At 44.3% G+C, this 57,671-nt stretch carries 51 protein-coding genes, 1 tRNA gene and 2 riboswitches (2 of these 54 only partly in view); of the genes, 23 read left to right on the forward strand and 29 right to left on the reverse strand.

Features of this window, described 5'->3' with window-relative positions; genetic code table 11:
- The 3 genes in view from PPM_RS20420 to PPM_RS20430 are tightly spaced (at most 32 nt apart) and all read left to right on the forward strand, a layout consistent with a single transcriptional unit that may run on beyond the window.
- Positions 1–623, forward strand: the end of a protein-coding gene (locus PPM_RS20420; RefSeq protein WP_016324661.1) for an ABC transporter substrate-binding protein. Its footprint begins 661 nt before the window's first position; only the last 623 of its 1,284 coding nucleotides appear in the window; its start codon lies off the left edge, out of view; the stop codon is at positions 621–623.
- Between the two features lie 32 nt (positions 624–655).
- Positions 656–1,531: a carbohydrate ABC transporter permease gene (locus tag PPM_RS20425; protein WP_013372705.1), complete on the forward strand. Its 876-nt coding sequence runs from the start codon at positions 656–658 to the stop codon at positions 1,529–1,531.
- A 21-nt stretch (positions 1,532–1,552) separates the two neighbouring features.
- Positions 1,553–2,380 (forward strand): carbohydrate ABC transporter permease, encoded by an 828-nt coding sequence (locus tag PPM_RS20430; RefSeq protein WP_013372706.1) that lies wholly within the window; start codon positions 1,553–1,555, stop codon positions 2,378–2,380.
- Between the two features lie 237 nt (positions 2,381–2,617).
- Here the strand turns inward: PPM_RS20430 and PPM_RS29345 are convergent, their stop codons facing one another.
- The 5 genes from PPM_RS29345 to PPM_RS20450 all read right to left on the reverse strand — a co-directional run bounded on the left by PPM_RS29345 (position 2,618) and on the right by PPM_RS20450 (position 8,234).
- Positions 2,618–2,812 (reverse strand): hypothetical protein, encoded by a 195-nt coding sequence (locus PPM_RS29345; protein WP_148266409.1) that lies wholly within the window; start codon positions 2,810–2,812, stop codon positions 2,618–2,620.
- Positions 2,813–2,847: 35 nt separating this feature from the next.
- On the reverse strand, positions 2,848–4,380 hold the full coding sequence (locus PPM_RS20435) for a radical SAM protein (RefSeq protein WP_013372709.1): 1,533 nt from the start codon (positions 4,378–4,380) through the stop codon (positions 2,848–2,850).
- Positions 4,346–6,019, reverse strand: coding sequence for an ATP-binding cassette domain-containing protein (locus tag PPM_RS20440; protein ID WP_013372710.1), 1,674 nt, complete (start codon positions 6,017–6,019; stop codon positions 4,346–4,348). The genes PPM_RS20435 and PPM_RS20440 overlap by 35 nt, the downstream gene beginning before the upstream one ends.
- A 245-nt stretch (positions 6,020–6,264) precedes the next feature.
- Positions 6,265–6,912: a hypothetical protein gene (locus PPM_RS20445; RefSeq protein WP_013372711.1), complete on the reverse strand. Its 648-nt coding sequence runs from the start codon at positions 6,910–6,912 to the stop codon at positions 6,265–6,267.
- Positions 6,906–8,234 carry a radical SAM/SPASM domain-containing protein gene (locus PPM_RS20450; RefSeq protein ID WP_013372712.1) on the reverse strand — a complete coding sequence of 443 codons (1,329 nt, stop codon included), beginning with the start codon at positions 8,232–8,234 and terminating at the stop codon, positions 6,906–6,908. The genes PPM_RS20445 and PPM_RS20450 overlap by 7 nt, the downstream gene beginning before the upstream one ends.
- Positions 8,235–8,893: 659 nt before the next feature.
- On the opposite strand from PPM_RS20450, the gene PPM_RS20455 reads away from it, so the two are divergent.
- Together PPM_RS20455 and PPM_RS20460 are read left to right on the forward strand one after the other, a co-directional pair.
- Positions 8,894–9,649 (forward strand): LytR/AlgR family response regulator transcription factor, encoded by a 756-nt coding sequence (locus PPM_RS20455; RefSeq protein ID WP_228392871.1) that lies wholly within the window; start codon positions 8,894–8,896, stop codon positions 9,647–9,649.
- Between the two features lie 317 nt (positions 9,650–9,966).
- Positions 9,967–10,668 carry a sensor histidine kinase gene (locus PPM_RS20460; RefSeq protein WP_228392872.1) on the forward strand — a complete coding sequence of 234 codons (702 nt, stop codon included), beginning with the start codon at positions 9,967–9,969 and terminating at the stop codon, positions 10,666–10,668.
- A gap of 125 nt (positions 10,669–10,793) precedes the next feature.
- Here PPM_RS20460 and PPM_RS20465 read toward each other — a convergent pair whose 3' ends face one another.
- Both PPM_RS20465 and PPM_RS20470 read right to left on the reverse strand, forming a co-directional pair.
- Entirely contained in the window at positions 10,794–12,212 is a 1,419-nt protein-coding gene (locus tag PPM_RS20465) for an alanine/glycine:cation symporter family protein (protein WP_016324662.1), read from the reverse strand.
- A 146-nt stretch (positions 12,213–12,358) separates the two neighbouring features.
- A riboswitch (glycine riboswitch) is annotated at positions 12,359–12,454 on the reverse strand.
- Between the two features lie 263 nt (positions 12,455–12,717).
- Positions 12,718–14,175 (reverse strand): glycoside hydrolase family 1 protein, encoded by a 1,458-nt coding sequence (locus PPM_RS20470; protein ID WP_013372717.1) that lies wholly within the window; start codon positions 14,173–14,175, stop codon positions 12,718–12,720.
- A 209-nt stretch (positions 14,176–14,384) separates the two neighbouring features.
- Between PPM_RS20470 and PPM_RS20475 the strand changes: the two genes are divergently transcribed.
- From PPM_RS20475 to PPM_RS20490, 4 genes are all read left to right on the forward strand, one after another.
- Positions 14,385–15,356, forward strand: a complete 972-nt coding sequence (locus tag PPM_RS20475) for a LacI family DNA-binding transcriptional regulator (RefSeq protein ID WP_013372718.1) — start codon at positions 14,385–14,387, stop codon at positions 15,354–15,356.
- Positions 15,357–15,590: 234 nt separating this feature from the next.
- Positions 15,591–16,439, forward strand: coding sequence for a BglG family transcription antiterminator LicT (licT, locus tag PPM_RS20480; RefSeq protein WP_013372719.1), 849 nt, complete (start codon positions 15,591–15,593; stop codon positions 16,437–16,439).
- 225 nt (positions 16,440–16,664) lie between these two features.
- A complete protein-coding gene (locus PPM_RS20485; protein ID WP_016324663.1) occupies positions 16,665–18,521 on the forward strand; it encodes a beta-glucoside-specific PTS transporter subunit IIABC in 1,857 nt (618 codons plus the stop codon).
- 134 nt (positions 18,522–18,655) lie between these two features.
- Positions 18,656–19,168 carry a thioredoxin family protein gene (locus tag PPM_RS20490; protein ID WP_013372721.1) on the forward strand — a complete coding sequence of 171 codons (513 nt, stop codon included), beginning with the start codon at positions 18,656–18,658 and terminating at the stop codon, positions 19,166–19,168.
- 199 nt (positions 19,169–19,367) lie between these two features.
- On the opposite strand, the gene PPM_RS20495 is transcribed toward PPM_RS20490, so the two are convergent.
- Positions 19,368–20,723 (reverse strand): sugar phosphate nucleotidyltransferase, encoded by a 1,356-nt coding sequence (locus PPM_RS20495; protein ID WP_013372722.1) that lies wholly within the window; start codon positions 20,721–20,723, stop codon positions 19,368–19,370.
- Positions 20,724–20,884: 161 nt separating this feature from the next.
- On the opposite strand from PPM_RS20495, the gene PPM_RS20500 reads away from it, so the two are divergent.
- Entirely contained in the window at positions 20,885–21,580 is a 696-nt protein-coding gene (locus tag PPM_RS20500; RefSeq protein WP_013372723.1) for a response regulator transcription factor, read from the forward strand.
- A 41-nt stretch (positions 21,581–21,621) separates the two neighbouring features.
- On the opposite strand, the gene PPM_RS20505 is transcribed toward PPM_RS20500, so the two are convergent.
- Genes PPM_RS20505 through PPM_RS20515 form a run of 3 tightly spaced genes read right to left on the reverse strand, consistent with a single transcriptional unit; the run spans position 21,622 to position 28,276 of the window.
- Positions 21,622–26,049, reverse strand: coding sequence for a hypothetical protein (locus tag PPM_RS20505; RefSeq protein WP_013372724.1), 4,428 nt, complete (start codon positions 26,047–26,049; stop codon positions 21,622–21,624).
- Positions 26,050–26,099: 50 nt separating this feature from the next.
- Positions 26,100–27,833, reverse strand: a complete 1,734-nt coding sequence (locus tag PPM_RS20510) for an ATP-binding protein (protein WP_013372725.1) — start codon at positions 27,831–27,833, stop codon at positions 26,100–26,102.
- The gene (locus PPM_RS20515) at positions 27,830–28,276 is read right to left on the reverse strand and encodes a hypothetical protein (protein WP_013372726.1); all 447 of its coding nucleotides are present in this window, start codon (positions 28,274–28,276) and stop codon (positions 27,830–27,832) included. The genes PPM_RS20510 and PPM_RS20515 overlap by 4 nt, the downstream gene beginning before the upstream one ends.
- A 45-nt stretch (positions 28,277–28,321) precedes the next feature.
- On the opposite strand from PPM_RS20515, the gene PPM_RS20520 reads away from it, so the two are divergent.
- A complete protein-coding gene (locus tag PPM_RS20520; protein WP_013372727.1) occupies positions 28,322–29,026 on the forward strand; it encodes a response regulator in 705 nt (234 codons plus the stop codon).
- On the opposite strand, the gene PPM_RS20525 is transcribed toward PPM_RS20520, so the two are convergent.
- Genes PPM_RS20525 through PPM_RS20540 form a run of 4 tightly spaced genes read right to left on the reverse strand, consistent with a single transcriptional unit; the run spans position 28,994 to position 33,466 of the window.
- Positions 28,994–29,905, reverse strand: coding sequence for a glycosyltransferase family A protein (locus tag PPM_RS20525; RefSeq protein WP_013372728.1), 912 nt, complete (start codon positions 29,903–29,905; stop codon positions 28,994–28,996). The genes PPM_RS20520 and PPM_RS20525 overlap by 33 nt on opposite strands.
- Entirely contained in the window at positions 29,865–31,091 is a 1,227-nt protein-coding gene (locus PPM_RS20530; protein WP_013372729.1) for a glycosyltransferase family 4 protein, read from the reverse strand. The genes PPM_RS20525 and PPM_RS20530 overlap by 41 nt, the downstream gene beginning before the upstream one ends.
- Positions 31,075–32,340: an O-antigen transporter gene (locus PPM_RS20535; protein WP_016324666.1), complete on the reverse strand. Its 1,266-nt coding sequence runs from the start codon at positions 32,338–32,340 to the stop codon at positions 31,075–31,077. The genes PPM_RS20530 and PPM_RS20535 overlap by 17 nt, the downstream gene beginning before the upstream one ends.
- 4 nt (positions 32,341–32,344) lie before the next feature.
- Positions 32,345–33,466, reverse strand: a complete 1,122-nt coding sequence (locus PPM_RS20540; RefSeq protein ID WP_013372731.1) for a glycosyltransferase — start codon at positions 33,464–33,466, stop codon at positions 32,345–32,347.
- 397 nt (positions 33,467–33,863) lie between these two features.
- Between PPM_RS20540 and PPM_RS20545 the strand changes: the two genes are divergently transcribed.
- From PPM_RS20545 to thiE, 5 genes are all read left to right on the forward strand, one after another.
- A complete protein-coding gene (locus tag PPM_RS20545) occupies positions 33,864–35,585 on the forward strand; it encodes an NAD-dependent malic enzyme (protein ID WP_016324667.1) in 1,722 nt (573 codons plus the stop codon).
- 70 nt (positions 35,586–35,655) lie between these two features.
- Positions 35,656–35,757: riboswitch (TPP riboswitch) on the forward strand.
- Positions 35,758–35,891: 134 nt separating this feature from the next.
- Complete coding sequence (tenA, locus tag PPM_RS20550; protein ID WP_013372733.1) at positions 35,892–36,581, forward strand: thiaminase II; 690 nt, start codon at positions 35,892–35,894, stop codon at positions 36,579–36,581.
- Positions 36,582–36,606: 25 nt separating this feature from the next.
- A complete protein-coding gene (gene thiM / locus PPM_RS20555; protein WP_013372734.1) occupies positions 36,607–37,452 on the forward strand; it encodes a hydroxyethylthiazole kinase in 846 nt (281 codons plus the stop codon).
- Positions 37,449–38,279 (forward strand): bifunctional hydroxymethylpyrimidine kinase/phosphomethylpyrimidine kinase, encoded by an 831-nt coding sequence (thiD, locus tag PPM_RS20560; protein ID WP_013372735.1) that lies wholly within the window; start codon positions 37,449–37,451, stop codon positions 38,277–38,279. Before thiM ends, thiD begins: the two co-directional genes overlap by 4 nt.
- The gene (thiE, locus tag PPM_RS20565) at positions 38,276–38,965 is read left to right on the forward strand and encodes a thiamine phosphate synthase (protein WP_013372736.1); all 690 of its coding nucleotides are present in this window, start codon (positions 38,276–38,278) and stop codon (positions 38,963–38,965) included. Before thiD ends, thiE begins: the two co-directional genes overlap by 4 nt.
- A 277-nt stretch (positions 38,966–39,242) precedes the next feature.
- On the opposite strand, the gene PPM_RS20570 is transcribed toward thiE, so the two are convergent.
- Positions 39,243–39,584, reverse strand: coding sequence for a winged helix-turn-helix transcriptional regulator (locus PPM_RS20570; protein ID WP_013372737.1), 342 nt, complete (start codon positions 39,582–39,584; stop codon positions 39,243–39,245).
- Positions 39,585–39,688: 104 nt separating this feature from the next.
- On the opposite strand from PPM_RS20570, the gene PPM_RS20575 reads away from it, so the two are divergent.
- Positions 39,689–40,600, forward strand: coding sequence for an arginase family protein (locus PPM_RS20575; RefSeq protein ID WP_013372738.1), 912 nt, complete (start codon positions 39,689–39,691; stop codon positions 40,598–40,600).
- Positions 40,601–40,781: 181 nt separating this feature from the next.
- Here PPM_RS20575 and PPM_RS20580 read toward each other — a convergent pair whose 3' ends face one another.
- A complete protein-coding gene (locus PPM_RS20580) occupies positions 40,782–41,750 on the reverse strand; it encodes a LacI family DNA-binding transcriptional regulator (protein ID WP_013372739.1) in 969 nt (322 codons plus the stop codon).
- A 187-nt stretch (positions 41,751–41,937) separates the two neighbouring features.
- Between PPM_RS20580 and PPM_RS20585 the strand changes: the two genes are divergently transcribed.
- On the forward strand, positions 41,938–43,281 hold the full coding sequence (locus PPM_RS20585; RefSeq protein ID WP_013372740.1) for a 6-phospho-beta-glucosidase: 1,344 nt from the start codon (positions 41,938–41,940) through the stop codon (positions 43,279–43,281).
- A 207-nt stretch (positions 43,282–43,488) separates the two neighbouring features.
- Here the strand turns inward: PPM_RS20585 and PPM_RS20590 are convergent.
- A tRNA-Arg gene (locus tag PPM_RS20590) sits at positions 43,489–43,562 on the reverse strand.
- A gap of 174 nt (positions 43,563–43,736) precedes the next feature.
- On the opposite strand from PPM_RS20590, the gene PPM_RS20595 reads away from it, so the two are divergent.
- Positions 43,737–44,030: a DUF4870 domain-containing protein gene (locus PPM_RS20595; RefSeq protein WP_016324668.1), complete on the forward strand. Its 294-nt coding sequence runs from the start codon at positions 43,737–43,739 to the stop codon at positions 44,028–44,030.
- A gap of 309 nt (positions 44,031–44,339) precedes the next feature.
- Here PPM_RS20595 and PPM_RS20600 read toward each other — a convergent pair whose 3' ends face one another.
- Positions 44,340–44,699 (reverse strand): hypothetical protein, encoded by a 360-nt coding sequence (locus PPM_RS20600; protein ID WP_013372744.1) that lies wholly within the window; start codon positions 44,697–44,699, stop codon positions 44,340–44,342.
- Positions 44,700–44,862: 163 nt separating this feature from the next.
- On the opposite strand from PPM_RS20600, the gene asnB reads away from it, so the two are divergent.
- The gene (gene asnB, locus PPM_RS20605; protein WP_013372745.1) at positions 44,863–46,707 is read left to right on the forward strand and encodes an asparagine synthase (glutamine-hydrolyzing); all 1,845 of its coding nucleotides are present in this window, start codon (positions 44,863–44,865) and stop codon (positions 46,705–46,707) included.
- Positions 46,708–46,875: 168 nt separating this feature from the next.
- On the opposite strand, the gene PPM_RS20610 is transcribed toward asnB, so the two are convergent.
- The 3 genes from PPM_RS20610 to PPM_RS20620 form a co-directional block, all read right to left on the reverse strand.
- Positions 46,876–47,508 carry an XTP/dITP diphosphatase gene (locus tag PPM_RS20610; RefSeq protein ID WP_013372746.1) on the reverse strand — a complete coding sequence of 211 codons (633 nt, stop codon included), beginning with the start codon at positions 47,506–47,508 and terminating at the stop codon, positions 46,876–46,878.
- Positions 47,508–48,269 (reverse strand): ribonuclease PH, encoded by a 762-nt coding sequence (gene rph, locus PPM_RS20615; RefSeq protein ID WP_013372747.1) that lies wholly within the window; start codon positions 48,267–48,269, stop codon positions 47,508–47,510. The genes PPM_RS20610 and rph overlap by 1 nt, the downstream gene beginning before the upstream one ends.
- 93 nt (positions 48,270–48,362) lie before the next feature.
- Positions 48,363–49,421 carry a GerMN domain-containing protein gene (locus tag PPM_RS20620; RefSeq protein WP_013372748.1) on the reverse strand — a complete coding sequence of 353 codons (1,059 nt, stop codon included), beginning with the start codon at positions 49,419–49,421 and terminating at the stop codon, positions 48,363–48,365.
- A gap of 153 nt (positions 49,422–49,574) precedes the next feature.
- Between PPM_RS20620 and PPM_RS20625 the strand changes: the two genes are divergently transcribed.
- A complete protein-coding gene (locus tag PPM_RS20625) occupies positions 49,575–50,132 on the forward strand; it encodes a phosphatidylglycerophosphatase A (protein ID WP_013372749.1) in 558 nt (185 codons plus the stop codon).
- 75 nt (positions 50,133–50,207) lie between these two features.
- Positions 50,208–50,645, forward strand: a complete 438-nt coding sequence (locus tag PPM_RS20630) for a GNAT family N-acetyltransferase (RefSeq protein ID WP_013372750.1) — start codon at positions 50,208–50,210, stop codon at positions 50,643–50,645.
- Between the two features lie 156 nt (positions 50,646–50,801).
- Here the strand turns inward: PPM_RS20630 and PPM_RS20635 are convergent, their stop codons facing one another.
- The 5 genes from PPM_RS20635 to PPM_RS20655 all read right to left on the reverse strand — a co-directional run bounded on the left by PPM_RS20635 (position 50,802) and on the right by PPM_RS20655 (position 55,041).
- Complete coding sequence (locus PPM_RS20635) at positions 50,802–51,587, reverse strand: SDR family NAD(P)-dependent oxidoreductase (RefSeq protein WP_013372751.1); 786 nt, start codon at positions 51,585–51,587, stop codon at positions 50,802–50,804.
- Between the two features lie 103 nt (positions 51,588–51,690).
- Positions 51,691–52,329 carry a TetR/AcrR family transcriptional regulator gene (locus PPM_RS20640; protein WP_043886140.1) on the reverse strand — a complete coding sequence of 213 codons (639 nt, stop codon included), beginning with the start codon at positions 52,327–52,329 and terminating at the stop codon, positions 51,691–51,693.
- A gap of 166 nt (positions 52,330–52,495) precedes the next feature.
- Entirely contained in the window at positions 52,496–53,131 is a 636-nt protein-coding gene (locus PPM_RS20645; protein WP_043886039.1) for an NAD(P)-dependent oxidoreductase, read from the reverse strand.
- A 90-nt stretch (positions 53,132–53,221) separates the two neighbouring features.
- Positions 53,222–54,232: an MBL fold metallo-hydrolase gene (locus PPM_RS20650; RefSeq protein WP_016324669.1), complete on the reverse strand. Its 1,011-nt coding sequence runs from the start codon at positions 54,230–54,232 to the stop codon at positions 53,222–53,224.
- A 23-nt stretch (positions 54,233–54,255) separates the two neighbouring features.
- On the reverse strand, positions 54,256–55,041 hold the full coding sequence (locus PPM_RS20655; RefSeq protein WP_013372755.1) for a class I SAM-dependent methyltransferase: 786 nt from the start codon (positions 55,039–55,041) through the stop codon (positions 54,256–54,258).
- A gap of 264 nt (positions 55,042–55,305) precedes the next feature.
- On the opposite strand from PPM_RS20655, the gene PPM_RS20660 reads away from it, so the two are divergent.
- Complete coding sequence (locus PPM_RS20660) at positions 55,306–56,184, forward strand: DUF72 domain-containing protein (RefSeq protein WP_013372756.1); 879 nt, start codon at positions 55,306–55,308, stop codon at positions 56,182–56,184.
- On the opposite strand, the gene PPM_RS20665 is transcribed toward PPM_RS20660, so the two are convergent.
- Together PPM_RS20665 and PPM_RS20670 are read right to left on the reverse strand one after the other, a co-directional pair.
- Positions 56,176–57,291 (reverse strand): glycosyltransferase family 2 protein, encoded by a 1,116-nt coding sequence (locus PPM_RS20665; RefSeq protein ID WP_013372757.1) that lies wholly within the window; start codon positions 57,289–57,291, stop codon positions 56,176–56,178. The genes PPM_RS20660 and PPM_RS20665 overlap by 9 nt on opposite strands.
- A 9-nt stretch (positions 57,292–57,300) precedes the next feature.
- Positions 57,301–57,671: the final stretch of a class I SAM-dependent methyltransferase gene (locus PPM_RS20670; protein ID WP_013372758.1), read on the reverse strand. The gene runs 493 nt beyond the window's last position; only the last 371 of its 864 coding nucleotides appear in the window; the start codon falls outside the window, past its right edge — the gene reads right to left on this strand; the stop codon is at positions 57,301–57,303.

Consider the following 57,671-nt stretch of genomic DNA (forward strand, 5'->3'; position numbering starts at 1 on the left):
AGCCGGACGGAAGTTATGTCGGCAATCAATCTCCTGACATCCGCCTAGGCTGGAAAACCGCTGTGGATTTCCATAGGAAGCATCTGCTCGCCAATGCGGATGGCTGGACTCCCGAATGGAACGCTTCGGTCAATAACGGTAAAATCGCCTCGTTCGTAGGGGCAATCTGGATGAAGCAAGTTCTCACAGAGGCTGCACCGGATACAGCAGGCAAATGGAGAGTCGCTCGGGCTCCTGGAGGAGACGGCAATCTGGGAGGTTCTTTCATCTCTATCCTCAAATCCAGCCAACACCCCAAAGAAGCCTTTGAAGTCCTGACCTGGCTGCAAAACCCGGAACACCAACTGGAAGCCTACCACAAAATCGGGCTGTTCCCATCCACTCCCGGCGTCTATGACGATCCAGTCATGGAGACACCCGAGCCTTTCTTTGGTGGTCAGGCCACTGGTCTCATTTTTGCCGCCTCCGCGCGTCATGTGAAAAGCAGCTATTTCGGCGAGCGCTATCCTGTCATCCATGGCATAGTGACCCGCCGTCTTTCCAATGTGGCCAAACAAGATGCCGATCCCGACGCATTATGGTCGGAAACGATGCAACGAATTGAACGGGAATTACAGCGGTAAAAAACAAAATCCAAAAAAGGCGTGTGGACAATATGCTGAGAGAAATCTGGAAGCACCGGGCCGTATATGCTGCGATCTCGCCATTTTATCTGCTGTTTGCCATCTTTGGCTTGTTTCCGATTGGCTTTTCATTGTACCTGGCGTTTCACAAATGGGACGGGATCGGAGACATGACCTATAACGGTTGGGGTAACTTTCGTTACCTTGTGACAGACACCGAATTTTGGCAGGCTGTAGGCAATACGTTTGTGATCTGGGTGTATGCCACGATTCCAATGCTACTTCTAGCCCTTATTGTTGCCTTTCTGCTTTATGCCCCTTTTGTGAAATTGCGCACCTTATGGCGAGTTGGATTCTTCCTGCCCAATGTGACGTCTATTGTTGCTGTTGCCATCATCTTCGGCGCCTTATTTGCCAACAATTTTGGATTTCTCAACTATCTTCTGCAGCTTTTGGGGCTACCTATGATCCAATGGCTCAATGTGCCGTGGGGTATCCAAATCGCCATTTCTTCCATGGTCGTCTGGAGATGGATGGGCTACAACGCCATCATCTATCTGGCTGGACTCCAGAGTATTCCGCATGTGCTGTATGAGGCCGCCAAAATAGACGGCGCAACCGGAGCACAGGCTTTTTTCCGCATCACCATTCCCATGTTGCGTCCAGTCATTTTGTTTACGGTCATTACGTCCACCATCGGCGGTATGCAGCTCTTCACTGAGCCACAGGTTCTGGTCGGTAATGACGGCGGTTCCGGGGCAAGTGGCATGACCATCGTTTTATACCTGTACCGCGAGTCGTTCATCAACAACTATTTTGGATATGGTGCTGCCGTCGGATGGGGTATGTTTCTCATCATTGCCGTATTCTCCATCATCAATTGGAAACTCGTTCAAGGTAAAAAATAACGATGGAAGGAGCGTCACAACATGATGCAGACACGTGCAAAATCCATTGTTCTATATGCCGGGCTGTTGGTGGGTATCATCCTGTCGATGTTTCCGTTTTACTGGCTGATCGTCATGGCGACCCGTACAACCTCAGACATCTATCGTTTTCCGCCACAATTGTGGTTCGGTAGCCACTTCCTGGATAACATAACGAGAGTATTGCAGCAGATTGATTTTGCTGGAGCTTTTTTTAATACCCTTTTTGTAGCCAGTTCTGTTACCGTATTGGTGCTGTTTTTTGATTCACTGGCTGGTTTTGCATTCGCCAAGTTTGATTTTCCGGGCAAAAAGGGGCTATTCGTCATACTGCTTGCAACAATGATGGTCCCTTCACAACTTTCGCTCGTCCCCTCCTTTGTCATGATGGCTTCCTTTGGATGGGTAGGTACGTTCAAAGCGCTCATCATCCCAGGTATGGTAAATGCTTTCGGTATTTTCTGGATCCGCCAGTATGCAGAAGAATCCATTCCCAAAGAGTTGCTGGATGCGGGGCGTATGGACGGGTGCAGCTTTTTTCGGCTGTACTGGAATGTAGCACTGCCGATTTTAAGACCTGCGTTCGCTTTTCTCGGCGCATTTACCTTTATAGGAGCTTGGAATGATTACTTATGGCCGTTAATCGTTTTAACGGATGAGCGCAAATTTACGCTCCAGATTGCATTGTCCCAGTTGAACGGGATTTACAATACGGACTATGCGATGGTCATTGCTGGCACCCTGCTGGCTGTACTCCCTCTTATTATTTTGTTTCTTTTTATCAGCCGCCAGTTTATTTCCGATCTTGCCGCTGGAGCGATCAAAGATTAGCTTCACTTGATTCCCATCTGGAAATATTGCCCTAAATGGAACACTGCAAATGAGTTACTTCGAAGACTGAGCTTCGCATACGATTGAATATGCACCGTCTGCCTGTGATCCATATTCCCCTGCAAACTTGTTTCCATATTTTTGTAATGATTAATAAAAAATCGCTTCCACTCATCTAACTGAGTAGAAGCGATTTTTTCAAAATTGATATTCTACAAACGTTGATCCTTTAATAGATCAACTCAAAGCCATATCATAGTTTGCACTACTATTCATTTGTCTATCAGGGCGACATTTACATGCACAATTCGAGCCATGTCCAAAATCATGAAGTATGTTATTACTACCGGAAGAACATATGCAAGATAAAGGAACAATTCCAAGACTATTTGCCATTAAAGGCTTCTTTCCAAATGGATTTACAATTCTCATTTATAATCCTCCTTCAACTCTACTTTGTTTATAGATTACACCAAAGTAATATGATTTAATGCTTCTAATAAATGTGGTTTGTTTTCCAAGATAGTATGATAGCTTATCAATGCATGTTCTAGCATATCTAAAGAACGCCTACAAGCCATTCTCTTTTTTTCAATATTAAATTTGTCACTATCGTAACATTCGACGTAACATACCGAACATAGACGTATAGCCCAACATTCAGAACATTGTGGTAAGCTTTCCTTACAATAGTCCTCTATATAACGATCAATTAACACAGTTTCATCTAAACCACTGTAAACATTCCCAACTGAAGGTGATTTTCCTATGCGTTCGCATAAATGAAAATCTCCATTTGCCGTTACATAGATTCTTCTTGTCGCAGGTGAACAGCAGCCATTTAAATTATAATTCGGGTAAGGAGTTTCAGTTAAAATCCTATCATGTATTATTGAGAATTGTTTGTGTAAAAAATCGATTGTGAATGGGTTACTTTGTGATGTATAAGTATTATTTAACATCAGATCAGTTGTCCAGTTCCCTACAGGGTTATCATAACAATGTATAGGGTTTTCTTCAGTAATCGTTTTCTCTATGTCAGACGAGTGTCTCACATAAGAAATATTTTTAGTAATATCCTTAGGTACCCACGAAAGAGAATTAAAGAAATTTTGAATTTTTTTCATTACCGCATCATTAGTTGGTCTGGGTGTTACCATGCTTAGCGATATAAGGGAATTACTTTTTTCTCCATAAGCATTAATTAGATATTTAAGACCATGAATTGCCTTGTCGTAAGTGCCCGCGCCATTTTTAAATACCCTTCTACAATCATGTATTTCCTTTGGACCATCAATACTACATACAACTCCAAAGTTAGGGATTGTAGATAGATATTCTGCGATTTCAGCAGTCATTAAGGTTAAATTTGTTGTCATTGAAAAAGTTAGATCTTTACCAGCGCCATTTTCCAGAGCATAGGCTACACAATGCTTTAATAATTTAAATTCTATTAATGGCTCCCCACCATAAAAAGTTACCGCGACTTTTTTACCTGAGTTTTTTAAAGTATAATCAATTGCTAACTCTGCTACTTGCCAAGACATGTGTCTACGTCCAAACTCTCTGAAGTCTATGTTTCCTGAATGATATATGCAATAGTGACATGCCATATTACATTGTTCGGTCAACTCCAGTGTAACCTGTTCTAGATGGCTTTTTGCATTTTTTAAAACCTCATCTTCTGATAGTGCAAAGGATAAAAGAGGAGGAGCTTGGAATAAATGCTGCTCATGCGCAACATGTATTAAGTCAATTAGAATAGTCAATGTATCATCATTAACTTTAATAGGATTTATTACCTTCGCTATATCTCCGTACAATTGTAAGTTATTTAGAAATGTATACTCTATTTCATTACATTCCATTACTTTGCCTGTGCCCACATCATATAAATAGGATTTATTCTTTGTCTGAAATAACTTAAATAGTCGAGAATAATTCCCATACTGTTTTTCGATGTTTCTAAAGAACTCCATAACTGTGGAATCCAATATCATCACGTTCCTTTTGGATTTCGATATTCAGGATATGGTCACATGCTGCTAATAGTCTCTGGTCATGTGATACCACGATTGTTATCTTTCTTGACTTTTGCTTAGTCAATATTTCTACAAGTCCACTTACACTCTTTGAATCTAGGGCTGATGTTGGCTCATCAAGAATCGTTAAGAATGAATCTTTACTTAATGCACGAATCAAAGATAATTTTTGCTTTTCACCACCAGAAAAGTTGCTCCCATTTTCATTTATTAATATATTTTCAAGGTTAGATTTTGTTATCATCCCTTCAAGACCAAAGGCATTTATAAGCTCATTTTGGTTACTAGCAGTCTCTTTCGAAAAATTAATTCCAAATCTTAAATATTCCTCTATTGGTAGATTTAAAAACTCCGGATTCTGTTCTACATAAGAAATTTTAAAACGCCTCATATTAAGCATATCCAAATCTTTTATGGAGCAATTATTAAAAGCTATCTCTCCTGTGTAAAGATCACTATATAGACCTATCATAGTATTAAGTAATGTTGTTTTGCCTGAACCATTATGGCCACATATCCCGTAAATTTCCCCCTTAGAAAAATCATAAGAAAAGTCTCTAAATACGCTTTCACCAGAATATTTAACACCTAATTTTTTAATACTTATTTTCTCTAATTCTACAAGTGTTGCACTACCATAAATATCATTTTCAGATTTCATAATGTCATTTAACCGTTCTATCGATACTTTCGTCTCTTGGTATGAGCTTGCTAAACTTAATAAATATGAGGTTGACGAGATGATCATTGAAAGGTAGGTGTTAATTATAGTGAACTGCCCTACACTCATTTGGCCAATTACAACTTTATGACCTCCAATTCCAATTACAAATATATAGCAGATGATCAATATAAATTGATTTAGATTTGAGAAAATATAATTAGTTTTCACTTGTGAAGTCGCAACTCTAAATAATGAATTAAATGCTTTATTTAACCGCTCATTCATTTCATTAAAGAGTACATTCTTCTTTATAAAAACCAATTTGTTAATTTGTTCGACTTTTTTAGAGTAGTATTCATTTGCTTCTTTTTTGTATTTCAAATTTGCTTTATACAATTTTTTTCTAAAAACCACATATGTAAATATATAAAATGGAATAAGCGAGAAAATTATAACGCATAGTAGTACATCAGCTTTTAAAACAATAATACCGCTGACAATTATTGTTATTACTTGCAATACTAAGTTAGAAATATTATTTGAAAAAAAGTCAACTACTGTGGATGAATCATTATTAATTTGGTCAACTAAGTATGCATTATCCTTATCTTTGAAGACCGACAGTTTGGTTTTAAATATCTTTTGATAGATATCATTGCAGATTTCGTATAATAATAAATTATTCAATTTGGTAGAGAAAAGAGCAGTTAAATATTGTATGAGAATGTTTGCTATATTTATAATCCCCAGTAACAGTACAAAATATAAAATGATACTTATATTACTTTTTGATACTAAATAATCAATATATATGCCTGTGATGTAAGGCACAATAATTCCTATAATCCACAATACTGAAGTAACTGCAATGTAAAAAAATACATACTTGCGCGTTTTTGAAAGGTATTTTTTCAAGTATTCTAGGACTATCATATTCATCACCTATATTTCATATTAGGTAAATCTTAGCGAGATGCTGAAACAGCATCTCGCTAAGTAATGTTACTTCTCTTAAGCTACATCTTGTAGGAACAAGAAAGAGTACAGCCACTTGAACCGTGGAAAGGACAATGTGCACTTACTTGTACAGCACTTTTTACTAATACGTCCATGGTTTTTCCCTCCTTAAATTTTAATTTATATAAATAACATACAGTTGAAAAACTATATGCTACTTATCACTTTTGAGCTGCAATAGAAAATGCACTGTTTTCAAGCGTGATATTTATTTTTGCTTTACCTGCCCCATTTATATAGTTATATGTTAAGTTTGGTCTAAACAATGGCCATCCCGCAGGAACACTTAATGCACTTGCAGTCGTCTTAACTGTAACCGTGTAATCGGAAGCTCCTTTACTAAAAGTTAAGGAACCTGAACCTTTTGTATTGTCATAATTAATGGCTTTTGAGTATCCTACAGGCACACGAACTGACATTGAGGAACCATCTACACCTGTGATATCAAGATTAGTATTTAGCTCTGGAAGTGAAACTCCAGCCTTTGTACTTTCCACCGTTATTTTTTCATAACTTTTTTCAGGAATTAAAATATTAACTCTGTCGGAAATGCCGTTAACTGAGCCTTTCCCCTTTACTGTGATGTAAATTGTATATCCACTTAATGTAGAAGTGACAGTATACAAGGATTTGTTATACTCATAACTAAAATCACTTGCTGAAGTTTTTGTAACGGTGACATTACAATTTATAGCCGTTAGATTGATATTCTTAACATCATTTGAAGCTGCATTACTTGAAGAACCTAATGGCATCCCCATAAGTAAGAAACCACATAAAACAATACACATTTTTTTTAGCATTAACATGATTCAGAAACCTCCTTCTTATTTTCCGTTAATTGTCCAGCCAGTAATACTTTCGTGCACTCGGTAATATACTCCTGCAAATTATAACGATATTGCTCACATATGTTAAAGTCTGCCATTCTATTGTGAGGGCATCCTCCTAAACACACAGGTAAGTACTTACAGTCTGAACATTTTTCATCTTCAGTAGGATCATATAATAAATAACAACCAAGAAGCTCAGTATTCCATTTCACTGATGTATCTTCATTTATAATTCCAACACACTGCTCAATAATTCCAATATCGCTCCAACATTTATATAAATGACCAAGAGGATCAATAACGAAACTATTATACTTATCCGCAGAACAATAATTACCTTTAGGTGCAGGATAAATATAACTAATTGGGATATCATTTTCCGACATAAATTTTAAATTAAATTTTGAATACATCTCGTCTGTCAAGCACTTAGTTCCCTCATACTTTCCATTCGTCGGCGTAACTAATCCTAGATAAGGTATTACATTTTCCAATAAAGAATTTTCCTTTAAGAATCCTACGATTTCATGTAAATTCAACCAGTTGTCTTGGTCAGTATTTATTCTCATAAATATCTTAATCATCCCTTTAATTTGCTTGAGGTTATTCATTATGACATCAAATGTCCCTCTTCCACTTACTAAAGGGCGTCTAAGATCATGTACTTCTTTAGGACCGTCAACAGTGACTTGAATATCATTTACTCCACATGAGATTAACGTTTGAACTTTTTCTTTATTTAAAAGATAGCCGTTTGTAATGACACTGGCCGTATATTGTATATTGTTTTCTTTACATATTTCCAAAAAATCTTCCGATATCCTAACTATCTGCTTCATTGCAATCAAGGGCTCACCGCCATACCATGTAACATTAAGAGTGTCAAGTTTACTAGCATTTGTTTTAACAAAATTGACTATACTTTGAGCTGTTTCTTCACTCATAGTTTTGTTATGATATTGGTCTTTCTCAAAACAGTATACACATCGAAAATTGCAGGCCATTGTAGGGGCAATTGTTAGCATTAAATTAGAAGATTCAAACCGATTTTTTAAGAGGTTTACCTTTACATATGCTTTTTCATTCATATTATCTTCTACGATATAGCCACATTCGATAAGATTTTTAAGATAAGTATCATTATTTATTGCCAATCCATTGTTTGTAAGTTCGCAAAACTGTTTATAGTACTCCGGTTCAAGAACTGCCAATGCACCTGTTCGAGAATTATAAAGTACCGTTTTATCGGTATTTTCAATAATGTCATTAAAAATAAAGTTATATTGCGAAGCTTTCATTTTAGCCCTCCTTAGAATGGATACGGTCCTTATGTAATTATGAATCGATTATTAATTAGTGACAAAATTCACATAAGTTTTAAAAATAAGATGTACGCTCATTTTGAGTTGCAAATTTCATTCTTGCAGTGCACCCTAGATAGCTTTTACTTCTCGGCTTTTAATGTAGCATAAGGCAAAAAGAAAAAATAAGCTTGTATCCTGAAATGCAAAAAAATCCATCTCAACGACCAAATATGTCAGCTTCATGTGAGATTAACATTTTTGTTACCTATATTTCTTTAATGGTAAAGTACGTTACTTGTTAATTCTTTGTTTATATGTCCAAAGAAAATAAAGGATTAGACTGCTTGAGACCGCAGCAAAGATTAAAAGCACTAGGAGCGTGCAACTGCTTGTTCCTCCGTTGTTGTAACGCGAACTGAACCAGTAGAGCTTTAGCTGAATACTTTTATAAAGGCTGAAAATAAGGTTTCTAAGCAATAAAAAAGAACATATCCATTCCCTCGCCTGGGCTACGTCCTCTCCACAGTATAAGTATGCATTTGAACTTTTACTAACAAAAATTCCATAACCTGATGGTAATTATTTTCATATGTAAAACATCACTTCGAATAGACTTTTTTTACAATATACTGGATTTATATAACATATTTGAGGTGGTCTATTTGTTTCAAGTTGCTGTTTGTGACGATGATCCCGCAATGCATAAAATTTTACAACACTTTTTCATGTGTATGTCAGTAAGTGAATCCTTAGATTTTAATCTACAATTCTTTTTATCGGGGGAAGATCTAATCAAATCTTATAGTTCACAAGAGCGATACTCCTTTCATATTATCTTGTTAGATATTGAAATGAGGGAATTATCGGGAATTGAAACTGCAAAACTTATTCGCCTTTTTCCTGACCGAGAAGTTCAAATCATATTTCTAACTAACTATCCAGAATACATGCTAGAAAGTTTTGAAGTACAAGCATTTCAATATTTACTTAAACCCCTTACTTATAAACTCTTTGTAGAAAAGATAAATAAACTATGTCATTATATGCGTTCTTCAGTATCCCACTTTCTATCTGTGAAAAATAAAACTGAGCATCTTGTATTGAGACACTCTGAAATCATAGCCATCTCAAAAGGTGAAAACAATTACATCCATAATGAACTTTGTATTGCAACGGATTCACACAACTATTTTATTTCCGGAACGTTGAAAGCGGTTTATGAACAATTAAAATATCCGTTTGTGTTTATACATAGGTCAATAATTGTGAATTTAGTTCATATACGTAAGTTTTCAACTACTTCTGTTATTATGTCAAACCAACAAGAATTTCCTGTAGGTCGTTCTCACGCTAAATCGCTTCGTGAGGCGTATGCTCGTTTTATAATTTCTCGTTTTCAGGAAGGGTGAGTTTTTTGAATCATTGCGTTTACATTAATGTCACCTCGTTTTCTAATTACTCTTTATTTTTGTTTAGCACAACAAAGCAAAGTGATTTTTCCAATCCAATAGTTAACCTTTTTTTACTTTTCGCCTCTTTATACTTCATACTTATTATAGTACTATTCGTTCATTATTTAAAAAAAGGAAGAAAATACAATATAGGGATTATGTATTATTTTGTAATATTAATAGGAACATCGTTTAACTTATTCATACATTATAGTTTATTTTCTTTAATGAAATATAATTAATTCCTTATAATGTCAATAATCGGTATTATTGGAATGAACGTAATTATTGTCTTTCTAATGGACAAGCTGATAGAAAAGTCAAACCTCTCACGCTTTTTTCAAAAGCAAATGCTGATGCAAGAAAAACATTATAAAGAAACAACTCGATCTCTTAGTGATATCAAACGAAGTATTCATGATTTCAAAAAACAGTTAATATTTGTCCGTGCTTGTCTACAAGAACAGAGGACGGAAGAGGGTGTTAATCACATTAACCAAACTCTAGAAAATATAGAATCACCACGACTTCATATAACAACAGGACATCTTGTTATTGATGCCTTGGTAAATCACACTTTCAGCATCGCTGATAAAAGTGGGATAGCTTTCTTTCATCAAATCCATATTAACCCTGCAAACATTAGTATTGGAAGTCATGATCTATGTATTGTCTTAGGTAATGTTTTCGATAATGCTATTGAAGCTGTAAGGCAGCTTCCTAGAAAGAAAGAGCATTCAATTCATTTGGAAATTTTAACCGATAATTCTGCCCTATGGATTTATGTTCGCAATTCAAAAAGTAATTGTCTCAATACAGCATTCTCAACCAAAACATACACCCCCCCTTTAAAAAAACATGGGTATGGATTACTTAACATCCATCAAGTAATAAAGAAGTACGGTGGTTATTTAAATACAACAATTACGGATTCAAATTTTCAAATTACGATTATGATTCCATGTAATAACCCTTAGATTTGTAAACATTATGAATTAATGGCTATTCAGAATAAATAAAATGTCGGTAAATACCAGTCTTATAACAATTAAAAGGGAGTGTCCTCAAGCCTATGATGGCTGAGAGCACTCCCTTTTATTATTTATGAATTGATCGTTTGTCCTTTTTCTTCTACTTGGATAGCCGCCCCTACATTGGCACCTGCAAGAATGCCCTTTTTCTTATTAGGATACAAAGAATTCATATAGGTTCGGGTTTCTGCAACGACAATGCCTGACAAGCCGAGCAGTGCAATCAGGTTTGGAAAAGCCATCATTGCGTTAAAAATATCTGCCAGCAGCCAGATGGCATCGAGCTTGATGAACGCGCCTCCGGCAACCAGTATGATGAACAGATAACGGTATGGTTTAATCCACTTGACCCCAAGCAAATATTCAACACAGCGTTCCCCGTAGTAGTTCCAGCCAAGTATCGTTGTGAACGCAAATAAAATAAGGCTAATCGTCACGAGCTCTGCTCCAGCCGGAAAGGCACTGGAAAACGCATGTTGAGTCATCAGACCTCCATCATCATTTCCACTCCATATTCCCGTAACCAGCAATGTAAATCCTGTCAAATTACAAATAATCATCGTATCGATAAAAACGCCCGTCATGGATATTAGTCCTTGTTCTGCGGGCCATTTCGTCTTAGCTGCTGCTGCTGCGATTGGCGCACTTCCCAAACCAGCTTCATTTGCAAAGATCCCTCTGGCAACTCCGCTTCGCATCGCCAGCATAATCGTGGCTCCGGCAAATCCACCCGTCGCAGATGTTGTCGAGAAAGCCCCTTGTAATACTAGTGCGATCGCATGAGGAAGCTCTCCTGCAAACTTAATGAGTACGATTAAACAAACCACGATATAGAGCCCCGACATGAATGGAACAATCTTTGTGGATACCTTGGCGATACTTTTGAGTCCTCCAATCGTAACAACAGCCGTCAACACGGAAATAATGATTGCTGTAACTACTGTTGGCACGCCAAAGCTACTTTCCGTAGAAGAAACGATAGCCTTTACTTGCGGAAAAGTACCGATTCCAAATAGTGCTACAAGAATACCAGAAAAGGCAAACAACATCGCCAGCGGCTTGAAACGGCGGCCAAGCCCGTTTTCAATATAATACATCGGTCCACCCGAAAATTGTCCGTTCCGGTCTTTAACACGGTATTTAACGGATAATAGCCCTTCCGCATATTTGGTTGCCATCCCGAAAAAAGCTGCAACCAGCATCCAGAATAATGAACCGGGCCCACCCAGTTTGATCGCTGTTGCGACACCGACGATACTTCCCGTACCTACAGTAGCTGCGAGTGCCGTACTCAATGCTCCAAAGCTACTGACATCCCCGCTGCCTTCGTCCGGCGCTTTACCAATTAGCTTGAGCGCTAAGGGCAATCGAATAATCTGAAGCATCTTCAGACGGATCGTTAGCCACAACCCAGTGCCCATGACGAGAATTAGAAGCGGCGCTCCCCACATCCAACTGTCAATTGTTTCTAATAAATGTACCAAATTCATTTCAACCCGCTCCTCCAGCATATTAAAAAACAAAAAAGAGTCAAATCCGTTGATTCGACTCCTGGAGAGGTTAAAGGCACGAAAAATAAACCAATTTGTACAGGATTTTATCTCTAAAAAGCCTAGAGTATTCCCTGTCACAGGTTATTCGCGTCTCTGTCCTTTTGCCTGAGAGTTTAAGCAGATGATAATCTGCGGTGCACCTTCGGCGCCCAATTAAGGGTCTCTCCAGAGTTCTGTCCGTTTACGGTCCCTGCTTGTTGCTGTAAATCAGCTTAAGCACCTGAGAGTTTTGCCCCTTCGGTCGGAACTTTCGTTCCATCTCCCGCAAACATCAACCAGACATATGAAATTTTTATTTATTATACAGAAAACTTTCAGCGTATTACAAGTGAAAAATTTGTGAAGCCCTCTGACAAATCAATAGGGTGTCTATACAAAAAGCGGGTACAGCAGATTGCATCCTAAGGATTTTCTCTGCTGTACCCGCCAAAACGATATAGAATTACAATTCTTCACCATTGGTTGCTATCACATTTTTATACCAGTTAAATGAGTCCTTTTTGGAGCGTTGGAGCGTTCCGTTACCGTCATCATCCAGATCAACGTAAATAAATCCGTAGCGCTTGGACATTTCGGAAGTAGACATGCTCACAAGGTCGATAGGACCCCAGCTGGTGTAACCAATCAGATCAACACCGTCAGCAATGGCTTCCTTCATTTGGGCAATATGCTGACGCAAGTAATCAATGCGATACGTGTCATGCACAGAGCCGTCCTCTTCTACCTTATCGTACGCACCCAGGCCATTTTCCACGATGAACAGCGGCTTTTGGTAACGGTCATAAAACGTATTTAGTGTAACACGCAGGCCGATCGGATCAATCTGCCATCCCCAATCGGAGGATTGCAAATACGGATTTTTCACACCGCCAATCAGGTTCCCTGCTGCCTTTTCTCCTTCTGGACCTGCCGATACGGTCAAGGTCATGTAGTAGCTAAATGAGATAAAATCAACCGTATTATTTTTCAAAATTTCAGCATCGCCGGGTTCTGTCTGGATCACAATATTATTTTCTTCAAAATAGCGGTTCATATAGTTGGGATACTCCCCACGAGCATGCACATCCGTAAAGAACAGGTTCATTTGATTTTCATGCTGTGCTTTCAGAATATCCTCTGGGTTACACGTATGTGGGTAGCTTTCAATGCGAGCCAGCATACAGCCGATCTGAGCACCCGGAATGATCTCATGTCCCCGTTTGGTCGCCAGTGCACTTGCTACAAATTGATGGTGCAATGCTTGATATATCGCTTGTTGTTTGTTTTCTACACGGTCAATAACCACACCGCCGCCAGTAAACGGACTCATGGTCATGACATTGATTTCGTTAAAGGTCAGCCAGTATTTTACTTTATCCTTATAGCGTGTAAATACCGTTTCGGCATATTTTACGTAATGATCTACGACTTCGCGTCCCAACCAGCCATTATACTTCTGTGTCAGACCTAGCGGTGTTTCATAATGTGACAATGTTACCAACGGCTCAATTCCATACTTGCGCAGCTCATCGAATACATTGTCGTAAAATTGCAATCCTGCTTCATTCGGCTCGGCATCATATCCATTCGGGAAAATCCGCGACCAGTGGATGGACATCCGGAATACTTTAAAGCCCATTTCTGCAAACAAAGCAATATCTTCTTTGTAGCGGTGGTAGAAGTCCACTCCTTCACGCTTTGGAAAACGGGCGTTTACCTTCCCTGCCAAGATGTCCTCCAGTCGTTCAGACGAAATTTCTATAGCATGATCGTTTTTACGTTCTGCCTTAGGTACATAGGCTATCATGTCTGCGCTGGACAGGCCTTTTCCATCTACGTCAAAAGCACCTTCCAATTGGTTGGCTGCAGTTGCCCCGCCCCATAGGAAGTTTTGCGGGAATCCTTTTAGCGTCTTCGTCATGGTATGAAAACCTCTTTTCTTATCTAATGTTTTCACTCTAGTCAATAACCCATCAGGTGCTGCAATGCGAATCAATAACTAACGGTGACCGTTATCCTTTGAAATGCACCGATAGATGCTTTAAAATAGACGTAATGCCCTCATAAGCATCCTAATTGTTGTAACGCGTTTCATGTCAAGTATTTTTTTCTTAGGTGAGGAGAAGCATCATGTCGAATCTTGATCAAATTGCAAAACTGGCGGGCTTTTCCAAAGCTACGGTATCCAGAGTGTTAAATCAGTCCCCCCATGTAAGCCACGAAACCAGAACTAAAATTTTAAAAATCATGCAGGAATTAGATTATGTTCCTAATCGGAATGCGATTTCTTTATCCAAGGGCCAAACGCTTCAGATTGGTATCATCACATCAACTATTAATGAAATTGTTCTGGCATTTCTGGACAGCTTTGTAGAAATCGCAGGACAATATGAATTTCAAACCATTATTTATACTTCGGGAGAAGACAAAAAGAAAGAGCTTCAAGCATTCGAGGATTTAAAAAGAAAAAGAGTCGATGCGCTGGTCATCATTTCCTGCGTGAATGACACTGATTTTTTGAGTACTTATTGCAAATATGGACCGATCGTGGCATGGCAACGAATGGAGCATACCGATATTCGCTCCGTCGCAATGGATCAGTATGAAGGATATATGTTAGCGCTCAAACATTTGATACAAAAAGGCTATACACGTATAGCCAATGCTTTTGGTCGTCCAAGCAGCATCAATACTCACAGCAGACAACGTGCTTATGAGCAGATCATGAGTGAACACAATCTGCCAGTGTTGCAGCACTGGAACTATTCTTCTATTTATAACATTCGTGACGGCGAACAGGTTGTGCGCAATTTATTACAGCATCGTGAGGAATTTCCGGAGGCTATTTTGTGTGCAAACGATTATGTAGCAGTGGGCATTCTCTGCGAAGCGCGCAGACAATTGCTGAAGGTACCAGAAGATCTGGCGATTATTGGGTTTGATAACACGGAGCTGGCGCACACGATGGGAATTACAACGGTTCAAAATCCCATAATGGCTCAGGCACAAAATGCTTTTTTCATGCTTTCTCCTCAGCTGATTGGACGCCAGATGGAGCTTCATTCACTGGAGTACAGCCTCATTGAGCGTACAACCACTTAAGAGCACAGTTGGCTCGCAAACTAGGCAAATGGGCCTTAATATAAAATATTTTTTGTCGAAAGAGAATAAAATATGTTGAAATCGCTTTTTTTTGTGCTACAATAGCACTATATCGAAGGATTGTGACCGGTGATGCGGGCAATGCCTGAGTTCAATTGAGTGCTATTGCTAACAATAGTATTGAATTGTGCTTGGGCATTTTTTATTGGTAAAGGATGGGAGGGGGGAACTTCAATGATTATTGAGAAGGTGCTCAATAACAACGTCCTGTTGACTAAAAACGATAAAGGCAAAGAGGTCATCGTCATGGGAAGAGGTATTTCCTTCAAAAAGGTGGCTGGCGACCCAGTCGATGATCATAAAATAGATAAGATTTTCATGTTAAATGAAAACGAGTTCACGGCCAGACTAACTGAGCTGCTGAACGATATTCCCGTGTCTCATCTGGAGGTCGTGAATGAAATCGTGACCCATGCAGCAGAAGTGCTGGATACGGAGTTAAGTGATAACATTTATTTAACATTGACCGACCATATTCATTTTGCCATACAGCGGGAAGAAAAAGGATTAGCACTCAAAAACGCGATGCTGTATGAAATTAAACGCTTTTACAAAAAAGAATTTGCAGTTGGACTGGATGCTCTGCAAAAAATAGAAAATACGCTCGGTGTAAAATTGGGCGAAGACGAAGCGGGATTTATTGCATTGCATATGGTGAATGCACGGATCGACGGTAACGAGATGAAGGCTACACTGAAAATGACCGAGATTGTCCAACACATATTGAACATTATTACGTATCATTATGGGATTGTGCTGGATGAGTCTTCTTTTAGCTATTCGAGATTTTTGACCCATTTGCAATATTTTGCAATGCGAGTGATTCGCAAAGAGGTTATTCACAGTGGTGAAGAATTTTTGTACAACCAGGTAAAGCAAACCTATACCGAAGCTTTTGCTTGTACCCAAAAAATTAATGAATATCTAGAAAAAACATATGATCAATATTTAAGCAAAGATGAATATGTATATCTAACGATTCACATTCATCGGGTAACTGAGCGTAATAACATATCAGGCTAAAAATTTCATATCCTCATCGTTCATGGATTGTGACTGGTAAGGCAGGCAAAACCTAAACTGATGGTGAAATCAACGTTCCCTCATAGAAGGAGTGCGTCGTTTTCACCACGAGTTTAGGTTTTTCTTGTTTACAAGGTTATAAAGATGCACGCCGGCGCATCTTAGCAACAGCTGTAAACGGTAAATCCTATCAGTAGCAAGAATAACACTTAAGGAGTTCTGAACATGAGTGATAAAGAGCTATCCAAAAAAATAGTGACTCTCGTTGGCGGCGAAGAGAATGTCAATTCGGTATTTCATTGCGCTACACGCTTGAGATTTAAATTAAAGGATCGCACAAAAGCGGACAAAGCTGCACTGGAAGCTACGCCTGGTGTCATTACAGTGGTGGAAAGCAGCGGACAGTTCCAAGTGGTCATCGGTAACAATGTAGGCCAAGTCTTTGAGCATATGATGGCAGAAACAAATCTGCAGGATGCGGATAATCCAAATGCGAAAAAAGAAGAATCTTCCGAAAAAACGAATTTTCTCGGCAAAGCGGTCGATATCATTTCCAGCATTTTCTCCCCTCTCTTGGGTGCTCTTGCCGGAGCAGGTTTGCTCAAAGGGATTATGGCCTTAATTGCGTCGCTCCATTGGATTGATACTGCAAGCGGTACGTATCTCATTCTGAATGCCGCTTCGGACAGCGTATTTTATTTCTTGCCTATATTCCTAGCTATTACATCGTCCCGTAAATTTAAGACCAATGCCTTTGTATCAGTCGCAGTTGCTGGAGCACTCGTGTACCCGGATGTTATTGCAGCGGTGGACAATCCGGCAAAACTGGCTTTTCTCGGGATTCCAATCATTCTGATAAAATACAGTTCCAGTGTAATCCCAATTATTCTCGCGGTATGGGTACAATCCTATGTGGAACGCTGGTTTAATTCCTTTGTTCATCAATCAGTTAAAAACATTATCGTACCTATGCTATCACTGCTGGTCGTTGTTCCATTGACGTTTTTGGCCTTTGGTCCAGTCGGTAACCTGATTAGTCAAGGCTTGGCGAACGGTTTTACATGGGTATACAATTTAAGCCCATTGATTGCCGGGGCTGTTGCCGGGGCGTTCTGGCAAGTATTTGTTATTTTCGGCGTACACTGGGGCTTCGTTCCTATTATGCTGTCCAATATTCAAACATTGGGTTATGACACGATGCTTCCAATACTTACAGCAGCCGTACTTTCTCAAGCTGGTGCAACACTGGGGGTATTCCTGAAATCACGAAATACTCAAATGAAGGCTTTGGCTGGTTCCTCTACACTGGCAGCTGTATTCGGGATTACTGAACCTACGATTTATGGTGTAACTTTGAAATTGAAAAAGCCGTTCATTTATGCTTGTATTTCTGGTGGTATTGGGGGCGCGATTATCGCTTCCGGTGGAGCGACTGCAAAATCCTTCTCCCTGCCTAGTTTACTGGCGCTTCCAACTTATTTTGGAGCTGGATTCTTGTGGGTTGTCCTCGGCTTACTTGTTGCCTTTGTACTCGCAGTTGTATTGGTTATGATTTTGGGCTTTGATGATCCAAAAGAAGAAGCTGTAAAAACAGAAACAGCACCCGTAAAAAAAGAAGTAACAATCGAAAAGGAAATCCTCGTAAGTCCGTTGCAAGGTAAAGTGCTGCCATTGGAACAATCTTCTGATGTTGCTTTTGCTTCAGGCGCTATGGGGAAAGGAATCTTGATCGATCCTACAGAGGGTGTGCTGACATCTCCGGTTAACGGAACGATTACGACCGTATTCCCGACCGGACATGCCATCGGTATTACTTCCAATGACGGAGCAGAAATTCTGATTCACGTTGGTGTTAATACGGTGAAGCTGAAAGGACAATTCTTTGACAAGCGCGTCAAAGAGGGTGATGTGGTGAAGCAAGGGCAGTTGTTGCTTGAATTTGATATCGAACAAATTAAGGCGGCAGGCTATACAACGACTACGCCGATCATCGTAACCAATTCCGCTCAATACCTGGATGTACTGAACACCATGGAAACTGAAGTGAAACGTGAGGATTACTTATTGACTGTTGTAGTCTAACGTTTAACTTTCAGACTAAAAGAAGCTTTCCTAATGGAAAGCTTCTTTTTTATACATCATGAGACAAGTGTTACAGCGAAAAATGGAAATATCATATATTGTAAGTTTGAGATTGTAAAAAAAGGAGGATTTCTGTGAAAAAAGGATATATCGCCGGGTTAAGTGTCATTGTGTTGCTTATCATTGGTATCGCTATTTCAGCTGTAGTTAAATTTCAAGACCTAGAGCAGGTAGTTCAGCAGAAAGATAAAGAGATCCAAGCGAGCAAAAGCAATTACCCCGAAATATATGACCACTTGAATGCGGTTACAATTGATGGTTTTAAACAATTCATTCAGCAGGATCAAAGTGTATTTGTTTATGTTGGCAGACCCAGTTGTGGCGACTGCAACCGATTTGAGCCTAACTTTAACAAGATGATCGAACAGTATGATCTGGGCTCCAAAATTACGTTTTTGAACGTTCACAAAATTCATAAGGACAAAGCCCAATGGAATAAATTCAAAGCAGATTACAACGTAAAATACACCCCCACGATTGCAGAATTCAGAAACGGCAAGCTGGTGGATAAAATAGAATGGATGCCGAAAAGAGACCTCAGTACAGATGCCGTAAAAGAGTGGCTAACCTTCAAAAAACTCATTTAATAAGCCTCTTTCCTATCCAATTCATTAAGAACAATACGAGTTGTTCATGCAAAAAAGGTATTCAAGCGAACAACGCATGAATACCTTTTTATTGAGCATTTCCAGCCATCAAGCTTGATTAAAAAATAGTTCCTAGCGCTCTTCACTGGCTTCAGATGAACCTCGTTCTTACCCGTTCGTTCCTATATTACAGGCACCTTTATACAGTACGAGCATCAATCCAATCGGGAAATTCATATCGGATAATATCCGTTTCGGATACGATATGTCCGATTTGTGACTCAATGAATTCCAAATCTCCCTCTACGGCTCCTATAAAATGCTTGGTACCAGGTTCTACAACGATGACCATACCGGGGCTGACGGTCTGTGTCATCCCATTGATACAGACGCTTCCGGTTCCTGAAACGATGGTCCAAACCTCTTTTCGAAACTGATGCTCATGATAGCTGATAAATCTCCCCTTCGAAATGACAACCCGTTTGGTGACCGTTTGTAACCCGCTTGCTGCTTGTTGATGGGATAAGACCGTTTGCTTACCCCAAAAGCGCTCCTCAAAACGCGGCCCAATTTCAATTTCTGCCACCATATCCTTAATTCCTGTTGATGATTGTCGATCCGTAACCAACACGCCATCCGGTCCAGCAACGACAATAATGTCTGGGACATTCCAGATGCTGACCGGAATCTCCAGTTCATTGATGATATGCGAGTCATGTGATGCTTCTGAAATATATCCGGGACCGCTCAGCTTTGAACTCACTTCCCGCACCAACGAATCCCATGTTCCTAAATCTCTCCATTCTCCATGATATGGGAGCACGGAGAGCTTACGAGTGTGTTCTACTACCGCAATATCAAAGCTGGTTTTAGGCAAGTCTGCGTAATTTGTCGAAAGTGTTTCATAATCGGCTGGTAAACCCATTTGCGTCAGCACATCCAATAAAAATCCGATTCTAAAAGCAAACACTCCGCAATTCCATAACGCTCCTTCACGGATCAATACTTCGGAGCGAATCAGATCAGGCTTTTCTACAAATGAACTCACTCTATAGTATTCCTGGTCAGACAAAGGAGATGAAGGCACAATATATCCATATTTGTCCGAGGGCTCAGTTGGAACAGCCCCCATCAATGCGATATGGCTTCCTGATTGCTCTAATATCGAAGGAAGCCTGCGCAGATGCTCGAAAAATTCATCCCCCGCATAGCCATCCACCGGCATGACCCCTACGATTTCGTCGCGTGATGCGCCTGCAACATCATGCAAGTAAGCCGTAGCCAGGGAAATAGCCGGAAAGGTATCCCGCTGAGTCGGCTCCTCAATCACCACAGCGTCTCCGCCAATTTGCCCCTGAATCAGTTCGATCTGAGTTCCACTCGTAGAAAAATAAGCTTGATCTGCCAAATCAGCTTCATCTAACTGTCTCCATATCCGTTGCAGCATACTTTCCGGTCGCTCGTCATGACGTAGGATGGAAAGAAACTGCTTGGGGCGGTTCACATTGGATAAGGGCCATAGTCGTTTACCCGAACCTCCGGATAATAAAATCATTCGCAAAGATGCAACCTTCTTCCTTTAAATTCATATTTTCCTTACATTATAGGACTGTTTGCTTTTCGTGCTTTTGCCGAATACATAAGTATGTAACATCGTAGAACATACATAGTTATGCAATGTTAATTGTATCTTTGTCCGTACAGGAGATGTCTGTCATGCCTACAAAAATACTCATCATTGAAGGTCAAAAAAGTTTGGCTGATATGATTGCTCTTCATCTTCAAGAGGAAGGCTATCATACCGAACTAATCTATGATTGTAAACTCGCAATTCCTACATTAATGCACTTTAAGCCGGACATTATTGTGACCGCGCTAATGTTTTCCGGTAAAGTCGAATGTGAGCTGATCAGCCACATCCGCCAATTTACTACGGTTCCTGTGCTCGTCATCTCTAATAACACCCTGCTGAACACAAGAATAAAGGCTCTAGACGACGGAGCGGATGACTTTTTATGCAAGCCCTTCAGTCTGAGAGAGTTAAACGCCCGCATCAAAGCCTTGCTGCGCCGCAGTGGCAGCAACATGCTCACTGAGACACCAACGATAACCCAAAAGCTTAAAAAGGTAAGAGTCTGGGTGAATGATTACCGTCATAGCCTGTTGGTCGATGACCAGGAAATCGAAGTTACTCACATCGAATTTTCTATTATAAAAGAGATGTCCTGCAATCCAGGGAAAGTTTTTACCCGTAGCGAATTGATGGATCGGGTCAAAGGCGGCGATGGCGCTTATCTGGATCGTACCATCGACGTACATATCTCCAGCCTCCGCAAAAAAATTGAACGTGACCCTAAAAATCCTCAGCATATCCGTACCGTTTGGGGCAGAGGCTACAAATACGAGATGTAGCCGTATAGTAACGGTCTGGTTCCCTCTGGGCAGCTTGCTTCTTATGGAAGCTTCCGCTTTGTCCATCGCCGATAAGGAAGAAAACAAGCTGCTCCACCCAATATCCCTATGACAAACAATACCCAGCCAAAACGGTAGGCTGAAGCCAGAATAATGACAACCTTACCGTTTCCGCTGCCATTCGTTATGAATCCGGTCGTTACTCCATTCACAGACAGACGTGCTCGCTGATTTTCGCTACCCAGCCTGAACTCCCATAATGGATTGGGTGATTCTGTCTCCCGGATCAGCACCTGCTGATGCATTGGATTATATAGTGTAAAGCTGCGTTCCATGGAATTTTCACGAGTAGCCTGAATGCTTTCCGAAGCGTGTGGTGCCATAAAAAAGGTTTCCATATCCGTTCCCTCAAACAGCGTAAATTGATCCACTGTAATCATCGCTTGATAAGGGATGATGGAATATTGCCTCATTTGAAATAAGCCTGATTGCTTCTTGTGCGCATGCGCCAATATCTGAAACTGCATCAAGACGGTTCCTGCTGGAGCCTTCACTATTTGATCATAATGATTCCATTGCTCCTTATCTCTCTCCTCTACCTCATCAATATAGGAGGTTTGAAGAATCTGGGACGCTTTATTTAAGAAAATGACCTTCATGTGCCGACTTCCAATTTGTTCTGATCGCGCATCCAACTGCACCACGTACTCTTGCAGCGGCTCTGCCTTCATTTTTTTGGACGCATAAATATTCCAGTCACAGGAATAGCTAGGTGCGTAACGAATAGACAGTTCTTTGTCCTGGATGGACAGATTCGTCTGACCAGGCCGAATATCTGCTACACATCCAACATCCGAGCCCAATGATTCCTTCGTGTCCTGCCCAGGCATTACCGTCACTTCCTGCCCGTCCATTCGATGAATATCTGCAAAATGGCTCAATGACGGCACCTGACTGTCCAGGGCAAGGGTTAAGCGATATTTTCCCTTGGTTAAGAATAAATTTTTGAACTCTACTCGGCCATAGTCGTTCAGCAGATCGGGAATTTGTATGATTTTCTTGGCAAAACCATCCTGATTGGGCACCGTTTCAATAACCTGCTTTTCGGATAATGAGGTAGCGGGTAACCGCTTATATGACTCACCCGTACGAATTGTTCTGGTCAGCACCTCTCCAGTCTCTTCATTCTTCCATTTCATTGCTAATGATCCTTCGTATCCGGCAGGTAGATTAGCCAAAATTGCTGTGCCATAGGTTCCCGTTTTGGTGACTTCCACCTCTCTGCTTAACGTCCCTTTTTGGTAACTGATTCCCCGTCCCATACTAAGTCTTGGTAACGCACGTTCCGTCTGCACATTCCCTTGGGCATTAAAATCGCTCTCTGCCTCCAAGGTGAAAAAGAGCTTGCCCCGCTTTAATGCCTGCTCCACCGGAAAAGATAACTGATCCAGTTGATCCACAGGAACAATCGCAAATTGATTGACCGCATTAAAGCCTTGCAGGTTATTAACCGTGACTGGGTTATCTCCTTTTGGAAAAACATGTTCTCCCAGATCGACCCATTGGAATTGGTTTAATCCCTCATCATGGGTCTTGATGTTAGTCACTCCATCCGGCAGTGTGACTTGCAATTTCCCGCCTGCCTTATTCATGAACACTCTAGCATATACATGTGAGGTTTGAGGCTGGTCCATCTTTTTATGCATCGTAAACGTGTTAGGCTTACTGTATTGCCCCAAATCACGCAGCTGAATATCGTGAATCCACCAGTAATTTTTTTGCTGCGGACGCTGGAGGGTTAACAAATCCATTCGCATCCAATAGCTACCAGGTGGTGAAACGTATTCCCCGTAAAATTTTACACTGTCAAAATTATAGCCCTCTGAAGGTGCCACAACATAGCTGACCCCCAGCTCACGCATTTGCTTATCATAAAACCTCATTTTTACATGCATTTTGTTCGTCCCACGGCCAGAAACGGTGATGTGGAACTGATATGGATTATTTTCCTTGGCTTCTAGCAATCCAGATCTGGCGACCTGCCATATATTACTCGGATCTCCCTTCATAATCTCGCCATGCAGAGTCGGCACATCGTTTGATTCCTCTCGGGGGTTAGCCTGCACACTGAACAACTGCGGATTATCAGGCTTGAAAAAGGTTTCCGTTCTCAGCATAGAGTCAAAATCCAGCACCGTATTCCCTTCAATGCTGCTCATCTGATACGGTGCTACATCCAGCTTCTTACTGGCAAAGGTGACTGCAATCCCTGCATCCATCTCCATATCAAACGGGAAGTTCCGTATATTTTGGGAGGATAAATACCACAACCAATCGTTGGTTGATGCAAAAGTTTTGGACCATTTCAAAAAAGCATTGCCATCCTCAATCGCATCAAAAGGCCGCAAGTAATCCTCTGCCGGGAGCTGTGACAACAGCAAGTCATTGAAGGAGGCTGCCTCCACATAATCCCCCTTGTTGACCGTCTGAATGGTGTTTAGCTCAGGCTTCAACGCGCTGAACAGCACTCCAAAACGGCTGAAATCAAAACCAGGCAAATGACTATAGCTCTCCAGCCGGCTAAATCCGTAAGGTGTCACAATTTTACTTGCAAGGATATTCATATAGGGCGGTGCCTGATCAAGATTGAATATGGAAAATAAGTCGTTCTTATACGTACGTTTCAACCCGGTTTGACCTTCCAGCTGAGACAGGTGGAAATCCTGCCGCTTCTCCTGTCCCTCATATTCGTCATGGTAGACCAACTGGTTGACCCCAAAAGTAGAGAATAGCCAGCCTAATCGCGAGCTTAATCCGTTGTCCATAACATACTGCAGAAAATTCATATAGTATGTAATACCGGGATCATTGCCTTCATGATGAAAGATCGTATTTTTAGGAGAAGAGTATACCTGAAAATCTCCAGTCGCCTTCTCAGTTGCCGTCTTTCCTTTATTCCATTTGGGCGTCGCTACTCCGTTATAGCTTTGAATCATATTATCAGCAATTGGAAAATACAGTGCCTTGCTGTCAAAACGATCTGAGTCAGTCAGCTTTTCAGCCATTTGACTATAAGCCTCCGGCACTTGTACCGGCTTGTAATACCCCTCAATGAACTGCGTACGCAAGGGAGCCAAATACACGCCCAGGCACAAAACGACGATAACAACCGCCAGCTTTTTATACCCACGCTGTAGCGGTGACGATCCAAACCATTCCATACATTGAATGACGCCAAAGGTCAGCAACACTCCGAAATTAAGGGAGAGCAGTCCAATAAATTTGTTAGGATCACGGAAAACCGAACCAATCACAGGGGTTTTCGTAACCAGAATGACAAACCACTTGGCAATGGATGGAAATGTCGTTCCAGTCGCTGCAACCATAAATAACAGCGTAAGGAGCGAAAAGATCAGAATGATCGGATTTTTATGTGAACGTGTCACCATCGCGTACCCGATCAATAGCAACAAGAATCCCCCACCTACATAAAACATCGCAGGCAGCGAGGAAAACGAGAACATGGGCCACCAATAGCTCAGTAAATAACCCACATTATATAAACTGCTGTTACGGCTGAATAGAGACAACGTATCCACGACGTTGATATTATGCTGAGACGCTTGAGCGTCCATCAACATGCTGCCTACATACAGGGACAACCAATAAAAACTGAGCAGACCGAAAAACACGCCAAAAATCATGCCTTTACGCAAAAAATTACCGTATAAGGGCTGTAAATAGGCGCGCCCTGCCTTACGATGGGTCCAGGTCAGTTTGAGCAGGAGCAACATGGTGAACAATCCCAAATAAATCATCCCAAAGAAAAAATAATGAATGGCCGCAGCACTCACGGTGAATACTGCAGCCAGCAGGAACAGGTCAATCCAGTTCCGCTGATACAATTTATGGGGATGATAGTTTTTAATTTGTTGAATTTGAAACTTGGGGTCCACCGCACTGAAAAAAAATCGCAGCATTAACGGAAACAAACTATAGCCACAAAGCAAATAAATATGCTGGATGCGAAAAATAACCCACGGATTCAGTGCATAAAACAACGAACCCACCACAATGGCAAAAATACGGGTTTTCGTAAAGCTTGGTGAATAATACACGCTGACCAATCGCTTGGCAAAGGCATACATCGAAAATGCTGAAACAAATAACAAGCCTGTGATAAACGACTTGAGCAAGACCGGGCCGCTTTCGTCAAATAATAATGAAAGTCCATAGAAAGGCAAGATGTACAGAATGCGTGGAGCGTTAAACAGGGTCGAGGTAGACCATCGCTCGTTCCATACCCCGGTTATTTCCTCCAGATACCGATGAGAGGTGGCTCCAAAGGCAATGTCACTGAACACGATTTGACCTGGTCCATAGATGGGGGCAAGATACGCAACGATCGCAACCAGCATCCATATGATTGCCGCCATATCGTAGCGATAGCGAAATATCCACTTTTTCATGCTTGTCCCCCTCTCTTGAACTTCTTGTGTATCTGTTGGTTATCTAGGACCTATCTTCTCAAATGAACGATGGCCTGCAATCCCTGATCGGTATTACGCAGCTTTAAGCGACCACCTATAGTCTTCAGATATGCATCCATATGATACAGACTGAACGTATGCTCCTGCGCATTTTGGGAATAATCCGGCTGGAAATAGCTCCAACGCATCTTATCATCAATCCCGCCGCCTGTGTCTTCAATGATAATCATAATTTCAGCTTCTTCCAGGCGTGAGCTAACCTTAAGCATATGAGATTGCCGTTTGGACCGCAGGCCCGTTCGGCCCCGTTCCTGCTCCTCCAGCTGCTCTCCATCTCGGTTCATGGCCTCTACTGCATTTTCCAGCAACCCCTGAATCGTTTTGTACAGCATAGGTGCTTGTGCTGCAATAGATGGAACTGGCTCTTGCCGCGTAATCACTTGAATGTGCTTCATATTCAGCGAACGGTTCGCCCATTTCAGTGATTCAGACAATACCTCGTTCATATCCGTGAAGCTAATTCCACTATTATCATGCATTTTCTCTTCCAGCTCATCACGCAAGCTACGGACACCTGTCAGTAACTCTCCAAGTGAGGATTCCTGTCTGAGACGACCCTGGATGAAATTTCCATTCAGCTCGCGGAAATACTCCAGTTCCTCATGAGATGCTCCTTTTCCCTGACTGGAAGCCACTTCAAAGCGGTTGGCTAGATCTTGATAAAATCCCAACAGCTTTAAATCATCGCCGCCCGTGAGACGGCTAGTCTGTTCTTGCAGCTCTTGCAGCTGCTGCTCAATCGTCTGCATTAACGGCAAATAATACGTGTCCTGCTGCTGTCGCATATCTTCATCCCGCCGCTGGTCACGCACTTGATTGTTCACGATGGCATCTTTCACAATCCGTTTGCGGAACTGGACGAGCATGGCCCACAGAATCATGAGTATTAGAGCCATCACCATCCACAACTGTTTGCGAAAGGAGCTAATTCGCTGGGCAGTGTCCTGACTAATATCCTTAACCGATATGTAAAGGGCCTCTTCCCCAATGCGGCTGAATCCTATTCCGTATTTCTCTCCACGATCTTCAACGATACCCGTATTGCCCTCCAGCAGCTTACGGGTTACACCCGTGATGTCCGTCCGGTTGATATCCGGAGTATTTCGGGAAGCTACGATCTTGAATTGACCGTTATAAAATAAAGTCTCATGCTGATTCACCGGCTTACTTTTAATAATTCCACTAAGCATCTCAGCGTCAACCGTACGCACCATAAAACCGCCCGTCTGCGCCCCTTGAATCCTGCACGCTATGTACTGGGCAGGCTGATGATCCTCAGTCACAAAAGAGCTTATCGCACAACCATTTTGCAGCCACTTAATCTGCTGGACTGCACTCTTCATCTCACGATTGTCACGTCCGGCCATCACATGATACTGTTCATCCAGCACATAAAAAGACCCGCTTTCACGCTTAAACCCCTCAGCATACTGGCGTGTTCCCTGATTCAGTATCTCTCTGCCCAGACTGGACGACAGCTCTTTCAGTTCAGCCTGCCATGCGGCATAACGCTCCGTTATGCTGCCAGACAGTTCCTGTACCTCGTACTGGAGCTGCTCATTCTGAATATCCGCCAAGTGACCGCTGAATTGCCGCATGACAAACCATTGTAGCACAGCGGCCAAGAACACGGTCACACACAGGACGATCAGGTACAGGATCAGCTTTTGCCAGCTTGGTCTCAACAAAGCCCATTGTTTCATGCCCTGTCCCCTCCATTCTGTTCAAGACGGCTCAAAATTGCTTGCATCAGGCATTCCAGCTCGTAGCTGACCAGCGGTAGACGCGCGCATAGCAACCGGGGAGTGCGACGCTGGAGTGCGGCAAACCTCGCAGCGGTTTCCGTTGCCCCGTCCGTCAGCAGAATCAACTCGCATGTTTTTGCGATATACAGGCGATCCAAATCTTCCTCGCTGTATGCTCGCAAATCAACAACGTAAATATCATGACGGTCGTCCATATGCTGAAGTGCGCTGGAGACAGCCAAGGTCACCCCTGTATGTCGCGCAGCATGATATTCGTGAAGAAGACGCATCCCTTTTTCCCAGAGCGCATGTTCAGCCGAATCAAATCGTTCACAAAAAAGACGCAACGCCCGTTCTGTACTGACATCTTTTAAAAATGCCAAAACGCTGATATTATACATGTAGTTCCTCATTTCTTACTTCCTGATTGGAGTTGCGCAGTTCTTATGACACCCCAAAACATTCTATTTGTTGACGACAGTCCAATGGTTCTGTCCCTGCTTGAACGGACATTGATGCAAGAAACATTCACCTTACATACCGCTCACACGCCTAAAGAAGCCCTGCAAGTGCTGGAAAAGTATCCGATTGATGTAGTCGTTTCCGATCTGCTTATGCCTGGTTTGGACGGAATTACGTTCCTTCGTATGATTAAGAAGGATTATCCGCATATCGTACGCATCATTTTATCTGGTCACCTGCATACGCAGTCTATTTTATCGGCCATTAATCAAGTCGGCGTGTTCCGTTTTCTAACGAAACCGCTGGAGCTGGATGATGATACGCTAAAAAAGATACTGTATGAGGCGCTTGATCAGGCTAGGCTCAATCGAAACAGCCTGTATGCAAACCAGAACGTCGCATCTGACCTATCGGTATTTATAAACAGCATTTTGAATGCTCCGTACCGACCGTATGTACTGCTGAATGATCAAGATATCGTAACCGCCGTACACATTGCACTTGCTGAGCTGTATCCTGTCGGCTGCTCACTGCGTCATCCTGACGGTGAAGGTATTCAGTTAACTCCGCATTCATTATATATACCGTATGAGGAGCCGGAATCTTCCGATCCCGACCTGTACTCGCTGGATACGCTGACCCTCGGTCATTCATCGTTACGCCTTATCCGCCTTAGCGAGATCGCCTGAGTGACGGGTGCCGCCCTTTAACATGGCGGCTACCCCAATCACAGTCAGGCAGGTATACATCCACAACATCCCCGCCGTCAGCAGCGGATGACGGATGTAGTTTTTCACATTCCCCCATGTATACAACACCGGACGGAAGAAGTACCAACGTTCCAGCGCCTTTCGCAATCCGCCCTCTTCAGATGACATTGTACGATCCATTACCGAGAAGTAGTAGGCTTTTTTACGTAATACATCCTGCAGATATACCTGTTTTTCGTCATGATATACTCGTGTAAAAACCGCCCGGCGAATGACTCCGCCAGACTCTATATAGCGCAAGGTCGGCTGTATTTCTTCAAAAGCAATCTGCTCCGCATTAAATCCGCCTGTCGATTCGTAAGCGCTCATTCGCCAGAAGCGTGCTGCTTCAATAGAGCGTTTTCCCAAGGTCTCTCCCGCGTTGTTAATGACATTCCGCTCGAAAACTTTCACTTTGGAAAAAAAATTATTTGCTTCCGAATATGCCTCCTCCGGAACAACCAAGGCGCCAATATCTTGATGATTGTCAAAAAAGTCGATGCTCTGCTGAATCAGATGTTCGGCTAAAATCATATCGGAATCCAATACAAATATGTATTCAGCCCCCAAGTGTTTCGCTTCCTCAACTGCCCTGACCCTCGCAACTCCCCGCTCTCCATGAGGAAGCTCTAGTATCGTTACGGGTACCGAACTTCCTGCTGACAGCATACGAATCGTCTCAACCGTCCGGTCATCGGAGCCATCATCAGCAACTACAATATGCAGATCCTTGTAATTTTGCCCTAAACAGCTTCGCAAACAAGGCTCTATCGTACGTTCATTGTTGTACGTGGAGAAGAGAATGACCACTTTGTCCACTCTGTTCCGCCTCCTCTGCCCAATTCTCCATCAACTGCTCAAACGCAGCAGCTGTATGATCAAAATGGAATCTTAGCGCATATTGATACGCTCGCTCACGGATGGCCATGTAATCTTCGCCACCCTTTGCTGCTCTTTCCATTTGTTCAGATAATCCCCGAATATCACCGTGAAAGCATAAATATCCGCTTTTTCCGAAATCCGTCGCATCCACCAGACCGGGTGAATTGCTGACAATACTGGGTGTTCCAACGGCTGCCGCTTCCGTAATCGTTAACCCCCAGCCTTCACGCAGGGAGGGAAACACAAGCGCATGGGCACGACTCATCAGCTCCAGCTTATGCTCTGCTGAAACAAATCCGTAAAAGGTAATATCGGCTTGGGATTGTCCTTGTTCATCCGGTTCTCCGTATGTCAATTCATACCGCTCTATAATCGGTAATAATTGTTCTGTCACATAGGTTTTATCGGTTTTTCCAGCAATCCATAACATAGCCTGGGGGAACTTTTCCTTGAGCTGCCCAAAGGCTTCAACGACCAGATCAATGCCTTTATATTTAACGAAGCGTCCGGCATACATAAAGGTCGGGTTAGACTCCTTCATTAAAAATTGTTCACGCGGCCAATGATCAAACTCAATGCCTTCCGGTAAAAGGTGAACACGATCCGGGTGAAAGCCCAGCTTAAGCAGATCATACCGGGTAGACGGGGATACGGTGAGCGTCCGATCCTTCCGAGCCAGCTTAAGCATCAGGGGCTCCATATGAAATCCAATCATATTTAGCGGAAATCGAGCATTTTCATACCATATTTCCCTTGTTAGCTGGTGTATGAAAAAGATCCGCTTGGAGGCCTCCACCCAAAATCGGGTAAAGAACTGATGCGTATTCGCCTGATTAATTACATAGTCAATCTGCTGCCGATGAAGACGGTAATAGCGCATCGCATAATAAATAACACTGTATATGTTTCCTTTTCGAATATACGTAATACCGTCAATGACTTCATGCTCAGGCATCCCCTCAAATTGGGGTGAGAAATGAATGAACTGAAAACGGCCTTGCTGTGTGCGTTTCAGCATTTCATGGGTGAAAATTTCTGCTCCCCCGCTTTTCGGAGAACGAATGTCACGCCAGGAAAGCAATAGAACGACGGTTTTACCGTTCTGTTCAAGTATGGTATTCATGGGGTGAATCCCCCCTTATCTTTATTTTGAATAAATATATATAGGCATCTATCACAAAATAGAGAGACATTGCCCCATAAACAATGAACTCTGACAGCAAAAAATCTACTGGGTCTGTGTGAGACATATGAAAGGCTGCTACTAAAACAGCTGCTCCTGCTACCAGACTAAATATAAATTTGCGTCTGCCCACTAATACGTGCACATGCACAAAAAACATCACGATGGAAAATAGCCAGTACACCCAACCCCCCCATGGAATATAGACCTCAGCTGACTGGTAAGAAGCTCCGAATAATATGGGAATAGACGTTGGGAACACAAAGGTCGTGCCCACATATACACACAGCGCAGCAACAGCCATTAACCCAGCATAGATGGCAATTAACTTGCCCAAAGCCTGGTGGTCATGCCCCTGCGCACCGATCTTGGGAATAAAGGCCGCGATCAGGCTGTAGGAAACGTAATAGACCAATTGGCTGTACTTCAGCGCAATGGCATAGCTGCTGGCTTGCTCGGGAAAGTAATGCTGTACATACAACATGTCGATGGAGATACAAAATAGAATGAATAAATTCGTCATAAGGCTATCGGTAAAATCCTGACCTAGCGACTTCCATAACCCAGAAGGGATACGTTCTCCACTGTGTGTAGATAAGGATACGCCACGAGCCGAAACGATCCAGCCGTGAAGCAGCGACAGCAACATTCCTCCGCAATTTGCCAACAGTAGCGCTTCCAGCTTTAAACCTAGTGCGGCCAGGACAAAAAACAGGCTCAGTTTCCCTAATACCTCAATGTAATAATTCACATTGAGCGCTAGCATGCGTTCCCTACCGTGTAAATCTCCGCGGCATGAACTCACGAGAATATGCAATCCGATCAAGGCATACAGCATGAACAGTGGGCCAGACTCAACACCCAATAGCGAGTGCAGCAACGGATGAACGGAAAGTAAAATGATCATGGCAAGCACAGTTAGCACTAGAGGTGCTTTTAGTAATAGAGAACCGAGCGGTAAGCTGCGTAGCGGAAGTTTCTTGTCACCCTTGGATACCAGCTTGGCGGTTAATAGCTGGATGGATAAGCCCAAAACGGACAGCAGTGCAAAGAGGGCCAGCAGCGCGTTCGCCTGACCATAGGCTTGTCCGGTAAGATACCAGCTCGCTGCAATGTGGAAGAAAAAATTAAATCCGTTAAGCAGCACATTAAAGAGGGGAAACATCAACGAACGCAGTCGGTTGTTCACGTGGTTATCTCACCCGCCGATCCAGTCGCCAAATCTCAATGATAGAGCGCAAAAAACGAATGGAATCTTTCCAGACATGAATGTGCGAGCCATCTCGGTCAATGCATTTGACGGGTAATTGCAGCACACGAAGCTGAAGTCGCTTGGCAATAAACATCATCTCCAGATCCAGCGCCAGTCCGAGTTGTTCCTTCAAATGTGGAAACATCCGCTTCACGGCAACCGAACTCATCACTTTAAGACCCGTCTGGGAATCTACCACACCTGTTGGTAAAAAGGGGCGAGAAACGACCCTTTTGCCAAAGCTGACGATAGATCGCAATAAAGAGCGATTCTCGGCGGTCATATCTTTGGTTCCAATCACAACATCATAGTAGCCCTGCTGAACAACATTAATCATTCTGGCAATGTCCTCAATAAAAAAGGAATCGTCCGCGTCCACAAATACGTAGTAATCCGCACCGATGGTCCGCATTCCTTCGAGATACGTCCCTGCCTTACGCGTATTGCGTCCCAATTCCCTTGTTTGAAGCAGCGGACTCAGGTTCTGGTTAATCCGGTTTACGGACAAGTCCGTTGCCGCCTCCAGCGCTTTAATCAAGGCATTCGTGCCATCGTGACTACCATCATCAATGAGATAAATCGAACCCTCTATAATATGGCTACGGATAAAGGTTTGCAGTCGCTCAGCAAAGGTTTTGACATGAACAAAACGTTTCTCTTCGTTATATACAGATAAGATGAATGCAACATGTTGGCTTTTGGTCGAATACTCGGGATAGAGCAAGCTTTGTATTTCAGAAATGATTTCTTCGGTATCATTGGCTTGCCAAAATAGCAGACGCAATCGGCCTACTCCGATAATTTGCACCATATGCTGATCACTGAACGGAAAGGTTACATCCGTCACCAATAGCAATGGCATTTGCGGAAATTGGCTACGGATCTGATTAGCTTTCCGCACGGCTTGCCCCGGCTCCCTATAATCAATCAGGCAGCAACATGCATCCTCGTAGACTGAAGCGGTCTCCGTGTCCTCGCACTGTATATATTGGTAAAAACAAATCACATTGGGATAATCAATAGCCCTGTTGTTATCGCTAAAAATGGCTATAGGTCCCTGCACACAAACCTCTCCTTTTCCTCCGAATAATTCTATTTTGTTGAAAAAGAATTAAAAATGTTTGCTTAGCAAGATTAAATTAATGTCCAAATACTTCATATTTTCTTAACAAAATAGCTCACATCCCTTGATATATAAACATTTAAGAGAAGAAAAATCTATTTTCATATTTGATAAAAACAGAGTATTTGGACCTGATTCATTAGGACTATAAACATGCGATTTACAAGATGAATCCGAAATTAAAATTAGTTCTATAGGATTAATAAGAAGATATATATAAGGTCTTTTTGTCATAGATAAATAGAAGAATAAAACCAATTTGCATGTCCATACTATGGACAACATGTCATCTTTCATCATGAATAATTATCAAAATACAGGGAAAGAAGGTCTTTTTATGGAAGCATTCCATGTCAATCGTGATGGGTCATTATCTACTCCCTTACGAGGAAAGGACGTGCTAGCAAACCCTCTTTTGAACAAAGGAGTGGCATTTACAGAAGAAGAACGCAAAGAACTGGGCCTGGAAGGAATTCTTCCTCCCACTGTCCTTTCATTGGAGAAACAGAGCGTTCGGGCATATCAGCAATTCTTGGCACAACCCACCATGCTGCGTAAAAATGCTTCACTTAACGACCTTCACAATCGAAATATCGTACTCTACTATCAACTGCTAACCGACCATTTGAGTGAAATGCTGCCCGTAGTCTACACACCGACTGTAGGAACCGCCATTCAAGAATACAGCCATGAGTACAACCGCCCTGGGGGCGTATATTTATCGATAGATAATCCGAACGGTATTGGACAGGCGTTTTATAATTCCGGTTTGAGTAGTGAGGATGTTGACCTGATCGTCGTGACGGATTCAGAAAGTATTTTGGGAATTGGTGACTGGGGTGTCGGGGGAATTAACATCGCTATTGGCAAACTTGCTGTATATACAGCTGCGGCAGGCATTCATCCCGGGCGGGTACTGCCCATTGTACTGGATGTCGGCACGAATAACGAGAAGCTGCTGAATGATCCGCTGTACATCGGAAACCGGCATAAACGAGTTCGCGGAGAAGCCTATAATCAATTTATTGATACCTTTATCAGCAAAGCATTAACACAATTCCCGAAGGCGCTTTTGCATTGGGAGGATGTGGGTAGCGTGAACGCACGACACATTATAGGGAAGTACGGTCAAAACATTCTCACCTTCAATGATGACATCCAAGGCACAGGAGCAGTGACATTAGCTGCGATTGTTTCGGCGGTAGGTGTCACCAAAACTCCGCTACGTGAACAAAAAATACTTGTCTTTGGTCCAGGGGCAGCAGGAATCGGTAACGCCGACCAAATACGGGGTGCTATGATCAAGGATGGGCTTCCTGAGGAAGATTCATTCAAGTCGTTTTGGGCCTATGATTATCGTGGACTATTAACAGACGATATGGAAGATGTACTGGATTATCAGAAACCATATGTGCGTAAAAAGGAAGAAATCAGCTCATGGGCCCGATCGGAAGATGATAAAATACCGTTGCTGGAGGTCATTCGTCAGGTAAAACCCACAATCTTGATTGGAACTTCCGGTGTAGCGGGTGCCTTTTCTGAAGAGATTATCAAGGAAATGGCACAGCATGTGGAACGACCGATCATTATGCCCATGTCTAATCCTACCAACCTTGCTGAAGCGGTACCCGAAGATTTGATACGATGGACTGATGGCAAAGCATTGATTGCTACCGGAAGTCCCTTTGAGCCCGTCACCTATAACGGTACGAAGTTTGAAATTGGACAGGCGAATAATGCCTTTGTCTTCCCGGGGCTAGGTCTGGGCGCAATTGTGGTCAAGGCCAAAAGAATCACCCCTTCCATGTTTACCGCAGCAGCTGATGCCGTTGCCAACGCCGTAGATTCGAATGAACTTGGCGGTGCACTGCTGCCCCATATCCGAAAATTACGTGATGTTTCGTTCGCGGTTGCGGTTTCGGTAGCGAAGGCTGCAATTCAGGATCAGGTAGCTCAGGCACACATTTCAGATATTGAACAAGCCATTCGGGATGCGATGTGGAAACCGGAATATGTAAGGGTCAAAGCCGTGGAAAGTGTAATCCAGCACCCTCATTAATCCTTGACTGGAATCAAAGCAGTTTGACATAACCTAGGAACGAATGTACAGTATTAGTCAAAAGAATAGGAAAGTCCACTAGGGGAGCCATTATGGCTGAGACAAGAATGAACTTGGACCCTTTGAACCTGATCTAGTTCGTACTAGCGTAGGAAAGTGGAGCCTTCGTATATAAGGTTTCAAGCGTTTTCTGCGCATTGAACCTATGTTGAAGCCGCTCCAGTTTTCGGGGCGGCTTTTTGGCGTTGTTCCGAGAATTGTATCTTACGGGACTTCTTGTTCTCCATTTTTATTGGAGGTGGGGAAATGAGTTTTTCGCAAGAACTTCGTCGGCAGGCGGATGGCATTTTTCAAGCCATTTATGAGCATCCCTTTGTGAGAGGTATTGCTGAAGGAAATTTAACAAGGGAGCAGCTGATTCACTATGTAAAACAAGACTTTGAATATTTGAACGCCTACATGCGGATTTACGGCATCGCGATCTCCAAAAGCACAAGCCGGGAGGATATGGCTGTATTTAACGAACAGATCTCTTTTATTCTCAACAGCGAGGTTCATCCACATCAAAACTTTTGTGCTATCGCAGGTGTCACCTATGAAGAGATGCAGGGATATCCACTCGCTCCGTCCGCTCATCATTATATCCGCCATATGCTGACAGTCGCACATGAAGGTAGTCTTGGAGAAATCATGGCCGTGCTGCTGCCATGTCCATGGACATATCTTGAGATTGGACGCAGGCTAATGGATGAGGTAAGACCGGACGAGTCTCATCCATTCTATGAATGGATTTGTTTCTATGGAAACCAGATTGAAGATGTAACATCCAAATATCGCGAGCGTGTGGATGCTTGGGCGAATGTCGCCACGGCTGCCGAGCAAGAGCGGATGATTGAGCATTTTATGCTAAGCTGCCAGCTGGAATATATGTTCTGGGATATGGCTTATAAGCAGGAACAATGGCCCGTCCAGATGCGCGCTACGGTCTTGGAATAATCAGTAGAGATGAGAGAGGATAAACATGATGAGTATATGGGAACAAAGTTATTCGGATCTCCTGACAAAGGTACAAAATAGCAACCCCCTCGTTCATAATATAACCAATGTGGTGGTCACCAACTTTACAGCCAACGGCCTGTATGCGCTGGGCGCTTCCCCGGTGATGGCTTATGCACCCGAGGAAGTAGCAGATATGGCAAAAATAGCGGGCGCCGTCGTGTTAAATATCGGTACGCTGAACCGCGAGCTGGTAGATGCCATGATCATTGCTGGACAATCAGCGAATGCTCATGGTGTTCCAGTTCTGCTGGATCCGGTTGGTGCGGGAGCGACGAGCTTTAGAACCGAGTCAGCACTGCGGATCCTAAAAGAAGTAAAAATCTCACTAGTGCGAGGCAATGCAGCCGAAGTCGCCCATCTAATCGGAGAAGTCCGAGAGATTAAAGGGGTAGATGCAGGCAACAGTGCTGACAGCAGTAATGTCGATCTGGCAGTTCGGGCTGCACAAACGCTCCATACCATGGTTGTCATCACTGGAAAAGAGGACGTCATCACCGATGGGGTCGAAGTACGATTGATTAGTGGCGGAGACGCGCTGCTTACGAAGGTAACCGGAACAGGCTGCCTGCTGACCTCTGTGTTGGGTGCGTTTGCAGCAATTGAACCCAACCTGCTGCTCGCAGGTACAGCAGGTTTGGCATTTTACGGTGCAGCAGCTTCCCGAGCCGCAGCACATACTGCAAAACTGGGGCCAGGCAGCTTCCAGATAGCCTTTCTCGACGAGCTTGCCAAACTACATACTGGTTCCCTGGAGGGGCATGTCACGATCCGTGAAGCTGGAACAAGTACAACAGGTGGTGCGCGATGAGAGACGTGCATGTACCGAGAGCGCTGACGATTGCCGGTTCAGACAGCGGCGGCGGAGCTGGAATTCAAGCCGATCTCAAAACCTTTCAGGAGCTTGGCGTATACGGCATGTCGGCTATTACAGCCATTACGGTACAAAATACCTTGGGAGTTCACGGTGTATATCCGTTGCCACAGGAAGCAACAGCGCAGCAAATCGAAGCTGTAGGATCAGATCTTGGAGTCGATGCCCTGAAGACTGGCATGCTGTTTGACGCGGGCATCATCCGCCTTGTGGCCGAGCAAATTCGAAAGTTCGGCTGGGAAAAGGTTGTCGTCGATCCTGTAATGATTGCCAAAGGGGGCGCAAAGCTGTTGCAACCGGAAGCGGTGCAGGCGTTGAACGACGACCTGCTCCCCTTGGCCCTGGTCGTCACACCAAATATCCCGGAAGCGGAGGCCTTAACCGGGATAAGCATTCGTACGATAAAGGATCGCCGCGAAGCTGCGAGACATATTAGCAGCCTAGGACCCAAGTTCGTTGTGATCAAAGGCGGCCATGATGAGGAGAGCGAAAACAGCGGCCAAGTTGTTGACCTGCTCTTTGACGGAACAGCCTTCACAGAGCTGGGCGGCAAGCGGGTGCGAACTGTCCACACACACGGAACAGGATGTACGTTCTCAGCAGCGATTACCGCTGAATTAGGGAAAGGCGTGTCTGTACCGGAAGCTATTTTGAATGGAAGAGCCTTCATTCAGGCGGCGATTGAAGATACGTTGTATCTGGGCCAGGGACACGGTCCAACCAATCATTGGGCCTACCGCCGTCGTCAGGAGATACTCCAATGAGCGGCCGAATATTACCTGAGATCATGCGGCGGCATTTACAGATGTATCTGGTTGTTGGAAGCGTGAACTGCCTCGCGGAACCAAGTCGGGTCGTGCAGGAGGCTCTTGCTGGCGGTACCACCATGATCCAGTTCCGGGAAAAGGGCCGTAGCGCGTTAACAGGGGTTCCTATGCTCGAACTTGCGCGTCAGCTACAAGATCTGTGCCACCATGCTGGTATCCCCTTTATCGTCAATGACGATGTGGAGCTGGCTCTTGAGCTCAACGCCGACGGTGTTCACATCGGTCAGGACGATGAATCGGCTGATTCTGTGCGCGCCCGAATCGGAAACCGAATCCTTGGCGTCTCCGCCCATACGATTGAGGAAGCACGCCGGGCCATCCTTCAAGGTGCGGACTATCTCGGCGTCGGCCCCATCTATCCTACCATCTCAAAGGATGATGCTCATGCGGTGCAGGGTCCAGCCATTTTATATGAAATGCGCAAAGCGGGAATTGATCTGCCCATCGTCGGGATCGGTGGCATTACGATAGACCGTGTGAAGGAAGTGGTAAGTGCAGGTGCCGATGGTGTAGCGGTGATTTCGGCCGTGACGCAGGCAGAACAGATTCGAGTTGCTGCAGAGGGATTAAAGAAAAAGGTAGTGCTAAGCATCAAACATCCGGGGATGTCCCAAAAGCTATAAAATGCTATGTCCCTTCCTTCACCCCATTATGTCACTTTTATTGTTTACGCAAGAGCCTCATTTCCACTAATAAAGTAGAAATGAGGCTCTGTGTTGTACGCTACAAATAAAATAATTGCCATAGTCAAAAATACCACATCCCTCAAATGATACTGATTTTTAAGCGTTCCTATCCCCAGTGCACTTGAGCTCGTTGAATACCTGATTAACTATAAATATATGTCAATCGTCTTTTCTAATATTCCTATAACATTCGAAAGCAATTAGAAAACGAAACTTAATTATATTGATTTTTGGTTCCCCATTCACATAACCCTTCCAAAACAGGCAATAGTGTTTCCGCTTTTTCTGTGAGACTGTACTCAACTTTAGGTGGAACTTGGGGATACTCTTTCCGATTCACCAGACCATCCGCTTCCAATTCTTTTAGCTGTGAACTCAATGTTTTGTATGTAATAGCTCCGATTTGTCTTTTCAGATCATTAAAGCGAACCACTTGGTTTTCGGCCAGAAGATAAATAATAACCATTTTCCATTTACCACCAATAACTGACACTGTATAACCAAAAGGTGTATCTTCAATATTTTTAACTTTACCTTTAAATTCAGCCATACTCATATTCACACTATCCTTTCGGGTAGTACCTATCAAATTAGTGCGTACTACGTTTTTATTTGCGTTCAGTTTATACTAACCGTAATTTGAAGTAAAGGAGAGAAAATATGACTAGAACAATACGCCTCTTAATGCCGCAATGGCAAGGAGGAAACAATCCTAACTACTCTTTTGGAGCTGAACTGCTGGCTTGGCTAGCCCCAGACAATGATCAACCCCTTATTCATGTTCCGGTTCAAGCTTATGATGGAACTCCGCTTGACAACGAGAACGGTATGAATGGGAGAAAACAGCTACTTGAACAATTAGAGGCTGCTCAACATATCATTGACGCTCATAAGCCAGATCGCATTGTAATGTTTGGTGGTGACTGCTTAGTCGAACAAGCCCCGTTTGCCTATTTGAACGAACGATACGGTGGAGAATTAGGGCTAATTTGGATCGATGCTCACAGTGATTTAGTTAGATATGTGGGCTATGATAACGGACATACATTACCACTTGGGAATCTGTTGGGAGAAGGAGATGAGGAGTTTGCAAAACATGTGAAAGTTCCTCTTAAGCCTGAAAATGTCTTTATCGCTGGATTAGCGGCTCCTACAGAAGAAGAGACAAAAGCATTTTCAGAAACATTTCAAAAACTAGGTGTTACTACTATAGAAACAGATGCTGAAGTAATTCAAAGATTAGGGATTCGAACTGCTGGAACCAAAGAGTTAACGATCAGTACCGAATCAATAAAAGAGTGGATTACAGAAAGCGGCATCAAGCACCTGGCGATTCACCTTGATTTAGATGTACTTGATCCAAAATCATTTCGTTCTTTATTATTCGCCAACCCTGAAGCTCCCTATAATCTTTCTCCTGCGGGAACCATGCAAATACCTCAACTACTTCATCTGATTAAAGAACTATCTGAAGAAACCGATGTAGTTGGGTTAGGTATAACCGAGCATATGCCGTGGGATGCTATTAATTTAAAGAATCTGCTTGGAGAAATACCTATTTTAAATAATTAATTCTACTTACGATCTGTGCATTTATTCTGACGTTAATTTCGTAATGGAATTATGAGAGACCGATGAATTAGAGTACGTGCAAAGAAGGACTCCTCTGGAATTTATTCTATTATGGAGTCCCTTTTTTTATTTACTAATCCCTGAATAGCACACCGATAAGCGAAAAAGAATAACCAGGATATTAGGTGGTCGCTCGCTCTACTAATTTGAATTCCAAAGGATGTAATTCTTCATGAAGCCCCTCTAGGGCATTTCGAATCATGATGAATGCATTTTCCGCTTGTTTGTCAATCGGGTAATGAATGGTGGTTAAATCAAGCAAATGCGAAATTTCGATGTTATCAAAGCCCACCACTGCAACATCACTTGGTACAGAAACACCGAGCCTACGTGCTTCAGTCAAAAGCCCTGCAGCCAAATAATCGGTAGAACAAGCGAAGGCATCAGGCTTATTGGGCTGTTCGCTCCACCAGTGAGCAATTTGTTCACCCGCTTCCATTGAATTTAAATCATAAAAATGCGGGAAGGCATCAGCGTTCAAATCATATTTTTTGCAAAAATCATGATAAGCCCGTATGCGCTCCTTCGTATTCAGTCCCCTCATATTCCCGTATACATTCACAATGCTGCGGTAGCCTCTGGCATACAGATGCTCCAGCGCAAGCATGTACCCCTGATACTGATCCATAAATACAGATGGGATTGCATCAATGTTTACACGCTGCCACGTCACAATTGGACCATATTTGGTATAGTGTTCAATCACGCTCCATTCATTGACGCGAATCATACAGACCAAGGCGTCCAGTTGCTTTCTCCGCAGCATTTCCAGTGCTTCAAGCTCCCGCTCCTTCTCTCCATTCGTAATAAATAGTGCCATATTAAAACCATGCTCCTGAGCATAGGTTGTAAATCCACGCACAAATGAACCCAATGAATCATTAAAAGAAATTGAAATAATTCCTATGAGCTTGGTCATGCCCTTTTTTAATGAAACCGCATTCAAATTAGGTACATAATCCAGTCGGTCTATGACCTCCTGTACACGCTGCCTTGTCGGTTCACTTACGTACGGATGGTTATTAATGACACGGGACACCGTTGCCGAGGATACGCCCGCCAGCTTTGCAATTTCATGAATATTTGCCACATTTCTCACCTCGTTCTTTCTATTTTAGCATGTTCGTGTTTAGCATGTTCGTGGTCCCGTCCCTACAATTGTCACCTTCCCCAAATAAGTTTTTTAAAAGCGCTTGACCTGTAATGCATTACAGGGATTACAGTGAATTTGAGCTTAAGAAAGCGGTTTTAAAAAACATACTCAGGAGGCACTAACCATGAAAAAAGGCATAAAGATCGCAACCATTGGCGGAGGCTCCAGCTATACACCAGAATTAGTAGAAGGCTTTATCAAACGCTATGCAGAGCTTCCCATTCGGGAATTATGGCTGGTAGATATTGAGGCAGGACGCGAAAAGCTGGAGATCGTGGGGGCCATGGCCCAACGGATGGTGAAGGCCGCAGGTATTGATTGTGCAGTACATTTGACACTGGATCGTCGGGAAGCCTTGAAGGATGCCGATTTTGTCACAACACAATTTCGGGTAGGCTTGCTGGAAGCCCGGATTAAGGACGAAAGTATTCCGTTAAAACACGGCATGATCGGTCAAGAAACTAATGGGGCTGGCGGGATGTTCAAAGCTTTTCGTACCATCCCCGTTATCCTCAGTATCGTTGAAGATATGAAAGAACTGTGTCCGAATGCATGGTTGATTAACTTCACCAATCCTGCGGGTATGGTCACCGAAGCGGTACTTCGTTATGGTAAGTGGGATAAAGTCATCGGATTATGTAATGTTCCCATCGGTGCGATCAAGAGTGCATCGGCTGTACTGGACAAACCGGAAGAAGAACTGTTCTTTAAATTTGCAGGAATTAACCACCTTCATTGGCACAAAGTTTATGACAAAACAGGGGCCGAATTAACAGAGCAAGTCATTGAAGGACTGTACGCTCCAGGCGCAAAGCCAGAGAAGGTCGTTGAAAATATTAAGAACATGCGCTTCCTGTACGATCAGGTTCGTCAATTGAAAATGCTGCCTTGTCCTTACCATCGGTATTACTACATGACCGATAACATGCTCAAGGAAGAATTAGAGGAGGCCAAAAACGAAGGAACTCGGGGCCAAGTCGTTAAACGTCTGGAAGAAAGTTTGTTTGAATTGTACAAAGATCCGAATCTGGATTACAAACCAGAGGAATTATCCAAACGCGGCGGTGCACATTACAGCGATGCTGCATGTGAAATCATTAATTCCATTTATAATAACAAAGGCACATTGATGGTGGTTAGTACACGTAACAATGGTGCGATTGATGATGTCCCTTATGATAGCGCCATCGAAGTAACCAGTGTCATTCGCGCGCATGGTGCAGAGCCTGTAAACTTTGGCAAATTCCCACCAGCACAGCGGGGCCTGCTGCAAGTCATGAAGGCGATGGAAGAGCTGACCATTGAAGCAGCGGTCACTGGTGACTATGCGACAGCACTGCAAGCCTTCACCCTGAATCCGCTCGTTCCAAGCGGGGATATCGCCCAAACCGTGCTGGATGAATTGCTGGAAGCACACAAAGAACATTTGCCGCAATTCTTTGCTCATAAGGAAAAGGCGACAGTATAAAACCAGAATCAATCATACTGCCGGGATACAAAAAAGCTTCCTACATGTAGGAAGCTTTTGCTATACGTCCCAGGAGGGATACTCTCCCTACGGTCGAGACTGCGAAGTTTATGCTAACGATGCTTAGCTCCGACGTCCCCCCAAGGGGTTCTCATCCCACTGGAACAAAAAAAATCTTCCTAATATTGAATTAGGAAGATTTTGCTACGTCCCAGGAGGGATTCGAACCCCCGACCGACGGCTTAGAAGGCCGTTGCTCTATCCAGCTGAGCTACTGGGACAAGATGACAATCAATAAAACCTTATGTATTCAGTGCATTAGTTATTATATCATATTTTGACCAACTGTCAAAAGCATTTTTTCATTATACAGGAAAGCAGGCTGCAAAAGGAATCATTTGGACGCTAAAGGGGTATTATGTACAAAGAACGATGCCAAAAAGGAGGGGTGATCCGTGAGGGGCCTTTTGTCTTCACTTTGTTATTTCAGCATTTTTTTCGCACCTTTTCTGGTGCCGGTCATTGTGTGGATCGCAGTCCGGGATGAATATGTTCAGGGACACGCGAAAAAAGCCATTTTATCGCACATTTTCCCCATTATTGCGGCGATTCCGCTAGTGTATTTTATTATCACTGCCAATCATGCAGGTTCAGTTATCGGGTTTGTACTGCTATTTGTAGTGGTCTATCTCGGCGTTTTTGTTTATAACATCTACAAAGGGATCATGACGCTGCGTGAAGCGGCCTAATTCTAAAAGAAGCCTCCCATATTCGCAAATCTGACGAATACGGAGGCTTCTTTGGGATCAACTTTGATGAGTTGCTTTAGTTCACTGGTAGCTTATTTATTCCCAAAGCGTTTAGGACTTCTGCGTACTTCATGTCTTACGTTTTTCTCCAGCACTTCTTCCGCGAACTCATTGTTATGAATATAACTGCTGCCTTTGTTTTTCTTATACTTCGCTTTGCCGTCTATGATTTCCCCCTCCTTTCACGCTGATCCGGCGATGGCGCCGGTGCCCAAATCAACAAAAGCCGAGGTATAGTACACCATATTCTCATGTCCCGAACTCCTTGGCAAACTCTGTACTAAGCTGCCCATAGGAAAGCAATTCCCTTTTGAATTTTTCCCGTTCCTCACCAGCGGTAATGTGCGTAGAGTCAGTAAAAGCCTTGTCGGTCACTTCCTCAAATGCCGAATGCAGATTATTGTCGTACCAATCCAGCTCCAGATCGGCATCATTGCGGATGATCCTTACCATGTCATAGTCAGGCTGACCATCCTTCTGATTCGTGGCTGTGATATAAACCAGCAGCTCCGGGTCATCTGCGGCACCGGGACGCACTTCTACCTCAGCGCAGCGCACTCCGTCAAGTTCAGTGAAGCGGCGTATTTTGGCATCCTTGATGTAGTACATTGTCTCCCTCCTTCCTCACGAGTAAACGGGTTGCCCCATCTGTAGTTTTCGGAACGGACAGACATTTTATGCTTCTTTTCGGCATATATACTGATGAACTGGGGATTTAGTTTTTGATTCATTCCAACACTGGATGAACACGACAAAGAGAGGATGAATAGACATGTGCGGAATTACAGGTTTCATACAGTGGAACGGAGACTTGATGCATCAATCTGAGTTACTGCTAAATATGACGCAAACGCTCTCCGATCGCGGACCGGATGCTGCGGGTACCTGGATATCCAACCCGTGTGCCTTCGGACACCGAAGACTAAGCGTAATGGACCCGGAAAACGGCGCTCAGCCTATGATCCGGCAGCTTGAGGATATCACTTATACGATTGTATATAACGGGGAAATATATAACGCGCCTGAGCTGAAAAAAGAGCTGCAACAGCGCGGTCATTTTTTCCGTACACAATGCGACACAGAGGTACTGCTCGAATCCTATATCGAATGGGGCCCGGATTGTGTAGATCGGTTGAACGGCATCTTTGCGTTTGCGGTCTGGGATAGTGAGCGGGAGCAGGTATTTCTGGCACGAGATCGCCTGGGAGTGAAGCCGTTATTTTATAGCCAAACCGAAGATGTATTCGTATTTGGCTCCGAACCCAAAGCACTGCTCCAGCATCCAGCGGTAGAGGCCGCCGTAGACGCCGAGGGACTGGCAGAAATTTTTATCATTGGGCCTGCACGCACCCCCGGACACGGCGTCTATTCATCGATGAAGGAATTGCGTCCCGGACATACCCTAACCTACAGCCGTGACGGCGTACGCATCCAAGCCTACTGGAAGCTGGAAAGCATTGCACATGAGGATAACACCGAAGAAACGGCACTCAAGGTACGAGAGCTGTTGATGGATACCGTGGAGCGGCAGCTTATTTCGGATGTACCGGTATGTACCTTATTGTCTGGCGGGCTGGATTCAAGCGCCCTGTCCGCATTAGCCGTCGATTATTACAAACGTACCGGGCAGGGACAAGTTCATACGTATTCGGTCGATTATGTGGACAACGACAAGCATTTTAAAGCCCATGCGTTTCAGCCCGGAGCTGATGCCCCCTGGATACAGCGAATGGTCGATGAATTAGGGACAAATCATCACTGGATTGAATTCGATACACCAGAAGTTGTAGCAGCTCTGAATAACTCCACGCTAACGCGGGATTTACCCGGAATGGCGGACGTGGATTCGTCACTGTATCTCTTTTGCCGGGAGATTAAAAAGGGCGCTACGGTTGCTATTTCTGGTGAAGCAGCAGATGAAGTGTTTGGTGGATATCCATGGTTCCATCGGGAGGATATGCTGAACTCAGGCACATTTCCGTGGGCAGTTGCTCCCGATATGAGAGCGAGTCTGCTATCCCCAGAAGTGCGGGACTGGATCAAACCGCTGGAGTATTTGAACGACCGCTACTCAGAAGCAGTCGGAGAAGTACCAAAGCTACCGGGTGAAACAGGAAAAGCTGCGCAAATGCGCGTCATGTCTTATTTGAACATCACCCGCTTTATGCCTACCCTACTGGATCGCAAGGATCGGATGAGTATGGGGGTGGGACTCGAAGTACGGGTGCCGTATTGCGATCATCGGCTGGTGCAATATGTATGGAACATTCCGTGGAGCATCAAAATGACAGGCGGACGTGAAAAAGGTATTTTACGCAAGGCACTGGAGGGTGTATTGCCGGATGATGTGCTGTATCGCAAAAAAAGCCCGTATCCCAAAACGCATAATCCCTCCTATCTTGCCGCTGTGAAAAAGCAGGCGCTACAACTGCTGGACGATTCCTCTTCCCCACTGCTCAAGCTGATCGATGCGCAAAAGGTACGGGAGATTGCCGCCTCACCGGAGGCATCCACCAATCTACCTTGGTTTGGCCAGCTGATGTCGGGTCCGCAGTTATTTGCTTACTTGACGCAAGTGGATAATTGGCTTCGCACCTACAAGGTGGCAATTCGATAAAATGTGCTAACTGCCTAAGCCGTAAAGTACGAGGTGGCAACCGCCCATCTTTCTTGATGCATACGATACGTGGAACAGAAAATACCAAAAAAGGCTATCCGCAGCCTATGACTGACGGATAGCCTTTTTTTCGTATATGACAGGTATATTATTCACCCTGCTACCAAACTATGCCTGCGGATTCCCTAGCTTTGTTGCCAAATTACGCAGGGCTATGCCCCGATGACTGATAGCCTGCTTTTGTTCCAACGTCAGCTCTGCCATTGTCTTTTCAAACTCTGGCAAATAGAACAGCGGATCATACCCAAACCCACCGCTGCCCGCGGTTTCAGTCGTAATCCAGCCCTCCACGGAGCCCGTCGATTCCAACGTCTCCCCAGTCTGTGGATTATACAGAATCAAGGTACAGACAAATTGAGCCGGGCTTAGCAAAGGCTGTCCGGTATCATCACCAAGCTGCTTCGATTCCAGAACGTCGAGTAGCTTGATATTGTTTTCGTGATCGCTGGCACCTTCTCCAGCATAACGAGCCGAATATACGCCCGGCGCACCATCCAGCAAGTCCACGCACAGACCGGAATCATCGGCCAGCACAGGCAATCCGAGCACATCTCCCACCGCTTTGGCTTTTTTTAACGCATTTTCGGCAAAGGTTGTGCCATCCTCAACGACATCAGGAATGTCGGGATAATCGTACATACTTCTGACTTCCTTGCCAAACGGCGCAAAAGCATGTGCAAATTCCCGCACCTTCCCTTTATTCTTCGTAGCGACAATGACAACCGGACCATCCAGTCGCATTAGGCCCCAGCTCCTGTACGTCCAGCACCAATCTTATCAGCAATCGGTCCGAGCACTTCTTTTTGGCGCTCAATCATTTGCAGAATCCCTTGTTCGCCCAAGCTAAGCAGCTGATCCAGTTCCTGACGGTCGAATGGACTTTCTTCCCCTGTACCTTGCAGCTCAACGTACTTTCCACTGCCAGTCATGACGAGATTCATGTCCACCTTGGCCTTGGAATCCTCTTCATAATTCAGATCCAGCAGCGCCTTGTCACCAACAACCCCTACGCTGACAGAAGCTAGGAAATCCGTAATAGGGAAAACAGGCAACTTGTGCTGGATCGCAATTTTATTTACTGCAATCGCCAATGCTACGAAAGAACCGGTAATGGAGGTTGTACGTGTCCCGCCGTCCGCCTGAATGACGTCACAGTCCAACGTAATCGTCCGTTCACCAAGCGCCTGCAAATTGACAACCGAACGCAACGCTCTTCCGATCAGACGCTGAATTTCCATAGTACGGCCTGTCAACTTGCCGCGCGCAGCTTCACGCTGATTGCGGCTATGTGTCGCCCGCGGAAGCATGGAATATTCGGCGGTCACCCAGCCTTTTCCTTGGCCCTTCATAAAGGGAGGAACGCGTTCTTCCACTGTAGCCGTACAGATGACTTTCGTCTCGCCAACCTCTATAAAAACAGAGCCCTCCGCGTATTTATTTACTCCTGCTGTCAATTTCATCGGGCGCAGCTCATCACCGTTTCGTCCGTTAGATCTACTCATGCTTTTTCCTCCTACGTCGTATGCAACCTGTTCTTATATGTTTATTTTACCAAAGTGTGCAGGCAAAAGCACCCCAAGGACGATTCCCTGTCCTTAAAGAGGAATTTCGTTAATGTGCTGCGGCTTGGCTACAGGCTCTCCATAATTTTGATTATTTTGTCCAATCACGCTTTTCTCACCATTCAGTTCAATCCGAATCTTCGTTTTGACCGCATCATCCGAATTGTCCGCCGCTGTCAGTACGACCGATTCCAAAAATTCAGCAGGTACGGCCTCTCCTTTGGCAAACATATCATCCGAGAGTGATACCGTAATGACGTTATCTTTGGAGCGTTCTACCGATTTCAGCGCCGTCTCCCCTGTCATCACTTCCTGCAATCCATCCTTGGTCTGTGGCCCTTGAATTAATTGATGCAGAGCTGACTGGACACGATCTTTTTCCGGACTGACCAGTCGTGTTACAGGTACATAATATTGTACCCCAGCAGGAGAAGATGAAGAGAAATACACGGTGACTGGACTGGAATCCAGGGGGGTCACGCCATGACCGACCTCCAAATTAATCCCTACTGCGCGCGTCAGCGGATGGTCGAGCGGTGTGCCGCCAACAGGCATTTCGTTCAGCTTTTTACCATCCACCCAAATCTGTACGCTCTTAATATCGGGACGATCGGTCAGGGTCCAGGTCAAGCTTTCCATTAATTTGCGTTCTTCCTGTGGCTTATAGTTGGCGAAAGATTTGTTAAATTCGACAACTGCCAGCTTGTTATTCTTGTCCACTGTCACACTTTTCACTTCTGTACCCTGAGGCAGTACACCTTTAAATCCTTCTGGTAATAATCCGGCATAAGGCCCGCCCTCAACCAGTGTTTCCAGCGCCGACTTGGCATCTGCCTGTACATCGCCTGAAGCAATCGGTAAAGATACAGGGGCCAGCAAGCCGTTATGATCTTGCAAAAAGACAGCCCTCAACTGCCCGGTCGTGGCAGGTGCTTTTCCAGTTACAGCCTTAATCATGGACTGCTCTGTCGTGGACGGCGGAGGGTCAATGGACGCGGCTTCGTTGCCGAAAAGGCTGCATCCGGACAACAACAGGGGCAGGGATAGCAGCCCGGCTACAGAGGTCATACGCCATGGGTGTTTTATGTTCATAAATGAAGTTCCTCCCTAACAATTTTGTACAGATTGTACTAATATGTATACGAGCCCCGCGTAAAAAATAACTATTTTTTTAGCAGACTGGACACACTGGTCATAATTGCAGTAGAAAATTAGGATCTACACGAGGAGGGTAACTTCAACTTTATGGACAAGAAAAAAGTACCTTACAGCTTGAATAGTAAAAAGGTAGCCGATGCCACCCGTGAGTGGCTGCACAAGCGTGGTGTAAGTATGACTGAAATTGCAGAACTGGTTATGCTTCTACAGAAAAAATATTACCCGAACCTAACGATGGAAGAATGTTTAGAGAATGTGGACAAGGTGTTGATGAAGCGCGAGGTTCAAAATGCCGTGCTTACGGGCATCCAGCTAGATATTCTTGCGGAACAGGGTGCTCTTCTTCCCCCATTGCAGGATATGATTGAGCATGACGAGGGATTATACGGAGTGGATGAAATTCTAGCCTTCTCCATCGTTAATGTGTACGGCAGTATTGGATTTACCAATTACGGTTATGTCGATAAGCTCAAACCGGGTGTGCTGGAACGCCTGAACGATAAAAGCCTTGGACCGATTAATACGTTTCTGGACGATATTGTGGGTGCAATCGCAGCCTCGGCCAGCAGTCGTATCGCCCATCGCAAGCAGGCAGAGCGCGAACAGGAGCTTGGAGAAGAAAGCGCACCGAATACAACACGGTAAACAATGACACGCTAATTGCAAACAATGCGTTGGCGTATAATAGATATATACAAGGGTAAGAGGAGAACTAGAGACATGGCAAGCGTAACTGATGGATATACATTCCGTACGATGCAGGCTGACGATTATGATCAAGCTATTGCACTATGGAATGGCTTAGACGGGTTAGGATTGAGTGAGGCCGACTCACCGGAGCGGATTGCACGATTTTTGCAGCGAAATGAAGGCCTTAGCTTTGTCTGTGAGCACGCTGGAAACATCATAGGCACGATTTTAGCAGGCCATGATAGTCGCAGAGGGTTCCTGTATCATCTGGGTGTAGCCACAGAACATCGTGGTCATGGGATTGCGCCCAGACTGGTAGATAAAGCGTTATCCTCTTTACTCAAGGAAGGCATTGATAAATGTCATCTGTTTGTGATGGAGCATAATATAGGAGGTCAACGCTTCTGGTCAGCTAACGGCTGGGAGAAGCGAGATGGGATTTTATTATATTCGCGAGATCTGGGATAGCATCTGAACGCTTGATCTATGTAAATAGGAACGCCGGGTCTGATTTCTTCTAGTTCAATTGAGCTGGAAGAAATCAGACCCGGCGTATAAAATTTCAGCTTATTGAGCGGTAATTCTGACGATTAAGGATAGGCTATCTTGATTCATGAATTGCAATCAATTTTGAGGTCGTAGCGTACGTTCTACAATGTTAAGTGTGGATTGACGAGAGAAAAATCGGGATACTTGAGCTACCCAATAGTTCTGTCGACCAGATATCATATGACTGCGCCCTTTTTCAAATGCTTTCAAGGCATTATGGACGACAGTCTGGGGTGTTTCTCTGGAACCCACAGAGGCTTCACTGGAGCCTACTACATCAAAAAATGAGGTTTCGGTTGCACCTGGACAGAGGGCGAGCACTTTGAGTCCCCGTTTTCGATTTTCGGCCCACAGCGCTTCGCTAAAAGAAAGTACGAATGCTTTGGTTGCTCCATATACGGCCATATAGGGATCGGGCTGAAATGCAGCGGTGGATGAAACATTGATGAGTCCCCCATCTCGGTTACGCAATAAATCAGGCATAAATGCATGTGTGATATCGACTAAAGCAGCCACATTGAGCATCACTTCCTCATGCTGTCTTTCTCCTGAAACCTGCTCAAAGTACCCGTAGGTGGCAAAACCGGCGTTGTTAATCAGAAGATCTACCTTGAGTTGTTGGTACTGAACCTCTTGATGCAATGTTTGAGGAGCTCCTGGTGAGGATAAATCCAGCGCAATCACCGTAGCTTTTACGTTATATTTAGCGGAGAGTTCTTTCGCCAGTGCTTTTAATTTGGTTTCATTGCGCGCTACCAAAATGAGATTACATTTCTTAGCCGCGAGCGAATAGGCAAATGCCTCGCCAATTCCGGATGAAGCCCCTGTGATGAGTGCTGTTTTGTTTGCATACATAAACATGATGATGACCTCCATAGTATCGTCGTTTTATTTCGGAAACATTGTTACCACTACTATATAATGAACTGAAGCCATCACGAAGACGACCTCAGCCACTTCATATTTACGCTGGAGATGACGAGGGTTTACATACATCGAGCGTATTCCTCAGTGTAAATGCATATACCTCTTGTGCCATGTCCACAGTCAAAAAATGACCTGCAAATTGTAGATGTATCACCCCGTGTAAAGCTGACCATAGCATTCGGACAACCAGCAGCGGGTCCTGCTCTTTCAGTGCTCCCAGCTCCATAGCGTGTATGACGGTTTGCAGGATTCGCGATAATGCCGTTGTGGTGCCCTCCAAACTCTGTTCATCTGGCTTAAAATCAGATAATGCCCCGCCAAACATCATTTTGTAATAGGCTGAATGAAGCCGCGCAAATTCCCAATATGCCCAGCATAATGCTTCCAGATCAGCGAGTACATTTTGGGTAACAGGTACTTGTTGAAAGGTTTCGGCCAATAGCCGGCATCCATCCAGATACATCTCATTGGCAAGACCATCCTTACTGCCAAAAATACTGTAAATGATCTTGGTGGAACAGCTTAATTTCTGTGCAACTCGCCGTACAGTCACAGCCTCAGGTCCTTCTTCTACAAGAAGGATGCATGCGGCATCAATCACATTTTTACGGAGCAATTGCTGTTGCTGTAACTTCACCTCAGAATAGGTTCTATAAGGTTGCGATGGCTCAGACATCATTCAATGCACTTCCTTTGCTTATCTCAGAAACACTGTTTCCTTATAGAACCATAGTATTCAATTCCGGAATGTTTGTCAAACAAAAAAGAGCGCAACATAAGTAGATACACTTACTGGCTCTGATTGGATGCTTATCAATAAAGCTATGTTTTGCGTTCCACGATCAATAGGCAATGCCCACCCTTGTACGGATAAAATCGCAACTCTTCCATTGACGATAGGTAAAATCAGCTGTATCCGCAGTGGTAATTTGTGAGCCGTCTTCGGGTAGAAAGTCTTTTTCCACGCGATATACACCTGTACGTCCGCCATCTGGCAGATAGGTCGGACATACGATTGTCCAGTCTAGTGCCGATTCACGCAGCAATTCGTACACCCGCCGATGCTCCTCGGCCGCACGGGTGCTGCGTCGCCGCGTATCGGAGGACTCGTACCTATACAGGCTCGGTTCGGTCCGGCTTTGCAAAATCCCTGCCGTTCCTACCGTTATGAGCCGGTGAATGGACTGCTCCTGCATCAGTCGAATCAGCAGACCTGTGCTAACGGATAAGGTGGTGGTTCCATCTGTATTCAGCGCACTGATCACAACTGCTGGCCCGCCCTTCAGCGCTTGTGCTATATCCTTCGCGTTGGTGGCATCACCCTGTACGATTTGCAGCTGTGTCCCGCATTGGGATTCGAAATCCTCCAACTTGTCCGGTGAACGAACTAGGGCAGTTACGGTATGACCATCCGTTAACGCATAATCTAATATAAAACGGCCCACACGTCCGGTAGCTCCCAGCAGCAACAAATTCATAAAAGCCTCTTCCCCGGCATGCATGCCGCTTTGTCATGTTGTTCTGTCATGTTGCTTTGTCATATCGCTATATTCGTTAACTTTCCGCCATTATGGACGGCAAAAGGAATGAAAGCGCGCGATGGGATTCTCCTCGCTCATAGAGGCCCGTTCACGGCGCACCAGCTCCACCAGATGGGCCAGCGTCTCGGACATGGCAAACCTTAGCTGGTGAATCCCCAGCTTGTCGCCGAACACGGCAATGCACAGCTCATAGGCTGTGCTCCCTTCTGGTTGGATCAGCTGCCAGAATTTCTCCAGCCGTTCTTCATGATGCGCCAGCAATGTTTGTGTCCGTTCGCGAAAATACCCAAACGGATTGCGATGCCCGGGATATGCCCAGGCGACCTCTAGTTCACCTAGGCGCTGCAAGCCGTCTATATAAGACTTCAGCGGCTCGGCATCGCTGCCCGGCAGCAGACTGATATTAGGAGAAATCTGCGGCAACACCGCGTCACCGCACAGAATAACGCCGCTATTCGGCTCATATAAGGACACATGCCCAGGCGCATGCCCTCCTGTCTCAACGGGCAGCCAGAACCGTCCGTCTAATTCCAGACGAGCGTCTATTCCGGTAGGAATGAAGGTAATCTCAGGCTGCGGATTCACTTGCAAATAAGCCTGCTGCATATGTGATTCCAAGGCTGATACCTGTTCCAAAGGAAAGCCATGCTGGACAAAAAAGCTAGGCAGCCGTTTCTCCATAGCGGTCGTCAATTCTGGAGCGTCCCACATCATCATCGCTTCCTTATGGCTGCGAGCTGACATATGTACGCGAGCCTGACCTTGCTGCTGCATCCACCCCGCCAATCCGTAATGATCGGGGTGATGATGCGTCACCACAATGTCCGAAATATCCCCAAAGGACATGCCCAGCTGTTGAAACACAAATGCCCATTCTGCCTCTGTATCCAGATTGCGCGGACCCGGGTCTACAATTGTAAAACCATGCTGTCCCTTGATCACATAGCTATTCACCCAGCGCAGCGGAAAAGACATGGATATTTTGACCTGAAAGCCTCCGTCTATTCGCTCACACGGCGTAAGCTCTGGCAATTTCATGGCTTCCCATCCGCCCTTCTGTTTCAAGCCCGCACACCGACAAAAATCATTCGGGGCGAAGCATCTTCTATATATTGATCTTCATCATAACTTCCGTGCACCTGCTCTACGGATAGCCCGGCTTGTTCTAGCAAATCACGGAACTTTTCATACGGATATAGCTTTACTCGCTCATAGTACACACGCACGGGTTCTGCGTCAGCGTGAGTGGTACCCAGCTCTGAGGCTGCTTCTGTAGTCGTCACAGATGCGGCTGACCGAATGGCAATTTGCTTTTTCACAAATCCATCTTCAATGACCCGGTGCTCCTCAATCCAATTTCCTTCATCCTCCCGGGACGAATGCGGTACCAAATGAGCAGCTACGTAGGAAGGGTTCAAATAATCTATAATAAAACGGCCTCCCGGTTTCAATAGACGATAAATTTCCTTTAATACTTTAAGCTGCTCCTCATCCTTTTCAAAATAACCGAAGGAGGTAAACAAATTGACTACCGCATCAAAGCTTTCTTCCAGCGGCACTGCTCTCATATCCCCTTGATGCCAACTTACCCGCCCTTCGCTATCAGCCGCACGGGCCTCTCTCAGCAATACATTGGAAAGATCCACACCTGTCATTTTATACCCTGCATCGGCAAGCGCAAGCGAATGACGTCCCATCCCACAGCATAAATCCAATACGCTGGAGCCTTGCGGTAATTTGAGCCAGGAGATCATTTTTTGCACTTCCTGATAGGCTCCCTGAAAGTCGCGATGCTTGTATACCAATAAATAATCTTCCCCAAAGCTTTGCTCGTACCATTCTGCCATATCGTTTCTCCTCCATGAACTCATTTCGCTCTATTACATACTATATTAGCTTTTTCAAACTGGAAACTCAAAAACATTACGAATAAGCATTTTTTTAAAGCACAAGGCTTCCTGTCATGAGAGCATGTTACAATAAACGTATTTGAGCTTAAATAATCATAGGAACTTCATACCAACTTCATGTGATTTACCCCATTTTATCATTAAAATGAATCATGGGAACGCCTTTACAGAGGTTTCATGCAGGAAAGGAGCGGCAAAGTTATGATTCAAATTGGACTGACGGGTTGGGGCGATCACGATGACTTATATCCAACGGGCACTAAAGCTAACCAAAAACTAAGTGTCTATGGAAGCCATTTTCCGATAGTAGAGATGGATAGTTCTTTTTATGCAGTACAGCCTACGGATCGTATGGCGCGCTGGGCGGCGGAAACTCCAGACTCCTTTTCATTTCTCGTCAAGGCCTATCAAGGCATGACCGGACACACCCGCGGCAAACAGCCTTACTTCAAAACGATAGATGCCATGTACGAAGCACTGCATGCATCCATACTACCTCTTCGCGAAACGGGCAAGCTTAAAGCCGTGCTGTTTCAGTACCCGCCCTGGTTTGACTGCACACGTGAGAATGTCGCCATACTGCGAGACACGAAAAATAGGATGGGAGAGGTCCCATCCGTACTTGAGTTTAGACATCAAAGCTGGTTCACAGCAGATTTTCGGAAGCAAACGCTGGCATTTATGCTTAAGGAAGGCTGGATACATAGCGTATGCGACGAGCCGCAGGCAGGTCCTGGGTCAGTTCCCATTGTGCCGCAGGCTACAGACAGCAACCTGACCATCGTACGTCTCCACGGACGTAACGTATCAGGCTGGAATCAAAGCTCTGCGCCTAATTGGCGGGAGGTTCGTTATCTGTATCGGTACAATGAACAGGAATTGACCGAATGGAAAGACAGATTGCTGGAACTGGAGCAGCAAAGCCGTGAGGTATGCGTGATATTCAACAACAACTCAGGTGGAGACGCTGCTGCCAACGCTAAGCAACTCATGACCATGCTGGGCATGGAGCCTAAGCCTTTTCCACCTCGCAAGCCGCCTGATGCGGATCACGGGCCAGAACAGCTTGAATTATTTTGAGGACCGGGCTGTGGATGAATGATTGGGGATTACCTTCCTGAGCTTGCGTTCGTTATCCAGCAAATGCGGATCATCAGGCAAATAACGTAAAGCGGCTTGGTTGTGCTCATACGAAGCTTCCAGCTTACCCATATGTGCAAAGCAATGACTGAGCCGCACATGAGGTAACCAAGAGTAGCATGGCAGTGGGACAGGTCGCATACCAGGAAGGTGATGCTGTTGCTCCGTTGCTCTTTCATACCAATATGCGGCAGTATTCCATTCGTTTCTTGTGAAAAACCAGTCCCCGATCATGCAGCACAAGTCTGCTTGCGGCACCCCGTATCGAAAAGAACGTAGCAGACGATCCAGCTGTTGCTCGGGCTTCCCGAGATGGAGATAGCATTCAGCCGATCGCGCACAAGCAGTAATCCGATCCTCCCGGTAGCCGCTCGGCTCCTCCAGCAGATGGTCGAAGGCTTCTGCTGCCTCGGCATATTCCTTGCGGTCAAAGCATTCATTGGCGTGAAAATACAGTAAACGCCCTTCCAGCTTGCCGCTTTCGCTGATCCACCGGGCGAGAATACGTTGGTTACGGAGCGTATGGTCTTGCATTCGGCGATGTGTCACTGCCACATCCGAATGTACGATTTGCCCCTGAGGTATCACCAGATCCTCATGCAGGCGCCCTTCCCAGCGGTATTGTTGATCCCGCTTCACAAGGCGTATACGGCGTGAGGTGAACAACAGTTCACCCTGCTCACCCTCTGCCAAGTGAAGTGGCATCACCACCGCGTCGATATGCTTAGACAATCGCTGCTTTAAGGAACGCAGACGTTCACGATCGGGTTCCAATAGCACATCATCCGCATCCAGCCACATGATATAGGAACACGTTGCCTTGTCAAACGATTCATTACGAGCGGCGGCAAAATCATCCATCCATTCAAACGTATATATCCGATCCGTATAGCGGGCTGCTATCGTCTTTGTCTGATCCGTCGATCCCGTGTCCACGATGATGATTTCATCCATCAGGTCTGCGACCGAATCCAGACACCGGGCCAGTATCTGCTCCTCATTTTTTACGATCATACACAAGCTGATGGTCATTGGATGCTCAGTCATGACTTCACGTCATCCCCTTTTACCGTTGGCTGATTCTTCCGTTGTTTTTCCGGTAGACTTGCCATCAGTATATGCACCTCTCCTTTCAGTCTGCGTCTTGTCTATCTGTTCGACACGCGTAACCCTTTCCAACGGCAATAGTTGTTGCTCCATATACCGGATTCGCTGTACCGCCTTGTCGAGTGCAGCCTTTCGCTGATTCATTTTACGAACATGCTGCTGCTCTACCCGTCGAAACTGCTCCTCATCCAGTTTCATCCACTCATTCAGTTGCTCTGCTCCTGGCATAGCCTCACGCAGCTCTTTTGGCTTCTTGTGACCTGCAAAGCATAAATATTTATGATGTACCTCCAGCGCTTGTTCTTTAAAGTAAGGATACA

The organism is Paenibacillus polymyxa M1 (assembly GCF_000237325.1).
Taxonomy (GTDB): domain Bacteria; phylum Bacillota; class Bacilli; order Paenibacillales; family Paenibacillaceae; genus Paenibacillus; species Paenibacillus polymyxa_C.

Bases quoted from the DNA above. Each gene is read 5' to 3' on its own strand.
- PPM_RS20425 (WP_013372705.1), top strand. From the start codon at position 656: ATGCTGAGAGAAATCTGGAAGCACCGGGCCGTATATGCTGCGATCTCG.
- PPM_RS20430 (WP_013372706.1), top strand. From the start codon at position 1,553: ATGATGCAGACACGTGCAAAATCCATTGTTCTATATGCCGGGCTGTTG.
- PPM_RS29345 (WP_148266409.1), bottom strand. From the start codon at position 2,812: ATGAGAATTGTAAATCCATTTGGAAAGAAGCCTTTAATGGCAAATAGT.
- PPM_RS20435 (WP_013372709.1), bottom strand. From the start codon at position 4,380: ATGATATTGGATTCCACAGTTATGGAGTTCTTTAGAAACATCGAAAAA.
- PPM_RS20440 (WP_013372710.1), bottom strand. From the start codon at position 6,019: ATGATAGTCCTAGAATACTTGAAAAAATACCTTTCAAAAACGCGCAAG.
- PPM_RS20445 (WP_013372711.1), bottom strand. From the start codon at position 6,912: ATGTTAATGCTAAAAAAAATGTGTATTGTTTTATGTGGTTTCTTACTT.
- PPM_RS20450 (WP_013372712.1), bottom strand. From the start codon at position 8,234: ATGAAAGCTTCGCAATATAACTTTATTTTTAATGACATTATTGAAAAT.
- PPM_RS20460 (WP_228392872.1), top strand. From the start codon at position 9,967: ATGAACGTAATTATTGTCTTTCTAATGGACAAGCTGATAGAAAAGTCA.
- PPM_RS20465 (WP_016324662.1), bottom strand. From the start codon at position 12,212: ATGAATTTGGTACATTTATTAGAAACAATTGACAGTTGGATGTGGGGA.
- PPM_RS20470 (WP_013372717.1), bottom strand. From the start codon at position 14,175: ATGACGAAGACGCTAAAAGGATTCCCGCAAAACTTCCTATGGGGCGGG.
- PPM_RS20475 (WP_013372718.1), top strand. From the start codon at position 14,385: ATGTCGAATCTTGATCAAATTGCAAAACTGGCGGGCTTTTCCAAAGCT.
- licT (WP_013372719.1), top strand. From the start codon at position 15,591: ATGATTATTGAGAAGGTGCTCAATAACAACGTCCTGTTGACTAAAAAC.
- PPM_RS20485 (WP_016324663.1), top strand. From the start codon at position 16,665: ATGAGTGATAAAGAGCTATCCAAAAAAATAGTGACTCTCGTTGGCGGC.
- PPM_RS20495 (WP_013372722.1), bottom strand. From the start codon at position 20,723: ATGATTTTATTATCCGGAGGTTCGGGTAAACGACTATGGCCCTTATCC.
- PPM_RS20500 (WP_013372723.1), top strand. From the start codon at position 20,885: ATGCCTACAAAAATACTCATCATTGAAGGTCAAAAAAGTTTGGCTGAT.
- PPM_RS20505 (WP_013372724.1), bottom strand. From the start codon at position 26,049: ATGAAAAAGTGGATATTTCGCTATCGCTACGATATGGCGGCAATCATA.
- PPM_RS20510 (WP_013372725.1), bottom strand. From the start codon at position 27,833: ATGAAACAATGGGCTTTGTTGAGACCAAGCTGGCAAAAGCTGATCCTG.
- PPM_RS20515 (WP_013372726.1), bottom strand. From the start codon at position 28,276: ATGTATAATATCAGCGTTTTGGCATTTTTAAAAGATGTCAGTACAGAA.
- PPM_RS20520 (WP_013372727.1), top strand. From the start codon at position 28,322: ATGACACCCCAAAACATTCTATTTGTTGACGACAGTCCAATGGTTCTG.
- PPM_RS20530 (WP_013372729.1), bottom strand. From the start codon at position 31,091: ATGAATACCATACTTGAACAGAACGGTAAAACCGTCGTTCTATTGCTT.
- PPM_RS20545 (WP_016324667.1), top strand. From the start codon at position 33,864: ATGGAAGCATTCCATGTCAATCGTGATGGGTCATTATCTACTCCCTTA.
- tenA (WP_013372733.1), top strand. From the start codon at position 35,892: ATGAGTTTTTCGCAAGAACTTCGTCGGCAGGCGGATGGCATTTTTCAA.
- thiM (WP_013372734.1), top strand. From the start codon at position 36,607: ATGATGAGTATATGGGAACAAAGTTATTCGGATCTCCTGACAAAGGTA.
- thiD (WP_013372735.1), top strand. From the start codon at position 37,449: ATGAGAGACGTGCATGTACCGAGAGCGCTGACGATTGCCGGTTCAGAC.
- thiE (WP_013372736.1), top strand. From the start codon at position 38,276: ATGAGCGGCCGAATATTACCTGAGATCATGCGGCGGCATTTACAGATG.
- PPM_RS20570 (WP_013372737.1), bottom strand. From the start codon at position 39,584: ATGAGTATGGCTGAATTTAAAGGTAAAGTTAAAAATATTGAAGATACA.
- PPM_RS20575 (WP_013372738.1), top strand. From the start codon at position 39,689: ATGACTAGAACAATACGCCTCTTAATGCCGCAATGGCAAGGAGGAAAC.
- PPM_RS20585 (WP_013372740.1), top strand. From the start codon at position 41,938: ATGAAAAAAGGCATAAAGATCGCAACCATTGGCGGAGGCTCCAGCTAT.
- PPM_RS20600 (WP_013372744.1), bottom strand. From the start codon at position 44,699: ATGTACTACATCAAGGATGCCAAAATACGCCGCTTCACTGAACTTGAC.
- asnB (WP_013372745.1), top strand. From the start codon at position 44,863: ATGTGCGGAATTACAGGTTTCATACAGTGGAACGGAGACTTGATGCAT.
- PPM_RS20610 (WP_013372746.1), bottom strand. From the start codon at position 47,508: ATGCGACTGGATGGTCCGGTTGTCATTGTCGCTACGAAGAATAAAGGG.
- rph (WP_013372747.1), bottom strand. From the start codon at position 48,269: ATGAGTAGATCTAACGGACGAAACGGTGATGAGCTGCGCCCGATGAAA.
- PPM_RS20620 (WP_013372748.1), bottom strand. From the start codon at position 49,421: ATGAACATAAAACACCCATGGCGTATGACCTCTGTAGCCGGGCTGCTA.
- PPM_RS20625 (WP_013372749.1), top strand. From the start codon at position 49,575: ATGGACAAGAAAAAAGTACCTTACAGCTTGAATAGTAAAAAGGTAGCC.
- PPM_RS20630 (WP_013372750.1), top strand. From the start codon at position 50,208: ATGGCAAGCGTAACTGATGGATATACATTCCGTACGATGCAGGCTGAC.
- PPM_RS20635 (WP_013372751.1), bottom strand. From the start codon at position 51,587: ATGTTTATGTATGCAAACAAAACAGCACTCATCACAGGGGCTTCATCC.
- PPM_RS20640 (WP_043886140.1), bottom strand. From the start codon at position 52,329: ATGTCTGAGCCATCGCAACCTTATAGAACCTATTCTGAGGTGAAGTTA.
- PPM_RS20645 (WP_043886039.1), bottom strand. From the start codon at position 53,131: ATGAATTTGTTGCTGCTGGGAGCTACCGGACGTGTGGGCCGTTTTATA.
- PPM_RS20650 (WP_016324669.1), bottom strand. From the start codon at position 54,232: ATGAAATTGCCAGAGCTTACGCCGTGTGAGCGAATAGACGGAGGCTTT.
- PPM_RS20655 (WP_013372755.1), bottom strand. From the start codon at position 55,041: ATGGCAGAATGGTACGAGCAAAGCTTTGGGGAAGATTATTTATTGGTA.
- PPM_RS20660 (WP_013372756.1), top strand. From the start codon at position 55,306: ATGATTCAAATTGGACTGACGGGTTGGGGCGATCACGATGACTTATAT.
- PPM_RS20665 (WP_013372757.1), bottom strand. From the start codon at position 57,291: ATGACTGAGCATCCAATGACCATCAGCTTGTGTATGATCGTAAAAAAT.